This window comes from Halomonas sp. S3-1-1 (genome assembly GCF_023757625.1).
In the GTDB taxonomy this organism is placed as follows: Bacteria; Pseudomonadota; Gammaproteobacteria; order Pseudomonadales; family Halomonadaceae; genus Vreelandella.
In genome coordinates this window covers 114,939-171,405 of the sequence record NZ_JALGBZ010000002.1, presented here as the reverse complement: position 1 = coordinate 171,405, position 56,467 = coordinate 114,939, and the positions used below count along the sequence as shown (strand labels likewise).

Annotated in this window: 51 protein-coding genes and 3 tRNA genes (2 of these 54 only partly in view); 14 read left to right on the top strand and 40 right to left on the bottom strand. The window is 63.3% G+C overall.

What is annotated here, in order from left to right; translation table 11 throughout:
• Positions 1–406 carry the start of an aspartate aminotransferase family protein gene (locus tag MQW23_RS05865; RefSeq protein WP_252106900.1) on the bottom strand. Its footprint begins 1,028 nt before the window's first position, so 406 of the gene's 1,434 nt are visible here — the first part of the coding sequence; its start codon is at positions 404–406; its stop codon lies off the left edge, out of view.
• Positions 407–493: 87 nt separating this feature from the next.
• A complete protein-coding gene (locus MQW23_RS05860) occupies positions 494–1,990 on the bottom strand; it encodes an NAD-dependent succinate-semialdehyde dehydrogenase (RefSeq protein ID WP_252106899.1) in 1,497 nt (498 codons plus the stop codon).
• Positions 1,991–2,236: 246 nt separating this feature from the next.
• On the opposite strand from MQW23_RS05860, the gene MQW23_RS05855 reads away from it, so the two are divergent.
• Complete coding sequence (locus MQW23_RS05855) at positions 2,237–3,499, top strand: GGDEF domain-containing protein (RefSeq protein WP_252106898.1); 1,263 nt, start codon at positions 2,237–2,239, stop codon at positions 3,497–3,499.
• Between the two features lie 4 nt (positions 3,500–3,503).
• Here the strand turns inward: MQW23_RS05855 and MQW23_RS05850 are convergent, their stop codons facing one another.
• From MQW23_RS05850 to MQW23_RS05835, 4 genes are all read right to left on the bottom strand, one after another.
• On the bottom strand, positions 3,504–3,980 hold the full coding sequence (locus MQW23_RS05850; RefSeq protein WP_252106897.1) for an Lrp/AsnC family transcriptional regulator: 477 nt from the start codon (positions 3,978–3,980) through the stop codon (positions 3,504–3,506).
• 6 nt (positions 3,981–3,986) lie between these two features.
• A complete protein-coding gene (doeB, locus tag MQW23_RS05845; protein WP_252106896.1) occupies positions 3,987–5,018 on the bottom strand; it encodes a N(2)-acetyl-L-2,4-diaminobutanoate deacetylase DoeB in 1,032 nt (343 codons plus the stop codon).
• A 64-nt stretch (positions 5,019–5,082) separates the two neighbouring features.
• Positions 5,083–6,282, bottom strand: a complete 1,200-nt coding sequence (gene doeA / locus MQW23_RS05840) for an ectoine hydrolase DoeA (protein ID WP_252106895.1) — start codon at positions 6,280–6,282, stop codon at positions 5,083–5,085.
• A 181-nt stretch (positions 6,283–6,463) separates the two neighbouring features.
• Positions 6,464–7,471: a DNA topoisomerase IB gene (locus MQW23_RS05835; RefSeq protein ID WP_252106894.1), complete on the bottom strand. Its 1,008-nt coding sequence runs from the start codon at positions 7,469–7,471 to the stop codon at positions 6,464–6,466.
• Positions 7,472–7,601: 130 nt separating this feature from the next.
• Between MQW23_RS05835 and MQW23_RS05830 the strand changes: the two genes are divergently transcribed.
• The 4 genes from MQW23_RS05830 to MQW23_RS05815 all read left to right on the top strand — a co-directional run bounded on the left by MQW23_RS05830 (position 7,602) and on the right by MQW23_RS05815 (position 10,830).
• Positions 7,602–8,537, top strand: coding sequence for a 2-hydroxyacid dehydrogenase (locus MQW23_RS05830; RefSeq protein WP_252106893.1), 936 nt, complete (start codon positions 7,602–7,604; stop codon positions 8,535–8,537).
• Positions 8,538–8,613: 76 nt separating this feature from the next.
• Positions 8,614–9,300: a hypothetical protein gene (locus tag MQW23_RS05825; RefSeq protein ID WP_252106892.1), complete on the top strand. Its 687-nt coding sequence runs from the start codon at positions 8,614–8,616 to the stop codon at positions 9,298–9,300.
• 15 nt (positions 9,301–9,315) lie between these two features.
• Positions 9,316–10,242 (top strand): LysO family transporter, encoded by a 927-nt coding sequence (locus MQW23_RS05820; RefSeq protein WP_252106891.1) that lies wholly within the window; start codon positions 9,316–9,318, stop codon positions 10,240–10,242.
• A gap of 42 nt (positions 10,243–10,284) precedes the next feature.
• On the top strand, positions 10,285–10,830 hold the full coding sequence (locus tag MQW23_RS05815; protein WP_252106890.1) for a cysteine hydrolase family protein: 546 nt from the start codon (positions 10,285–10,287) through the stop codon (positions 10,828–10,830).
• 17 nt (positions 10,831–10,847) lie between these two features.
• Here MQW23_RS05815 and MQW23_RS05810 read toward each other — a convergent pair whose 3' ends face one another.
• Both MQW23_RS05810 and MQW23_RS05805 read right to left on the bottom strand, forming a co-directional pair.
• Complete coding sequence (locus MQW23_RS05810) at positions 10,848–11,417, bottom strand: hypothetical protein (RefSeq protein ID WP_252106889.1); 570 nt, start codon at positions 11,415–11,417, stop codon at positions 10,848–10,850.
• 11 nt (positions 11,418–11,428) lie between these two features.
• Complete coding sequence (locus MQW23_RS05805) at positions 11,429–12,022, bottom strand: GNAT family N-acetyltransferase (RefSeq protein WP_252106888.1); 594 nt, start codon at positions 12,020–12,022, stop codon at positions 11,429–11,431.
• Positions 12,023–12,145: 123 nt separating this feature from the next.
• Between MQW23_RS05805 and MQW23_RS05800 the strand changes: the two genes are divergently transcribed.
• A complete protein-coding gene (locus tag MQW23_RS05800) occupies positions 12,146–13,375 on the top strand; it encodes a spore maturation protein (RefSeq protein WP_252106887.1) in 1,230 nt (409 codons plus the stop codon).
• A gap of 14 nt (positions 13,376–13,389) precedes the next feature.
• Here MQW23_RS05800 and MQW23_RS05795 read toward each other — a convergent pair whose 3' ends face one another.
• The 5 genes from MQW23_RS05795 to MQW23_RS05775 form a co-directional block, all read right to left on the bottom strand.
• Positions 13,390–14,604, bottom strand: coding sequence for a serine hydrolase domain-containing protein (locus tag MQW23_RS05795; RefSeq protein ID WP_252106886.1), 1,215 nt, complete (start codon positions 14,602–14,604; stop codon positions 13,390–13,392).
• Between the two features lie 20 nt (positions 14,605–14,624).
• Complete coding sequence (locus tag MQW23_RS05790) at positions 14,625–16,823, bottom strand: OsmC domain/YcaO domain-containing protein (RefSeq protein ID WP_252106885.1); 2,199 nt, start codon at positions 16,821–16,823, stop codon at positions 14,625–14,627.
• Between the two features lie 105 nt (positions 16,824–16,928).
• Positions 16,929–18,239, bottom strand: a complete 1,311-nt coding sequence (gene argA / locus MQW23_RS05785) for an amino-acid N-acetyltransferase (protein ID WP_252106884.1) — start codon at positions 18,237–18,239, stop codon at positions 16,929–16,931.
• A 150-nt stretch (positions 18,240–18,389) separates the two neighbouring features.
• Entirely contained in the window at positions 18,390–19,655 is a 1,266-nt protein-coding gene (locus tag MQW23_RS05780; RefSeq protein WP_252106883.1) for an inorganic phosphate transporter, read from the bottom strand.
• A 9-nt stretch (positions 19,656–19,664) separates the two neighbouring features.
• Positions 19,665–20,345 carry a TIGR00153 family protein gene (locus MQW23_RS05775; protein ID WP_252106882.1) on the bottom strand — a complete coding sequence of 227 codons (681 nt, stop codon included), beginning with the start codon at positions 20,343–20,345 and terminating at the stop codon, positions 19,665–19,667.
• 136 nt (positions 20,346–20,481) lie between these two features.
• Between MQW23_RS05775 and MQW23_RS05770 the strand changes: the two genes are divergently transcribed.
• Together MQW23_RS05770 and MQW23_RS05765 are read left to right on the top strand one after the other, a co-directional pair.
• Positions 20,482–21,360: a CYTH domain-containing protein gene (locus tag MQW23_RS05770; RefSeq protein ID WP_252106881.1), complete on the top strand. Its 879-nt coding sequence runs from the start codon at positions 20,482–20,484 to the stop codon at positions 21,358–21,360.
• A gap of 29 nt (positions 21,361–21,389) precedes the next feature.
• Positions 21,390–22,352 (top strand): ion transporter, encoded by a 963-nt coding sequence (locus tag MQW23_RS05765; RefSeq protein WP_252106880.1) that lies wholly within the window; start codon positions 21,390–21,392, stop codon positions 22,350–22,352.
• 21 nt (positions 22,353–22,373) lie between these two features.
• On the opposite strand, the gene MQW23_RS05760 is transcribed toward MQW23_RS05765, so the two are convergent.
• Both MQW23_RS05760 and MQW23_RS05755 read right to left on the bottom strand, forming a co-directional pair.
• Positions 22,374–22,997, bottom strand: coding sequence for an L-threonylcarbamoyladenylate synthase (locus MQW23_RS05760; protein ID WP_252106879.1), 624 nt, complete (start codon positions 22,995–22,997; stop codon positions 22,374–22,376).
• Between the two features lie 71 nt (positions 22,998–23,068).
• Positions 23,069–24,007: a PHP domain-containing protein gene (locus tag MQW23_RS05755; protein ID WP_252106878.1), complete on the bottom strand. Its 939-nt coding sequence runs from the start codon at positions 24,005–24,007 to the stop codon at positions 23,069–23,071.
• A gap of 228 nt (positions 24,008–24,235) precedes the next feature.
• On the opposite strand from MQW23_RS05755, the gene MQW23_RS05750 reads away from it, so the two are divergent.
• The gene (locus MQW23_RS05750) at positions 24,236–24,535 is read left to right on the top strand and encodes a YciI family protein (RefSeq protein ID WP_252106877.1); all 300 of its coding nucleotides are present in this window, start codon (positions 24,236–24,238) and stop codon (positions 24,533–24,535) included.
• A gap of 165 nt (positions 24,536–24,700) precedes the next feature.
• Positions 24,701–26,704: a bifunctional tRNA (5-methylaminomethyl-2-thiouridine)(34)-methyltransferase MnmC2/FAD-dependent 5-carboxymethylaminomethyl-2-thiouridine(34) oxidoreductase MnmC1 gene (mnmC, locus tag MQW23_RS05745; RefSeq protein WP_252106876.1), complete on the top strand. Its 2,004-nt coding sequence runs from the start codon at positions 24,701–24,703 to the stop codon at positions 26,702–26,704.
• 154 nt (positions 26,705–26,858) lie between these two features.
• Here mnmC and MQW23_RS05740 read toward each other — a convergent pair whose 3' ends face one another.
• From MQW23_RS05740 to ccmA, 13 genes are all read right to left on the bottom strand, one after another.
• Positions 26,859–27,134: a YheU family protein gene (locus MQW23_RS05740; RefSeq protein WP_252106875.1), complete on the bottom strand. Its 276-nt coding sequence runs from the start codon at positions 27,132–27,134 to the stop codon at positions 26,859–26,861.
• On the bottom strand, positions 27,131–29,167 hold the full coding sequence (ligA, locus tag MQW23_RS05735) for an NAD-dependent DNA ligase LigA (protein WP_252106874.1): 2,037 nt from the start codon (positions 29,165–29,167) through the stop codon (positions 27,131–27,133). Before ligA ends, MQW23_RS05740 begins: the two co-directional genes overlap by 4 nt.
• Before the next feature lie 129 nt (positions 29,168–29,296).
• On the bottom strand, positions 29,297–31,204 hold the full coding sequence (zipA, locus tag MQW23_RS05730) for a cell division protein ZipA (RefSeq protein WP_252106873.1): 1,908 nt from the start codon (positions 31,202–31,204) through the stop codon (positions 29,297–29,299).
• 576 nt (positions 31,205–31,780) lie between these two features.
• Positions 31,781–35,272 carry a chromosome segregation protein SMC gene (smc, locus tag MQW23_RS05725; protein WP_252106872.1) on the bottom strand — a complete coding sequence of 1,164 codons (3,492 nt, stop codon included), beginning with the start codon at positions 35,270–35,272 and terminating at the stop codon, positions 31,781–31,783.
• A 33-nt stretch (positions 35,273–35,305) separates the two neighbouring features.
• Positions 35,306–36,202 carry a c-type cytochrome biogenesis protein CcmI gene (gene ccmI / locus MQW23_RS05720; RefSeq protein ID WP_252106871.1) on the bottom strand — a complete coding sequence of 299 codons (897 nt, stop codon included), beginning with the start codon at positions 36,200–36,202 and terminating at the stop codon, positions 35,306–35,308.
• Positions 36,199–36,669, bottom strand: a complete 471-nt coding sequence (locus MQW23_RS05715; protein WP_252106870.1) for a cytochrome c-type biogenesis protein — start codon at positions 36,667–36,669, stop codon at positions 36,199–36,201. The genes ccmI and MQW23_RS05715 overlap by 4 nt, the downstream gene beginning before the upstream one ends.
• On the bottom strand, positions 36,660–37,184 hold the full coding sequence (locus MQW23_RS05710) for a DsbE family thiol:disulfide interchange protein (protein WP_252106869.1): 525 nt from the start codon (positions 37,182–37,184) through the stop codon (positions 36,660–36,662). The genes MQW23_RS05715 and MQW23_RS05710 overlap by 10 nt, the downstream gene beginning before the upstream one ends.
• On the bottom strand, positions 37,181–39,157 hold the full coding sequence (locus tag MQW23_RS05705; protein WP_286086874.1) for a heme lyase CcmF/NrfE family subunit: 1,977 nt from the start codon (positions 39,155–39,157) through the stop codon (positions 37,181–37,183). The genes MQW23_RS05710 and MQW23_RS05705 overlap by 4 nt, the downstream gene beginning before the upstream one ends.
• Positions 39,158–39,159: 2 nt before the next feature.
• Positions 39,160–39,660: a cytochrome c maturation protein CcmE gene (gene ccmE, locus MQW23_RS05700; RefSeq protein ID WP_252106868.1), complete on the bottom strand. Its 501-nt coding sequence runs from the start codon at positions 39,658–39,660 to the stop codon at positions 39,160–39,162.
• Positions 39,650–39,877 (bottom strand): heme exporter protein CcmD, encoded by a 228-nt coding sequence (gene ccmD, locus MQW23_RS05695; RefSeq protein ID WP_252106867.1) that lies wholly within the window; start codon positions 39,875–39,877, stop codon positions 39,650–39,652. Before ccmD ends, ccmE begins: the two co-directional genes overlap by 11 nt.
• Positions 39,874–40,614, bottom strand: a complete 741-nt coding sequence (locus MQW23_RS05690; RefSeq protein WP_252106866.1) for a heme ABC transporter permease — start codon at positions 40,612–40,614, stop codon at positions 39,874–39,876. The genes ccmD and MQW23_RS05690 overlap by 4 nt, the downstream gene beginning before the upstream one ends.
• A gap of 9 nt (positions 40,615–40,623) precedes the next feature.
• Positions 40,624–41,340 (bottom strand): heme exporter protein CcmB, encoded by a 717-nt coding sequence (ccmB, locus tag MQW23_RS05685; RefSeq protein WP_252106865.1) that lies wholly within the window; start codon positions 41,338–41,340, stop codon positions 40,624–40,626.
• Positions 41,337–41,969, bottom strand: a complete 633-nt coding sequence (gene ccmA / locus MQW23_RS05680) for a cytochrome c biogenesis heme-transporting ATPase CcmA (protein WP_252106864.1) — start codon at positions 41,967–41,969, stop codon at positions 41,337–41,339. The genes ccmB and ccmA overlap by 4 nt, the downstream gene beginning before the upstream one ends.
• 276 nt (positions 41,970–42,245) lie before the next feature.
• Between ccmA and MQW23_RS05675 the strand changes: the two genes are divergently transcribed.
• Positions 42,246–42,647 carry a LexA family protein gene (locus tag MQW23_RS05675; protein WP_252106863.1) on the top strand — a complete coding sequence of 134 codons (402 nt, stop codon included), beginning with the start codon at positions 42,246–42,248 and terminating at the stop codon, positions 42,645–42,647.
• 19 nt (positions 42,648–42,666) lie between these two features.
• Positions 42,667–43,290: an IMPACT family protein gene (locus tag MQW23_RS05670; RefSeq protein WP_252106862.1), complete on the top strand. Its 624-nt coding sequence runs from the start codon at positions 42,667–42,669 to the stop codon at positions 43,288–43,290.
• 200 nt (positions 43,291–43,490) lie between these two features.
• Here MQW23_RS05670 and MQW23_RS05665 read toward each other — a convergent pair whose 3' ends face one another.
• The 3 genes from MQW23_RS05665 to MQW23_RS05655 all read right to left on the bottom strand — a co-directional run bounded on the left by MQW23_RS05665 (position 43,491) and on the right by MQW23_RS05655 (position 47,031).
• The gene (locus MQW23_RS05665) at positions 43,491–44,810 is read right to left on the bottom strand and encodes a sodium ion-translocating decarboxylase subunit beta (RefSeq protein ID WP_252106861.1); all 1,320 of its coding nucleotides are present in this window, start codon (positions 44,808–44,810) and stop codon (positions 43,491–43,493) included.
• A 12-nt stretch (positions 44,811–44,822) separates the two neighbouring features.
• Positions 44,823–46,643, bottom strand: coding sequence for a sodium-extruding oxaloacetate decarboxylase subunit alpha (gene oadA, locus MQW23_RS05660; protein ID WP_252107656.1), 1,821 nt, complete (start codon positions 46,641–46,643; stop codon positions 44,823–44,825).
• 130 nt (positions 46,644–46,773) lie between these two features.
• A complete protein-coding gene (locus tag MQW23_RS05655) occupies positions 46,774–47,031 on the bottom strand; it encodes an OadG family protein (protein ID WP_252106860.1) in 258 nt (85 codons plus the stop codon).
• A 125-nt stretch (positions 47,032–47,156) separates the two neighbouring features.
• Between MQW23_RS05655 and MQW23_RS05650 the strand changes: the two genes are divergently transcribed.
• Positions 47,157–48,152: a tRNA dihydrouridine synthase gene (locus MQW23_RS05650; protein ID WP_252106859.1), complete on the top strand. Its 996-nt coding sequence runs from the start codon at positions 47,157–47,159 to the stop codon at positions 48,150–48,152.
• 239 nt (positions 48,153–48,391) lie between these two features.
• Here the strand turns inward: MQW23_RS05650 and MQW23_RS05645 are convergent.
• From MQW23_RS05645 to MQW23_RS05605, 9 genes are all read right to left on the bottom strand, one after another.
• Positions 48,392–48,468 (bottom strand) — tRNA-Arg (locus tag MQW23_RS05645).
• Between the two features lie 96 nt (positions 48,469–48,564).
• Positions 48,565–48,641: transfer RNA gene (locus MQW23_RS05640), tRNA-Arg, on the bottom strand.
• 71 nt (positions 48,642–48,712) lie between these two features.
• Positions 48,713–48,805, bottom strand: a tRNA-Ser gene (locus MQW23_RS05635).
• A gap of 125 nt (positions 48,806–48,930) precedes the next feature.
• Positions 48,931–49,119, bottom strand: coding sequence for a carbon storage regulator CsrA (csrA, locus tag MQW23_RS05630; RefSeq protein WP_252106858.1), 189 nt, complete (start codon positions 49,117–49,119; stop codon positions 48,931–48,933).
• A 199-nt stretch (positions 49,120–49,318) separates the two neighbouring features.
• On the bottom strand, positions 49,319–50,569 hold the full coding sequence (locus MQW23_RS05625; RefSeq protein ID WP_252106857.1) for an aspartate kinase: 1,251 nt from the start codon (positions 50,567–50,569) through the stop codon (positions 49,319–49,321).
• 129 nt (positions 50,570–50,698) lie between these two features.
• The gene (alaS, locus tag MQW23_RS05620) at positions 50,699–53,305 is read right to left on the bottom strand and encodes an alanine--tRNA ligase (RefSeq protein WP_252106856.1); all 2,607 of its coding nucleotides are present in this window, start codon (positions 53,303–53,305) and stop codon (positions 50,699–50,701) included.
• 160 nt (positions 53,306–53,465) lie between these two features.
• On the bottom strand, positions 53,466–53,951 hold the full coding sequence (locus tag MQW23_RS05615) for a regulatory protein RecX (RefSeq protein ID WP_252106855.1): 486 nt from the start codon (positions 53,949–53,951) through the stop codon (positions 53,466–53,468).
• A 25-nt stretch (positions 53,952–53,976) separates the two neighbouring features.
• Positions 53,977–55,038, bottom strand: a complete 1,062-nt coding sequence (recA, locus tag MQW23_RS05610; protein WP_252106854.1) for a recombinase RecA — start codon at positions 55,036–55,038, stop codon at positions 53,977–53,979.
• Positions 55,039–55,191: 153 nt separating this feature from the next.
• Positions 55,192–55,698 carry a CinA family protein gene (locus tag MQW23_RS05605; protein WP_252106853.1) on the bottom strand — a complete coding sequence of 169 codons (507 nt, stop codon included), beginning with the start codon at positions 55,696–55,698 and terminating at the stop codon, positions 55,192–55,194.
• 135 nt (positions 55,699–55,833) lie between these two features.
• Here MQW23_RS05605 and mutS point away from each other — a divergent pair, with 135 nt between their 5' ends.
• Positions 55,834–56,467, top strand: the start of a protein-coding gene (mutS, locus tag MQW23_RS05600; RefSeq protein ID WP_252106852.1) for a DNA mismatch repair protein MutS. It continues 1,931 nt past the right edge of the window; the window shows 634 of its 2,565 coding nt (coding positions 1–634); its start codon is at positions 55,834–55,836; the stop codon falls past the right edge of the window.

Here is a 56,467-nt window from a genome sequence, read left to right as displayed (position 1 = left end):
CATTGTTGTAGTAGCGTACGATCTTGAGCTGGGTTTCGTTGGCATCCGAGCCTGACATGCCGTAGTAGACCTTCGACATGTTCATGCCAGCGGCCTTGACGATACGCTCGGAAAGCTCTATCTGCGGCTCGTTGGAGTGGCCCACGTAGGTATGGTAGTAGGAGAGCTCGAGCGCCTGCTTGTAGATCGCCTCGGCGATTTCGGTGCGCCCGTAGCCGATGTTCACGCAATATAGACCGGCGAAGCCGTCGATGAACTCGCGGCCGTCCTTGTCGACGATGTTGATGCCTTTACCGCCGGTGATCACGCGCCCCGGCGCGTCGCCGTGGGCGAAGTCCTTGAGGTGGGTCGAGGCGTGAAAGGTGACCTTGCGGTCGCGGTCGATTAACGCTTGATGCTGACTCATACGCTGCCTTTTTGACGTGCGCCCCGCGCGACGTCGAGCGGGGCCTGATAAATTCTTGATAAAAACGACGTTATGTTGTCGATTCGCTTAGCTGCCCGAGACGGAGCCCAATGCGCCCAGGCAGTAGTACTTGGTTTCCAGATACTCGTCGATGCCGGTGGCGCCGCCTTCGCGGCCAAGGCCGGACTGCTTGACGCCGCCGAAGGGTACCGGCGGACCGGTCATTTTAACCGAGTTGACGCTGACCATGCCGTACTCCAGCGCCCGCAAAAGTTTCCAGATGCGACGGATGTCGTGGGTATAGACGTAGGCGGCCAAGCCATACTCGGTGTCGTTGGCCAGGTTGATCACCTCGTCGTCGCTTTCGAACGCGGTAATACCGGCTACCGGGGCGAAGTTCTCCTCGCGCCACACCTTCATTTTGGGCGTTACATTGGTTAGCAGCGTCGGCATGAAGAAGTTCTCGCCCGGCGCCTTTTGCTGGTCGCCGGCGATCAGCGTCGCCCCTTTTGAAAGGGCGTCGTCGACGATCGCGGCGGCCTTCTCCACCGCCTGGCGGTGAATTAGCGGGCCCAGATCCACCTCACTCTTGAAGCCGTTGCCCACGGTGAGCGCGGCCATGCGCTCGGTAAAGTGCGCCACGAACTCGTCGTGGATCGAGGCGTGCACCAGAATTCGGTTGGCGGCGAGACAGTCCTGCCCGGCGGTCTGAAACTTCGCCGCCACCGCGGCGAGTGCGGCTTCACGCGGGTCCATATCCGGGCCGACGATGAACGGGGCGTTGCCGCCCAGCTCCAGCGACAGGCGCTTGACGGTATCGGCGCTTTGCTCGATTAAAAGCCGCCCGACGCGGGTGGAGCCGGTAAACGACAGCGCCCGGATGCGCGGCTCGCGACACAAAATCTTCGACACCTCGGCGGGCTCGCCCAGCACCACGTTGAAGATGCCCGCCGGAATGCCCGCGCGCTCGGCAAGCTCGGCCAGCGCCAGCGCGGAAAACGGCGTTTCATTGGCGGGCTTGACGATCACCGGGCAGCCCGCAGCCAAGGCGGCGGCCGCCTTGCGGGTGATCATCGCCAGCGGGAAGTTCCAGGGCGTGATCATTGCCGCGATTCCGACCGGCTCCTTGATGGTACCAAGTGAGGCGTTCGGAATGTGGCTGGGGATGGTTTCGCCATAGGTGCGCTTGCCCTCCTCGGCAAACCAGCGCACGAAGCTGGCGCCGTACTCCACTTCGCCTCGAGCGTCCGGCAGCGGCTTGCCCTGCTCCAGGGTCATGATGCGAGCCAGATCCTCCCGATGGGCCTGAATCAGATCGTACCAGGCGAGAAGGCGCTCGCAGCGCTCGTCAGCGCGCAGCAGCCGCCACTGGCTGAAGGCGGCCTCGGCGGCGTCGACAGCGGCGGTGATTTGGCTGGTCTCGAGCAGCGGAATATGGCCAATCGTCTCACCAGTGGCAGGATCGACAACGCCTTCTTCGCGCCCGCCCTCGCCGTGGGTCCACTTGCCGTTCACGTAGGCGTACTGGCGAAACAGGCGCGGGTCATCCAGGCGATTGGAAAGTGTCGCGGCGTGCGTGGTCATAAAACCTCCCTGGCCTTCGTCAACAAGCGACGAAGACGTGCAAAAAGCGATAAGCGCCGGTGGCACTGACGTTATGGCTCTACGCTACGCGAGGATTTACCCGAAGTGTTTTTGAAAAGCGCGGCCGAGCTTGCGATTTTTTTGGTGGCCCGCGCTTCAATGACGTTTTTTTTTGGTTCGCTTGTGCAAATAAGGCACTTGTTAACATTTGTGGAGTAAACTCATGCAACTTAAATGATCTTTTTCATGCCGGCACCGTTTGAGAGACACATCGACCCCGTGCTTGGCATTGCAGAGGCCGATTTCGTGTATCGACTCACTTCCTATTACAAGGCGCTTTCGCAGCGCGCCGGCGACCTGACGGTCCGTGATCACTACGACAATTACCGACATGATGAGCGCCTTCGCTCGCTCAAGCTGGTCACGGTTTGGCTCGCGTTTTTCTACTTCTCCTACACGCTGGTCGATATCTACCTACTCACCGATGTCACCTGGCGCTCGATATTGCTCCGCGGACTGCTGGTGGGCCCAACCACCGTCGCGCTAATGCTCTACTACGACCGGCCGGGCTCGATTCGGCTAAAAGAGCTTGCGGGCACTTGCCAGGCCTGCCTTGGGTGCGTCGCCTGGTGTCTGGTGATCGTTGGCTCCAGCGATCCGAGCGTGCTCGACTACTTCTATGCCGGGCTGGTGTTCATTCTCGTGCTCACCATCGTCTTTACTCCACCGTTCGAGTACAGCGTTTACGGCTCGCTGTTCGTGTTTGCGTGCCTCTACTCTACCGTCTGGTTTTTGGAAGGAGTGACGACGCAGTACGTTATACGGAATCTGTCCGTAGGCGTGCCGGTGTTGGTGCTATCGCTGATGGCCAACTACCGCTTCTCCTCCGAGTCGCTGCGCCTCTACATGGAGAATCTGCACGTGGAGCGCCTGCGCGGCGAGCTGACCGAGCGTAACGTCGAACTCGAGCGCCTTTCGCACCTGGACCCGCTTACCGGGCTTGCCAACCGCCGGGCGCTGGCCCGTCAGGAAAAGAAACTGGCGCAGCGCGGCGCTTCGCTAGAGAAGGCCACCGTGATCGTGGTCGATGTCGATCATTTCAAGGATTACAACGACCATTACGGCCATGGCGAGGGAGACAGCGCGCTGCGCGAGGTCGCCGATGCCATTAAAAGCGCCTGCGCGCCCAAGGACGTGGTGTGCCGCTATGGCGGCGAAGAGTTTCTGGTGCTGCGCTACGGCGATGCGTCCGAGCACGATAACGCGCTGGCCGTGGCGGAGCACATTCGCGAGCGCGTGGCCGAACGTCGGATTCCCCATCGGGGCGTACCGGCGGACAAGGTGACCGTGAGCGTGGGCGTTTGCAGCGGGATGCTCGGCAGCGGCACGACGCTCAAGGAGCTAACCCGGTGCGCCGACCAGGCGCTTTACGATGCCAAGCAGCAAGGGCGCAATCGGGTGTGTCGGCGCGAGTATTCGACCCAGCCTTCCCCTCATCACGCTCATTAAGGTGTCATGACGGCTCGTCGAACTCGAGCGCCAGAGGCTTACGCTTGACGGTTTTGGTCACGATGTAGGTGAAATAGCGCTCGATGCCGGCCTCCGAGACCAGCCAGCGATCCATCTGGCGCTGGTAGCTGTCGATCGAGCGCGCCTCGAACTTCACCAGATAATCCACGCCGCCGCCGACCGCCACGCACTCGGTCACCTCCGGCGTTTCGAGTACCAGCGCCTCGAAGCGCGAAAAGCTCTCCACGTTGTGCGCCTTGAGCTCGATCTGCACCCACACCGGGTTGCGCGGAACCAAAGCCTCGGCGTTGATGCAGACGGTATACCCTTCGATGACGCCGGCCTTCTCGAGCCGCTTGACCCGCTCCCAGCAGGGGCTGATCGACAGATTGATCGCCTCGGCCAGTTTGGACTTGGTGATGCGCCCATCGCGGCTGAGAATGTCGAGAATCTTCAGGTCATAGCGGTCGAGTTTCAGCACGTGGGGCTACGCCTCCAACCGCTCGACAACATCGGCGATCACCGCAAGCGTATCTCCCATATTGATTAGCGACGGCGCGCGGCGCGCCATCAGCACGCCGTCACGCTCGGCCTTGTAGGCCACCGGCTCGGCGCCGCTTCGCGTCATGTCATACACGTAGGCGATGGTCTGACCCTTTTGGACTGCCTCACCCAGCGCCACGGTCAGCTCCAGCACGCCCTGGTGCTGGCTCTGCACGTAGCAGCGGGCATCCGGCATATCGAGATAGAACTGGCCGCCTTCCGGCATGTCCACTTCGCCTTCGACCAGCCCGTAGTGGATCAGGAAATTACGTACGCCCCGCTCTGCGATCGCCATGCTCTGCGGGGTGGAAGTGCCGCCGCCGCCGAGCTCGGTGGCCACGAACACCTTGCCCTGACGCTCGCAGGCGGTATCGAAAAGCTTTTCGGCGTCGAGCTCGAACATCACCATGGCGTAGGGTGCCCCGAACGCCTTGGCGCCATCGAGGGCGGCCCGCTGCTGGTTCTTGTCGTCGAGCACGTGGGAGGCGGCAAACGGCAGGATATCCAGGGTGCGTCCACCGGAATGTAGATCGAGCACCACGTCGCTCATCGGCACCAGCACTCGGGTGAAGTAGTCGGCGATCTGCGCGGTGACACCGCCATCCGGGTCGCCGGGAAAGCTTCTGTTCAGGTTGCCTTTATCCATCGGCGAGGTGCGCGTACCGGCCATCACCGCCGGGGTATTCATGCACGGCACGATGATCACCCGCCCGGAGACTTCTTCGGCTTTCAGGGCGTTTGTCAGCTTCAAAAGTGAGGTAATACCTTCGTACTCGTCGCCGTGGTTGCCACCGGTCAAAAGCGCGGTAGGGCCCTCGCCGTTTTTCACCACGGTGATGGGAATCATCACCGCGCCCCAGGCGGAGATATCGGTGGAGATCGGCAGTTTCAGAAAGCCGTGTTGGACACCGTCGGCGTCGAAATCCACGGTGGCGGAAACGGGGCTTGGCCGCCGGGTGCTCGCTTGCTGAGTCATGCGTGTGTCCTTTTGTCGAATCGTCGTCGGCGCGGTGGCGAACCTGGGGTCTATCGTCGTCTCACTACTTCACAAACAGTTGACGGGGGAAGTTCGCCAGGGTCTCGCAGCCGCTTTCGGTGATAAGAATACTTTCGGTGATCTCGAGGCCCCAGTCTTCCACCCAGAGCCCGGGCATGAAGTGAAACACCATGCCGGGCTTCAGAATCGTCTCGTCGGTTGGGCGCAGGCTCATGGTGCGCTCACCCCAATCCGGTGGGTAGGAGAGCCCGATGGAGTAGCCGCAGCGGGCACCGCCGCGATCAAAACCGTACTTGTCCATCGCCGCGCCCAGGGCCATGGCGATATCCGCGGTGCGGTTGCCGGGTTTGGCCACGGCCAAGCCGTTGTCGATGCCTTCCAACAGCGCGGATTCGGCGCGAATGAAATCTCTGGGCGGCGTGCCGAGAAACACCGTGCGCGACATCGGCGCGTGATAGCGCTTAAATACCCCGGCGATTTCGAAAAACGTGCCCTCGCCTTCGCGAAACGGGGTGTCGTCCCAAGTCAGGTGCGGGGCGGCGGCGTCCTTGCCGGTGGGCAGCATCGGCACGATGGCGGGGTAGTCGCCGCCAAACACGCGGCCGTTTTCGTCGACGAAGCCTTCGATGCCGACGCGGTAGATCTCCGAGACCAGCTTGCTTTTGGGCAGGCCCGGCTCGATCACCTCGATGATGCGCGAGTGCATGCCTTCGACGATGCGCCCGGCCACCCGCAGGTACTCGATCTCCTGGGGCGACTTGATCGCCCGGCACCAGTTGACCAGGGCGTTGGCGTCCATGAAACGGGCGTGGGGCAGCTCGCGCAAAAGGCTTTGGTAGGCCTTGGCGGAGAAGTAGTAGTTGTCCATCTCCATGCCGACCACACCGGTGTGCCAGCCGCGCCCGGGCATCACCGACTGCGCCAGATACTCCATCGGGTGCATGTCCGGGTTTTGCACATAGTAGTCGGGGTAATAGGTGATGTTCTCCGGATCAATCCAGCAGGTGCGAAGCGCGCCGTTGGCGTCCATGCGCCGCCCGAACCAGACCGGCTCGCCTTCGAGCCCCACCAGCACGCACTGATGCACGTAGAACGACCAACCATCGTAGCCGGTCAGCCAGGCCATGTTGGAGGGGTCGCTGACGATCAGTACATCGATACCGCGGCCGGCCATTTCAGCGCGCACCTTCCAAAGGCGCGCGGCGTACTCTTCGCGAGTGAAAGGCAGGGAAACCTCATTCATCGAGCAACTCGCCCTTTTAAATCAAAAAACCAGCTTGCTGGGCCCATGCAGCGACAGGTCCGTGCGAGCACCGCCATTGCCGTCTTGAGCCGATACTAGCACCGACCCTTGGCGTTGGGTCAAAGGCTTTATCAAAAGCCTTGATCAAAAACAGGCCCTGCCGGCGCGGCGACGACGCGCCTCAGGTCTTGCGCTTTAAGCGACTTTTCAAAAGCTCGAGCACGGCGCGCTCGTCCGGGCCGGTCAGATCCTCGTGTTCGAGCTCGACTTCGACCAGCTGGCGAAAGTTCTCGAGCGTCTGACCGTCCAGGTAGCTCTCTACCACCCGCGGGTCGATGTAGCTCGCCTTGGCGATGCTTGGCGTGTTGCCAAGCGACGTCGCCACCCGCTCGACGGCCTCGCGCACGTTCTTCTCGCTGACCTTTTCATCCTCGTCGACCCCCAGCTCCTCCAGCGCCAGCGCAGCAATCGAGGTACCCGCCCAGGTCCGAAAATCCTTGGCGCTGAACTGCTCGCCCATCACCTCGTGGATGTAGTCGTTGAGATCGGCGCTGTCGACACGCACTTTATTGCCGTCGTCATCGAAGTACTTGAAAATCTCGTAGCCTGGCGTCTCATCGAGCTCCGCGACCACGCTCGCCAAACGCGCATCCTCCACCACCCGGTGCTGGTCCTGGCCACTTTTGCCGCGGTAGTCGAAAATCAGCTCGTCGCCGTCGATGGTCAGGTGCTTCGAGCGCATGGTGGTCAGCCCGTAGGAGTCGTTTTGCTGACGATAGCGCTCACTGCCCGGGCGAAAATAGGCGCTGTCGATCAAGCGCACCATGCACGCCAGCACTTTTTCGCGCGGCAGCCCCTCCTGCAACATGTGCTGGCCGGTGACCCGGCGCATCGGCGTGAGCTTCTGGGCGAAGGCGATCATGCGATCGAACTTCAGCGCCTCGCGCTTTTCGCGCCATTTGGGGTTGTAGACGTACTGCTTGCGCCCGGCGTCGTCGCGGCCGGTGGCGTAGATATGGTGGCGCGTATCGAGGGTGATCTCGACGTCGCGCCAGGCCGGCGGAATGGCAAGCGACTTGATCCACTCGCGCCACGTTTGATCCTTGAGCGTCTCGCCGTCTTCGGTCTTATAGGTAAAGCCCTTGCCGCTTCGCTTGCGCGTGACCACGTGGGCCTTGCGGGTTGCCATGGTGAATCTCCTTTTCGCCTCAAAATGAGCGCCGGTGCAGCGCCGAGGGTGCGCGGCGTCCTTGCAGCCCTTCCCCCACTTAACCCATGATAGCTGGTAACCTACAACATGCGATTCACGGGGGCTTTTCATGAAGATCGTGGTACATACCGACCAGGCCGATCAGTGGCAGACAGCGCTTGGCGAGGCGCTGCCCGAGGCGACCGTGCTCACCAGCGACGCGCCGGCACAAGAGCGCCAGGGCGCCGACTATCTCGCCGTCTGGAAAGCGCCGGGGCACCTGCTGGCCGAGCAGCGCGCGCTCAAGGGCATCATTAACCTGGGTGCCGGCGTGGATCATCTGCTCGCCTCCCCCGAGCGACCGACAGACGTGCCGATCGTCAAACTGCGCGACGCCGGCATGGGCGAACTGATGGCGGACTACGTACTCTACGGGGTGCTGCATTTCTATCGCAGCATGGACCGCTATCGCGCGCAGCAGCCAGACGCCCGATGGCAGCCGCACGAGGTCGTGGAGAAAGCCCAGTGGCCGGTCGGCGTACTGGGGCTCGGGGCGATTGGCCAAGCGGTAGCGAGCGCCCTCGACCAGGCCGGTTTTCCGGTGCTGGGCTGGAGCCGCTCGCCCAAAACGCTCAAGAACGTGCGCTGCCTCCACGGCGAGGCGGGGCTCGACGAGCTGTTGGGCCAAGTGCAAAGCGTGGTGACCATTTTGCCGGACACCCGTGCCACTCGGCATATTATGAACGCCGAGCGGCTCGCGCGCTTGCCCAAGGGCGCCAGTGTGATCAACCCAGGCCGGGGCGGTCTGATCGATGAAGACGCACTGCTCGAGGCGCTGGGAAGCGGTGAGCAGGAAGGCCATTTGCGCGGCGCCCTGCTGGACGTGTTCAGCGAGGAGCCGCTGCCGGCGGCCCACCCGCTTTGGCAGCATCCGCGCGTTTTGATCACCCCACACATGGCCGCCCCTACGCCGCTGGCAGACGCCATCGACCAGGTGATCTCGTATCTGCACGCTTTCGAGGCCGGCGACGCCATCGCCACGGTCAATCCGGGCGACGGCTACTGACCGCCGCCACGTTTTGACTGAACGAAGCGGCGGGCCGGGCGCTCTTAGGGAAGATTGAAGCAAAGGAGAAAAGATCGTGCCCCGTACTGTATCGTCGCTGCGCAGCGCCGCCTTTCTGGCGCTGACGACCCTGGCCGGAGGCGCGGCGTCCAGCGCCGCGGCCCAGACGCCGGAGCTTGTCGCCCCACGCCCTTTCGAGGCGAGCTACCGGCTAGACATTCGCGGCTGGCCCGGCGCCACCGTGCGCCATACGCTCAGTCAGGAAGGGCTTCACTGGCTCTCCAGCATGCGTTTTTCCATCGCCGTAGCCAAGGGCGAGGAGCGCAGCCGCTTCGCGGTGGAGGACAACGACACCCGGGCGCTGCTCTATTCGAGCAGCTATTCCCTGCTGGGCGTCGGCGATGACTATACGCTCGATGAAACCGAACTCACCGCCCTTGATCGCCAGACCGCGCTGTTCGATCTGTCGCGCCGCGTGGAGAGCTCCGAGTGCACCGAGCGCGCGCCCTGCGATATCACCTTTCTCGACCATCGCGGCCGCGACGAGCATTTTCAGTACTACGTCCACCCACAAGCCACCGTGAGCGTCCCCGCCGGTGAGTTCCAAGCGCCGAGCGTAACGCTTACGGACGTCGAAAAGCCGGATCGCCATATCGACATTAGCTTTCACCCCCAGTGGCCAGGCCTGATTCTCTCTGCGGAGTACATCAAGGATGGCCGACGGGATACCACCATCACATTGACACGGTTTGCTCCGCAATAAGGCCCACCCACCGCCATGTTCTCCGGTTTACTCATCGTCCTGCTGCCCCTGATCGGGGGCTATCTTCTGCGCGTTCGCTCACCGCGTCTGTTGGCGCTCATCAATCGCGGCGTCAGCGCCTCGGTGTATCTGATTTTGCTGCTGATGGGCGTGGGCCTGGCCGGGCTCGACAACCTGGCGAGCCAGCTCTCGACGCTGGGCGGCAGCACGCTGGTGCTATTTTCGATCACGATGGCGTTCAACTTGGCTGCGCTTGGCTGGCTATCGCGCAGGCTGGCGCTCAAAGCGGGCGCATCAAACGTGGTGGAGAACGCGCCGACCAGCAAGCTCGCCGCGATCAAGGGCTCGCTGTTACTGCTGGTCACGGTCGTGCTGGGTGTCGTTTTGGGGCTGCTGCTGGCGCCGATGATGGGTCGCGAGCTGTTCACCGCGGCGGATGTGCTCGCCGAGTGGGCGCTCTACGCGCTGCTCGTACTGATCGGCTGCCAGCTACGCAACTCCGGTATGGCGCTCAAGCAGATTCTGCTCAATCGGCTGGGGCTTGCGATCGCCGCAACGCTGGCGGCGAGCTCGCTGTTGGCCGGGCTTGCCGCCGCGCCGCTCTTATCGCTCTCGCCGTTTGAGGGGCTCGCCATGGCCTCGGGCTTTGGCTGGTATTCGCTCTCGGCGATTTTGATCGGCGACCAGCTCGGCCCCCTGCTCGGCGGAGTCGCGTTTTTCAACGACCTGGCCCGGGAGCTTTTGGCGTTCGTGCTGATTCCGTTGATCATCCACCGCCACGCGCCGCTTGCCATCGGCGTCGGCGGCGCCACTTCGATGGATTTCACCCTGCCGGTGATCCAGCAGCACGGCGGCGTGGCCTGCGTGCCGGTCGCGGTGGTCAGCGGCTTCATCCTGTCGCTTTTATCACCGCCGTTGATTTTGTTCTTTCTCTCGCTTTAGATGATGCAAGGCGCAGCGACACCACCACCGAAGGGGGCAGGCATGAAAGCACTGATCAATATCGACTATACCAATGACTTCATCGCCGACACCGGCTCCCTCACCTGTGGCGCCGCCGGCCAGCACATTCATGACGCCCTGCTGGCGCTGACGAAGGAGTTCGTCGATGCCAGCGACTTCGTCGTGTTCGCCATCGACCGGCACACAAAAGACGACCCCTACCATCCGGAAACGGCGCTCTTTCCGCCCCACAATATCGAAGGTACTGAGGGCCGGGCACTCTACGGCGAGCTCGCGACGTACCACGGAGCCATTCATGACGCGCCGAACGTTCTGACCCTGGACAAGCGCCGCTACAGCGCCTTTCACGGTACCGACCTCGAAACCCGGCTGCGCGAGCGCAACATCACCGAGGTGCACCTGGTGGGCGTGTGTACCGATATTTGCGTGCTGCACACGGCGGTCGATGCCTACAACAAGGGCTTTACGCTCGTCGTGCATAAAAACGCCGTAGCGAGCTTCGACCCCACCGGCCACGCTTGGGCGCTTTCCCACTTCGAGCACGTGCTGGGTGCGCCCGTGGTCTGATATAGCCTTACAGCGGGCTAGAGGTGCGACGCCACGATGCGAAGCTCACAGCCCGTAAGCTCCCGCATCGCCTTTAGAAACCAGGGCGCGAAATCAACACCGCCGTTGTGAAACGTCAACCCGAGCGTGCCAAACGCCCATGGCACGTCGGTGCCGCCGGCGTCGGTGTCGAATTGGTTGATAGGAAAGCGCGCTTGGCAGCCGGGGCAGCACGGGTAGTCGTCGTCCCCGGCCTGCCAATCGCCGATCGCAGTCAGCGCGTCCCACCCTTGGTCAAAGCCGCAGGCCGGGCAAACAAAGGAGAGCTCGGCGCCTTCCAGCGGGTGAAACACCCGCCGCTCGCCGGCGTGAAGCTCGAGCCCGCACACGTTGAGATCCAGCGTGTCCGTTAGCCCGGGCTCTCGCCAGATCGACGCGATCGGCGCCAGGAGCCGGTACCCGAGCAGCTCATTTTCGAAGAGACAGTGCGAGGGCTGCTGCTCGACCATTTCCCGAGCCTGAAACCAGGCAAGCAGCTCACCGACCTTTTCATGGGCGTTCGGGTAATCGCCTTCGCACACGGGCACGATATGAGTGAAGCCAGGCATGGGTGCTCCTTTCAGCTCAAGACAAAGCGCGCCAGCTTGCTCTGAAGTTGGGCGCGCACCGCCGGCCACTCGGATTCGATGATCGAATAGACCACGGTGTCGCGCAGCGAGCCATCACTCAGGATCTGGTGGGCGCGCAAAATGCCGTCCTGCTTGGCGCCCAGCGACTCGATCGCCGCGCGCGAGGCCCGGTTGAAGAAGTGGGTGCGAAATTCGCAGGCGATTGCCTGGGACCCCTCGAACAGGTTCGATAGCATCAAGAGCTTGCACTCGGCGTTCACCGCGGTGCCGCGAACGCTCTGCGCGTACCAGGTATAGCCGATCATCGCCCGGCGGTTGGCGGCGTCGACGGCGTAAAACCGCGTCGTACCGACGATATCGCCGCTGGCCAGGTGGCGCACGGCGTAGGCCAGATGACCGCGACTGGCCTCCTCCATCGCTCGCTCCACGTAGGCGGCCATGTCGTCCGGGTGGGGAACGCTTGCGTACCAGAGCGTCCACCCCTGCCCGTCGCGCACCGCCTGAGCAAGCGCCTCGATATGCCCGGCGTTCAAGGGCTCTAGCCGTACGTGCTGGCCCTCGAGCTGCTGCTCCTGAATAAACATTAGCGCTTCCTCACATGGTTGAACATGTGTGCCAGCATCGCATCAATGCGCCTGTTTTCGCTACTGTGACGCGGCGCCAAATTGGGTAGGATGGAGCGCTTTGGACCGCCTCGGGACCCCCGCATGCTCAACGGAATCTGGTTAAGCTTTTTCATCGCCGCCTTTGCCGCCTCGCTCTGGCAGTGGCTGGTCGGCGGCGACAGCGAGGTCTTCGCGCGCCTGGTCGCCTCACTTTTCGACATGGCCCGGGTCAGCGTCGATATCATTTTAGTGCTGTTGGGCACCATGACGCTGTGGCTCGGGTTTTTGTCGATCGCCGAAAAGGCGGGCATGATTCGCCTGCTCGGCCGGGCACTGGACCCGCTCTTTAGCCGACTGATGCCGGAGGTGCCCCGCGGCCACCCGGCCATGGGGCTGATCAGCATGAACTTCGCGGCCAATATTCTAGGCCTGGACAACGCCGCCACACCGATCGGCATCAAAGCGATGCACTCGCTGCAAACACTGAACCCGAGCCGGGACACCGCCAGCAACGCCCAGATTCTCTTTTTGGTGCTCAACACGTCCTCGCTGACGCTGTTGCCGGTCACCATTTTCATGTACCGCGCCCAGCAGGGCGCCGCCGAGCCCACCCTGGTCTTTCTCCCCATTCTGCTTGCCACCAGCGCGTCGAGCTTTGCCGGGCTGATCGCCGTGGCGCTGGTGCAGAGAATCCGCCTCTTTCAGCCGGTGGTGCTTTGCTATCTCGTCGCCGCGGCGCTGGCGCTGGGGCTTTTGATCACCACCCTGGCCGGGCTTTCGAGCCAGGCACTGGCCGCCGCCTCGACGCTGATCGGCAATCTCGCGCTGTTTAATATCGTGATGCTCTTTTTACTAGTCGGGGCGCTGCGCGGGGTGAAGGTGTATGACGCCTTCATCGAAGGCGCGAAGGAGGGTGTGAGCTTTACCGTGACGCTCTTGCCCTATCTAATCGCCATGCTGGTCGCGATTGGCGTGCTACGCGCCAGCGGCGTGCTGGATGCGGGGTTGAACGGCGTGCGCTGGCTGATAGAGAGCATCGGTTGGGACACCCGCTTCGTGGACGCGCTGCCGACAGCCTTCATCAAGCCGCTCTCCGGCAGCGGCGCGCGGGCCATGATGATCGAAACCATGGACACCTTCGGGGTGGATAGCTTCCCCGGACTGCTGGCGGCCACGCTTCAGGGCAGCACCGAGACCACCTTCTACGTGCTGGCGGTCTACTTCGGCGCGGTGGGCATCAGCCGCATTCGCCACGGGCTTGGCTGCGCGCTGTTAGCCGATGCCGCGGGAATCATCATGGCCATCGGCGTCTGCTACTGGTTTTTCGGCTAGCGCAGGTTTATTGCCTAACGATCGGCGCCGCTGGCGGCGAGGTGGTCGCTCAGGGCGTGGAAGAACTGGGTGATCGGCACGATCTCCATGGCCTCCGCCTTGGGCTGGGCGCTGGTCATGGCGATGACCATGTCGTTGTCCGGGTCGATGAACACCCACTGGCCGAAGATGCCCACCGCCGAGAAGGCGTTGTCACCTTCCGGCCACCAGGAGTAGCCGTACTCGATCTCCTCGCCGCCGATCTCGTGGTGTCTTGCCGACTCCGTCACCCAGCCTTCCGGCAGTACGTTCGGCGCGCGCTGCTCCTCGAGCACGAACTGACCAAAGCGAGCGTAGTCGCGTAGCGTGATCAACAGCCCGCTTCCGCCGATCTCCTGGCCATCCTCGCCGTCGAGCCACCACTGAGCATCGGTTTCCATGCCAAAGTTTGCCCAGATCTTCTCGGAGAGGTATTCAGAGGCACTCTTGCCTACCGCACCGTTGATGATCGCCGAGAGAAGCTGGGTTTCGCCGGTGCTGTAGTTCCACACCGTGCCGGGTTCGGCGGCGCGTTCGAGCCCACCCATGAACTCGAGAATCGCGCCCGGGCGCTGCTCGAGCTGGAGCTCGAGCATCTGGCGACGCTCGGAGTCCGGATCGGCGTAGGTTTCATCCCAGGCAACGCCGGAGGCCATCAAAAGAATCTGCTCGACGCTGACGTCGTCATAGACGCTGCCTTCGAGCTCTGGCACGTAGGTGCTGACGGCATCGTCGAGGCTTTCGATATAGCCGTCCTTGAGCGCGGCCCCGATCAGCGTCGAGGAGACCGACTTGGCGATCGACATCGACATCCAGGACGTCTGGGCAGTATTGCCGAGCGCGTACTGCTCGAACACCACGTCGTTGTCGTGCACCGCCATCAGCCCGCTCACCCGGTTGAGCGCCATGAAGTCATAGATATCGTAGGTCACGCCGTCATGCGTCAGCGAGAAATCCTCGAGCGAGGCGTCGCGCTGACCAAACCGATGCGGCTCGGCCGCTGCCTTGACCGTGCGGGTCGGGAACAGCCGGTCGATGTGGCGCGAAAGCTCGACCTGCTCGTCGGGCATCATCCGGCCGCTATACAGCTTTCGCACCTCGCTCTGGCTCTGCTCTGAGCTCTGGGCGAGCGCTGCGTGCGGCGCAAGGGCCAAGGCGGTGGCGATGAGCGACGTGTTGAGCAACGTCGTATTGAACAGCGTCGGGGTCATATCGGCCTCTCCAGATTGGGTCACGCAAGGCCCGCTTTGACGGCGCGCGCGGCGTGAAGTTTCTTGTAACTTTCGATCAGGCGCTGGTGGCGCTCCAGACCGTCGAGCTGCAGGTTGGTGGGCGTGAGCCCGTAAAAGCGCACGGAGCCTTCGACGGAGCCGACCACCGCCGCCATGGTCGCTTCACCGAACATGCGGGTGAAATTGGGCAGGTAGTCGTCGAGCTCCAGCTCGTCGTCCAGCGCGATCTCCAGCACCGCCTGTACCGCCTGGTAGAAGAGCCCGCGCTCGACAGTGTTGTCGTTGTACTGCAAAAACATCTCGACGCAGTCCAGCGCCTCGTCGAGCCGACCCAGCGCCAGAAAGATCAGAAGCTTGAGTTCAAGGATGGTGAGCTGGCCCCAGACGGTGTTCTCGTCGAACTCGATACCGATCAGCGTGATTATGTCGGCGTGATCGTCCATCTGGCTCTCTTCTAGGCGCTCGACCAACGCCGTTAGCGCCTCTTCATCGAGGGCGTGGAGGTTGAGAATGTCCTCGCGGTAGTCGAGCGCCTTGTTGGTGTTGTCCCAGATCAGATCCTCGATCGGGTACACCTCGGAGTAACCCGGCACCAGAATGCGGCACACCGGCGCGCCGAGATCCTCGTGAACGGCCATGTACACCTCGGCGTCGAGCTCGGCGAAGATGTCGAACAGCGTCTCGGCCTCCTCTTGGGAGGTTTTGCGCCCTTCGTCGGTGAAGTCCCACTCGACGAACTCGAAGTTGGGCCGAGCGCTGAAAAAGCGCCAGGAGACCACCCCTACCGAGTCGATGAAGTGCTCGACGAAGTTGTTGGGCTCGGCTAACGTCTGCGAGTTGAACGTCGGCAGCGGCAAATCGTTCAGGCCTTCGAAGCTGCGCCCCTGCAACAGTTCCGTGAGGCTACGTTCGAGTGCCACCTCGAAGCTCGGATGGGCGCCGAAAGAGGCGAACACGCCGCCGGTGCGCGGGTTCATGAGCGTCACACACATCACCGGGAATTGGCCGCCCATTGAGGCATCTTTCACCAGCACCGGGAAGCCCTGAGCCTCCAGTGCCTGGATGCCTTCGACAATACCCGGGTACTTCGCCAGCACCTCCTGCGGCACGTCCGGAAGCGAAAGCTCCTGCTCGAGAATGTCGCGCTTGACCGCGCGCTCGAAAATTTCTGACAGGCACTGCACCTGGGCTTCCGCCAGGGTGTTGCCCGCGCTCATGCCGTTACTCAGAAACAGGTTTTCGATCAGGTTCGACGGGAAGTAGACCGTCTCGCCATCCGAGTGGCGCGTGAACGGCAGCGAGACGATCCCGCGGTCCACGCGTCCGGAGTTGGTGTCGAAAAGATGCGAGCCGGCAAGCTCGCCTTCCGGGTTGTAGATCGCCCGCGTGTGCGCGTCGAGAATCTCTTCGGGCAGTTCGTCACCCGCGCCCGGCTGAAACCACTGCTCGTTCGGGTAGTGGACGAAGTCGCTTCCCGCGATCTCTTCGCCGAAGAACTGATCGTTGTAGAAGAAGTTACACGACAACCGCTCGATGAACTCACCCAGCGCCGAGCACAGCGCGCTCTCCTTGGTTGCGCCCTTGCCGTTGGTGAAGCACATGGGGGCGGCAGCGTCGCGAATGTGCAGCGACCAGACGTGGGGCACGATGTTGCGCCAGGAGGCGATCTCGATCTTCATGCCGAGATCCGCGAGGATGCCGCTCATGGTAGCAATGGTCTGCTCCAGCGGCGCATCCTTGCCTTCGATGAAGGTTTCGCTGCCTTCCGGGGCGCCCATCAGCAGCGCCTGGGCGTCCTCGTCGATGTTCTCGACCACCTCGATTTGAAACTCCGGGCCGGTCTGCACGACCTTTTTCACCGTGCAGCGGTCGATGGAGCGCAGCATGCCCTCGCGGTCCTTTTCGGAGATGTCCTCGGGCAGCTCGACCTGGATCTTGAAGATCTGCTTGTAGCGGTTTTCCGGGTCGACGATGTTGTTTTGAGACAGGCGAATGTTGTCGGTCGGGATATTGCGCGCGTTGCAGTACACCTTGACGAAGTACGCCGCGCACATGGCGGACGAGGCCAAAAAGTAGTCGAAGGGGCCGGGGGCGGAGCCGTCGCCCTTGTAGCGAATCGGCTGATCCGAAATAACGCTGAAGTCGTCGAACTTCGCCTCGAGGCGCAAATTGTCGAGGTAGTTAACTTTGATTTCCATGGGCAGACGTCCGCATCAATGAGTGTGCCCGGCGCGTTTGAAAGGCGTTGGGCGATGGCCCCCATTATCCAGTTTTTCGCCCGCCCCGTCTGCCCGTCGCGCGCCTTACAGCGTTTTGATCAGCACCTTGGATTTGCGCGCGTGGTTGTAGGTATCGCGCCGGAGCGGCGGAAGCTCCTCAAGGCTTGCGTTTTGAAAGCCGTGCTCGACGAACCAGTGGGCGGTGTGGGTGGTGAGCACGAACAGCGCAGCAAGCCCGGTTTTACGCGCGCGCTGCTCGACGGCTTCGATCAGGCGCTCGCCACGCTCGCCGCCGCGATAGCTTTCGTGCACCGCTACACAGGCCAGCTCGCCAACGCCGGCCTCCGAAAAGACGTGCAGCGCCGCGCAGCCGATCACCATGCCGTCGCGCTCGATCACCTGATAGTCGTCGATCTCGTGCTCTAGGCGCTCGCGGGAGCGCGCCACCAGCATCCCGCGGCGCTCCAGCGGCTCGAGAAGCTCCAAAAGCCCCGCCACGTCGTTGAGCGTGGCCGCTCTAAGCTGCTCGTAGCGGTGCTCGGTGATCATCGTCCCTACGCCGTCGCGAGTGAAAAGCTCACCCAGCAGCGCGTCCGGGTCCTGCCAGCTAAGCAGGTGCGTGCGCGCAACGCCCTTGCGCGCCGCGGTAGAGGCCGCGCTCAGGTGGCGGGCGAGCTCGGAGCCGGGGGCGGCGGCGGCGAGCCGCGGCTCGGCCTCCTTCGGGCTGAGCTGGCGAAGCAGGCCGCCCTGCTCGTCTTCGAGTCCTTCCGAGTCGCCAAGCAAAATCAGCTTATCCGCTTTTAGCGCCACGGCGGCGTGCTGGGCAACGTCGGCGGCGTCGAGATCGAACACCTCGCCGGTGCTGGAAAAGCCCAGCGGCGGCAGCAGCACCAGCGACCCTTGGCTCAAAAGCTCCTGAATGGCATTGGCGCGCACTCGGCGCACCTCGCCGCTATGATCGAAATCCACCCCTTCGCGCACTCCCAGCGGCTTGGCGGTGACCAGGTTACCGGAGACCACGCTGAGCTCGACACCGTGAAGCGGGGAGCTTGGCAGCCCCAAGGAGAGGCGCGCCTCGAGCCACAGCCGCTGGTGGGACGCCACCTGCTCGACCTGTGCCATCACCGCACGATCGGCAACCCAGCGCCCATCGACGTGAACGGGTGCCACGCCCGCCGCGTTGAGAGCAGCCTGCACTTGGGGGCGCACGCCGAACACCACCACCAGGCGAACGCCGAGCGTGTGTAACAGCGCCAGGTCCTGAATCAGCTGCTCGCCACGGTGTGAGGCCATGGCGTCGCCTTCGATCAAAATTACGAAGGTTCGCCCCCGGTGCGCGTTGATGTACGGCGAGGCGTTGCGAAACCAGTCGACAAAGGGGAAGCGTGTATCCAAGGGGCCGCTCTCCGGCGCAGAGTGAATGAAGGCGTTGGCAGACCGACTACTTTAACAGAGCCCGAAAAACCAGCGCCAAAAAAAACGGCACCGCTTTGCAAGACTCGCCAAGGCGAGGCAAAACGGTGCCGCGTGGCAGGAGCGTTGGCGTTAGCCGAACATGCCCTTGAACATGAAGAAGAACACGATGGCCAGACACGCGCCCGCCGGCAGCGTGATTAGCCAGGACATCACGATGGTGCCGATGACGCGCAAATTCAGCGCCGCCATGCCGCGGGCCAGGCCCACGCCCAGCACCGCGCCCACCAGCGTGTGGGTGGTCGAGATGGGAAGGCCGGTGGCCGAGGCCAGTACCACGGTGCTCGCCGCGGCCAAGGTCGCGGCAAAGCCCCGGCTCGGCGTCAGCTCGGTGATGCCGGTGCCGACGGTGGCGATCACGCGGTGGCCGTAGGTCACCAGACCAAACACGATACCGCCGCCGCCGAGTACCAGCACCCACCAGGGCACTAGCGCGGCGCTGTCGATCATGCCTTCACTACGCACCACGCTGATCACCGCGGCCAGCGGGCCGACCGCGTTGGCGACATCGTTGGAGCCGTGGGCGAAGGCCATGGCGCAGGCGGTAAAGATCATCAGTACGCCAAATACGCGCTCCACGTTGGCGTAGCCAAAGTGGTCGGCGGCGTTTTGCTCGAACTTGATCCGCCGCTGCATGACGATTCCCAGTCCCATGATGGCCGCGCCCAATAGAATCGAGAGGATCAGGCTTTGGCTAAAGCTCAGATCGAGCCCGACGTGGGACAGCCCCTTGGTGAGCGTCACCATCGAAACGATGAAACCGACCAGAAACACGTAGCCCGGCACGTAGCGCTTGGCGGCAGTGAATGGGTCATTACTTTCGAAAATCAAATGGTGAACGGATTTGAACAGCACGTAGCCGATGGTGCCGGCCAGAAGCGGCGACACCACCCAGCTCGAGGCGATCTGGGTCACCTTGTCCCAGGCCACCGCCTCTACGCCCAGCCCCACCGCGGCGAAACCGACGATGGCGCCGACGATCGAGTGGGTGGTCGAGACCGGCCAGCCCTTGGCCGAGGCCACCATCAGCCAGATACCGGCGGCCAGAAGCGCCGAGAGCATACCGTAGACCAGAAACTGCGGATTGGCCTCCAACAGCGCCGGGTCGATGATGCCGCCCCGGATGGTAGCGGTCACTTCGCCGCCGGCAAGCCAGGCGCCAAGAAACTCGAAAATCACCGCGATGATGATGGCCTGCTTGATGGTGATCGCTTTCGACCCCACCGAGGTTCCCATGGCGTTGGCGACATCGTTGGCGCCCACGCCCCAGGCCATGAAAAAGCCAAATACACAGGCGAGAATGATAAAAATATCGCCATACTGGGCAATAATCTGCATGCGGTCCCCTTAACGCGCGGTCAAAATCTGCAGTCGGCTACCCACGCGCTCCGCGCGGTCGGATACTTCGCCCACCCACTCGATGATCTTGTAAAGAAAGATCACATCCACCGGCGGCAGTACGCTTTCGAGCTCGAAAAGCTGGCGGCGAATCGCCACCTGCTGATCGTCGGCCTGATGCTCCAGGGTATGCAGCTCGCGGATCATGTTCTGCATCACATCCGACACGTTGCGCCCGAAGCCGGACTCCAGAAGCTCCTTGAGCTCCTCGAGCGCCTGGCGCGCTTGGGCGACGCACGCCACGCTGGTGGTCATGTAGTCGCGCATCGGCTCGGCCAGCTCGTCGGGCACGCGCATTTTACGTCCCAGCATAATGCCGGTAATGTCACGCACCTTATTGGCGATCTTGTCCTGCACGCTGATCAGATCCAATAGATCAGAACGCGATACCGGCAAAAACATGGTGCTGGGCAAATTCAAACGCAGCTCGGTTTTCAGCGTGTCCGCGTCGTGCTCGAGACAGGTGACACGCTCACGCAGCGCCGTCGCGGTCTCCCAGTCGCCGGCAAGCGAGGCCTCGAAAAAGGGCAGCAACTGATCGGCGCACTCATTGGCCTTGACGATATGGGCCAGAAGCGGCTGGAAGGGCGAACGGCCGAACATGGCGGAAAAAGGATTGGAGGTAACCATAGTGCCTTTCATCCTGAGTGTGGAAAGCCTGAAAATGGCGGCGCTAGTATAAAGAGTGCGCCTGCCGCCGTCATGAAAAGTTCATAATGACGTCGAAATTTAACGCAACGTTCACAAAAGCAAGGTAGCTATTGTCATGAAAGATCACTCCCCGCTCGAAGTAGAGCTTAAGCTAGCGCTGCCTGCCGCGTCCATCGACGCCCTTTTAAGCTACCCTGCCCTGACAAAGGCGCCGACCCGAAAGCGCCTGACCAACACCTATTACGACACCCCCAACCAAGACCTTTCCCGCAAGGGTATCGCCGTGCGACTGCGTCAGGCAGGCGGGCAGACGCTGCAAACGGTCAAGACCAAAGGCCACGGCGGCGGCGGGCTGTCAACGCGCAGCGAGTGGGAGTGGGCCGTGAGCAAAGGGCTGGATAAAAAGGCGCTCGCCGCCCTGCCCCCGTTCGAGAACGTGCCAAGTGACATGCTCGAGACCCTTACCCCAACGCTTGCCACGGATTTCGACCGGCGCAGCTGGGTGATCGACTGGAACGATAGCCGCATCGAGCTCGTGCTCGACGAAGGCGAGATCCGCGCCAACGGCGCGCGGGCCGTGATTTGTGAAATCGAGCTCGAACTCAAGGCAGGCGCCCCGGATGCGCTCTGGTCGCTGGCGCTCTCGATGTCGAGTTTCGTGCCCCTTCGCCCGAGCGATTCGAGCAAGGCCGCCCGAGGCAACGCCTTAATTCATGGCGAGTGGGCGCTGCCAGAGGCCGACACACCTGGCGAGTGGCTGCACCGCGCGACGGTAGCGATGGACGCCTATCAGGACAGCGGCGAGCCCGAGTATTTCGAGCAGGCCGCGCGCGCCTACGAGACGCTGGCCGAGCACGCGACGCTTGCCGAGCCGCTTCGCCCGACCGCGGCGGCGCTTTCTCGGGCGCTGGATAAAAACGCCACGAGCATCAGCTTTGGCTACAACGCCTTGAGCCTGGCACATCGCCTGACCCTTGAAAGCGCGCTAAGCTGAATCGGCTTGCCACGTTTAAGGATGACGCCATGAGTCTTCACCTCGCGCCGGGCCCGGAAGGCCTGCGCTCGCAGCTTTTCCACATTATTTTCGAAGCCGACACCCCCGGCGCCAAGGCCTTCGATCTGGCGCTGATCATCGCGATTCTCACCAGCGTCACCATCATCATCCTCGGCAGCGTCGAGAGCATCGCCCAGCCCTACGGGGAGCTATTTCTCTATATCGAGTGGGTAATTACCATCCTTTTCAGTATCGAGCTTTTGGTGCGTCTTTACTGTCTGGATCGGCCGATGGCCTATATCAAGAGCTTCTACGGCGCGGTGGACTTGATCGCCATTCTTCCTGCCTGGCTGGTTCTGCTGGTACCCGGCGCGCACGGGCTGGTGATCGTGCGCCTTTTGCGCGTGCTGCGTATTTTTCGCATTCTGCGGATGATGGAGTTCGTTGGCGAAGGTCACATGCTGCTCGAGGCGCTCAAGCGCAGCTCGCGCCAGATCCTGCTCTTTTTCAGCAGCATTCTGATGGTGGTCACGCTGTTCGCCGCGCTGATGTACACCATCGAGTCCAAGGAAGCGGGCTTTACCAGCATTCCGATCTCGATCTACTGGGCGATCGTGAGCATGACCACGGTGGGGTATGGCGACATCGTGCCGATAACGCCCCTGGGCAAATCGATCACGGTGATCCTGATGCTGCTGGGCTACTCGATCATCGCCGTGCCCACCGGCGTCTTCTCGGCCCAGGTGATCCGCTCGATACGCGAGGACCGCTACTCGGATGAGGCCTGCCCCGGCTGCGGCCACGACCACCACGAAAAACGCGCGCGTTATTGCCTGCGCTGCGGCACCTGGCTTGACGAATTTAGCGAGGACCCGCGAGAAGAAGAGCGACGAGAAAAAGAGGCGAAGGCGAACATGGAGGAGTTAAAACTCGAAGAGAAAAAGCGTGAGGAGGAAAAGCGGTCTGATAAAGACAGTGACGCCGGCGAATGATCGCCGGCGTCACCTAGAAGGCTAGCTTTCGAAAGGGGTCGTATCGCCGCGGCCTTCGCGCACAATGGTCGGCGGCATGGTGCGAAGGTCGATCACACTGGTCGGGTCCAGGTGACAGGCGCCGCCGTCGATGATCAGATCCAAGTGCGCACTAAAGCGCTCGCGGATCTCTTCCGGGTCGTTCATGGGCAGCGTCTCGTCTACCGGAATCAGCGTCACGCTCATCAAGGGCTCACCCAAGGCTTCGAGCAGCGCGTGGGTGATACGGTGATCCGGCACGCGCACGCCGATCGAGCGCCGCTTGGGGTGGAGCAAAAGCCTTGGCACCTCGGTGGTCGCTTCCAGAATGTAGGTGTAGGGCCCCGGCGTGTGCGCCTTGAGCAGGCGGAACACCGCGTTATCAACCTTGGCGTAGGTACCGATTTCGGAGAGATCCGAACACACCAACGTGAAGTTGTGCTTGTCGTCGAGCGAGCGCAGCCACTTGATTTTCTCGATCGCCTTTTTCTCGCCCAGATGGCAGCCCAGCGCGTAGCCCGAGTCCGTCGGATAGGCGACCACCCCGCCCTTGCGAATGATCTCGACCGCCTGGTCGATCAAGCGCTTTTGCGGATTTTCCGGATGGATCTGAAAGTACTGGCTCATGGCTGACTCCTTGCCCTGTGACTTCTCGCCCGGCGGGCGGTGTTCCCCAAGCATAGCCCAGGATGGCCAGGTTATGCCGACTCCCCCACGGGCAGAAGCCCGGCGGGCGCGTCGTGTAAATGGACCAGCCGCGGATGTTGCCAGATCGGCCGGGCCGCGGTACGCGGGATGGCGCTGGTGCTGCCGGGGGCGGCGTGGCTGCCGGGGAAGTGAAAATCGCTGCCAAGCGAAGCGTACAGGTCGCGCTCGACGAGCTGGCGCGCCAGATCGCGAGTAGTGTCCGGATTCTGCTGGCCGCTGACCAGCTCCACGGCCTGACCGCCGGCGGCGACGAAGCTGTCCATCAGCTGGCCGCGCTTTCGCCGGGTCAGCCCGTAGCGAAGCGGATGGGCGATCGCCGCCACTCCGCCGGAGGCCACGACCCACTCCACCGCCTCGCCGATTTCGGGCCAGTGCGCCTTGACGTCGCCCTTCTTGCCGCTGCCCAGGTAGCGCTTGAAGGCGCTGGCCCAATCCGGCACCAGCCCGTCCGCCACGAGCGCCCGGGCGAAGTCCGGGCGCCCCAGCGGGCGCTCGCTGCCGGCGTGTTCGCGCGCCTTGGCCAGCGCATCCTTGAGACCCAGCTTCTCCAGGCGCTCGGCGATCACCTCAGCGCGCTGAATACGCGCCTGGCGCTGCGCCTTGAGGCCTTCGATAAGCGGTCCACGAGCGCCCCCCGGCATCAGCGCCACCACGTGAATGTTGATACCCTGCCAGCGCGAGGAGAGCTCGCAGCCGGCGATCAGACAAAGGCCTTCTCGCTCGCAGGCCAACGTCGCTTCGGGCACGCCGTCCATGGTGTCGTGGTCGGTCAGAGCGATATGAGACAGCCCGCGGCTTGCGCACAACGCAACGAGATCTGAGGGCGACAGCGCGCCGTCGGAGGCGGTGGAGTGCATGTGCAGATCCACCGGGTAGCCGTGGTCGGCCTCGAAGCTTTCGGGCAGCACGGTCACAGGGAGTCGGGGCATGGGCATGACGTCGGTTGGGGAGTTTGTCAGAATGAGGGCCTTCACGTATAAGTACGGGCGTTTGCACGTGCCGCGCCATGGTACCTAACGCGCGTGCGCCGTACCATGTACGCCGCGATATGAAACGCTGATTTTATTCACCGCCCGCCGGCGCAGCGCGCCAGGGCCTTGGGCCATCGACGGCCCGCCACCCAAATTAAGCCCTGCGCTTAACGCCGAGGACACCCCATGCTATACGCCATCATGAGTGAAGACGTTTCCGAGAGCCTGGAAAAGCGCTTGGCGGCGCGCCCGGACCACCTTGCCCGCCTGGAAGCGCTGCGCGACGAGGGCCGTCTGGTGCTGGCGGGCCCGCACCCGGCCATCGACAGCGAAACCCCGGGGGACACCGGCTTTACCGGCAGCCTCGTGGTGGCGGAGTTCGATAGTCTAAACGATGCTCAGGCCTTTGCCGACAGCGACCCTTACGTGGCGGCAGGCGTCTACGCCCGGGTCACCGTGAAGCCCTTCAAGAAAGTAATGCCTTGATTTTTACGGGCCGCTGTGAGGCGCCGCCGGCTTTTGCACAGAGGCTGTGGAAAACTCTGTGAAAACACGGCGGACGCTTTTCTCAAAGCGAGAGAGTACGCCCGCATTAACGAATTGGTCATTTTTTAACCGCTTTTCACTCTTGCCTCGACAACGGATAACCGTGTGACCCAGCGCCACTCTGTATTGCCGCCTTTGGCGGCGTTGACCGCCCCGCCGCTGACCTGGGAAGATGCCGCCCCGCACTCCGATCAATTCGGCGACGTCTATTTTTCCCGCGAGGACGGCCGCGCCGAAACCGAGCACGTGTTCCTGAACGCCAACCGGCTGCCCGAGCGCTTTGCCGGCTGGCGTGAACCGCGGGCGTTCGTGATCGGCGAAACGGGCTTTGGCACCGGGCTCAACGTGCTCAGTGCCTGGGCGTGCTTCGAAGAGCACGCCCAGGCAGGCGCGCGCCTTCATCTGTTATCCACAGAGAAGTACCCGATGTCCGTCGAGGCGCTGTCCCGCGCGTTGAGCGCCTGGCCGTCGCTTGCCCGCTACGCCGACACGCTCTGCGCGCTTTGGCCCGCCCCCATCGCCGGCATTCACCGGCTGCATTTGAGCGAGCGGGTGACGCTGGATCTTCACTTTGGCGATACCACCGAGCGTTTGACGCTGCTCGACGGCCGGGTCGACGCCTGGTTTCTGGACGGCTTCGCGCCCTCCAAAAACCCGGCAATGTGGCAGGACGCGCTGTTCGAGGCCATGGCGGCGCGCTCGCACCCCGGTGCGACCTTTGCCACCTTCACCTGCGCCGGTATCGTCAAGCGCGGGCTCAAGGCCGCGGGCTTTTCGATCCAAAAGGTGCCGGGCTTCGGGCGCAAGCGCGAGATGCTCGCCGGCGAGATCGAAACACCGCCGGTGGATAATCGACGCGGCCACACGCCCTGGTTCACCCCGCCGGCGACGCAGCCGGTCGAGCACGTCGCGGTGATCGGCGCGGGCCTGGCCGGTGCCTGCACGGCGGCCGCGCTTGCCCGGCGCGGGGTGAAGGTGAGCGTGTTCGAGCGCGAAGCACCGGGCGCCGGCGGCTCGGGCAATCGCCAGGGGGCGCTCTACGTCAAACTCGCCGTCGAAACCAACCTGCAGAGCCGCTTCTATCTGGCGGGGCTTTTGTACAGCGCGCGGTGGCTGGGCGGGCTTAAAGGAAGCGAGGCGTTCTGGTCGCCCTGCGGGGTGGTACAGCTGGCCCCCAGCGACAAGGAAGCAAGCCGCCAGCGCCGCTTTTTAGCGCGCCATCCGCTGGGGGACGCGGTGGTTCGAGCGCATCAGGGGCCGCTATCACCACTGGCCGGCATCATGGGCGAGACCGAACACGCGCTTTTCTATCCACAGGCGGGCTGGGCGAGACCGGAGGCACTTTGCCGGGCGCTGCTGGCGCATCCACGCATTACGCTCAAACAGGCCGAGGTGAACGCGCTTGACGCCAGCGCAGCCGGCTGGCGGCTGACGCTTGGGGATAACACCGAGTGCGATGCGGATCAGGTGGTCGTCGCCTGCGCGCACCAGGCAAACGCGTTTTCCCAGACGCGAACGCTCGCCTTGCAAAAGGTGCGCGGCCAGGTGAGCTCGCTGGCGCTTGCCGAGGGCGTGAGCGCGCCGACCAGCGTGGTGTGCGCTGGCGGCTACGTCTGCCCGCCGCTGGAGGGCGTGCTCACCTTTGGCGCCAGCTTCGCTCCCAACGACGGCGAGCGCGACCTGCGCGAGGCGGATCACCAGCGCAATATCGACGAGCTCAAGGCCGCGCTTCCCGAGTGGGTCGAGGCGCTCGAGCGCGAACGCGGGCCACTGACGCCGGCAACACTTTCCGGGCGCGCCGCGGTCCGCGCGGCGAGCCCGGACAAGACGCCCTACGCCGGGCCGGTGCCCAACGCGGAAGCTTGGCAGCGCGACTACGCCGCGCTCTCGAAGGATGCCTCCCGTGTGGCGCCCATACCCGGCGCGCACCACCCGGGGCTTTGGGTGTCGGCGGCTCACGGCAGCCGGGGGCTTGCCAGCGCCCCGCTGTGCGCCGAGGTGATCGCCTCGCGGATGCTCGGCGAGCCGTTGCCGGTCGAGGCAGCGCTCGCCGATCACCTGCACCCGGGCCGGCGGCTGATCAGCGCGCTGATTCGCGCCGAGTCCTAACGGCCAAGCGACTGGGGTCTGTCTGAAAAGTCGGCGAGCGAAGGCAAGACTAGGCAAAAATTGGCGAAGAAACGGAGTTTACTATGTGTAAATGAGTATTCTGAGCCAATTTTTAACGCCGTATTGTCGAGCGCAGGCACTTTTCAGACAGAGCCTAGTAGTCGCCCTCTTCTTCGTCATCGGCAAGATCGCGGCCAAAAGCGCGCCACTGGGTGAGCGTCATCACTTCGGTCTGCTCCAGCTCGATGTCGTGGGCGATCAGCAGCTCGCCGCGCTCGAGCTGGCGCTTGAGTTCGACCACCCAGCCGTGCATGCCGTCTCCGCTGGTATCGGTGGTGTCGTAGCCCTGGCGGGTCACGAACGCTTCGAGCAGCGCGTTCAGGGTCTCCGGCGGCAGCATGCGCGCCGGCACTTCGATGAATCGGCTCATTCGGCCTGCTCCCACTGCTTCAGTTGTTGCGTAAAGGCGGCCTCGTCCAGCACTTCGACCCCGAACTCCTCGGCCTTGGCGAGCTTGCTGCCCGCCGCTTCGCCGGCGACCACGCAGGTGGTCTTTTTCGACACGCTGCCGGCGACCTTCGCCCCCAGCGCCTGCAGGCGCGCCTTGCCCTCGTCGCGGGTCATGGTCTCAAGGCTTCCGGTGAGCACCCAGGTCTGGCCCTCGAGGGGCGTCGGGCCGCGCGTGACTTCCGTTTCTTCCCACGTAACACCGGAGGCGATCAGCGCCTCGATGGTTTCCCGGTTGTGCGGCTGCTGGAAAAAGAGATGCACGTGGGCGGCCACGATCGGGCCAACGTCGTTGACCGCTTCGAGCGCGGCCTGATCGGCGGCCATGAGCTTCTCGAGCGTGCCGAAGTGGCTCGCCAGATTCACCGCGGTCGCCTCGCCCACTTCGCGAATGCCGAGCGCGTAGATGAAGCGCGCAAAGGTAGTGTTTTTGGCACTTTCGAGCGCCGCGACCAGGTTCTGCGACGATTTGGCCCCCATGCGTGGAAGCTCGGCCAGCCGCTCGGCGGTGAGGTCGAACAGATCCGCCGGGGTCTTGACCCAGTCGCGCTCGACGAGCGCATCGATGATCTTTTCGCCCAGCCCGTCGACGTCCAACGCCTTGCGGCTGGCGAAGTGCTTGAGCGCCTCCTTGCGCTGGGCGGGACAGAAAAGCCCGCCGGTACAGCGCGCCACCGCCTCACCCTCGACGCGCTCGATATCAGAGCCGCACACCGGGCAGGCGGTAGGAAACTCGATCACGCGGGCCCCTGTCGGGCGCTTTTCAGGGTCGACGCGCACAACCTGGGGGATGACGTCGCCGGCCCGGCGTATCGCCACGGTATCGCCGATCATCACGCCAAGCCGTTCGATCTCGTCGGCGTTATGAAGCGTGGCGTTGGAGACGGTGACGCCGGCCACGCTCACCGGCTCGAGCCTGGCAACCGGGGTAATGGCGCCGGTACGCCCGACCTGAAACTCCACGTCGTTGAGCGTGGTGACCTCCTCCTGGGCGGGAAACTTGAACGCCACCGCCCAGCGCGGCGCGCGGGCCACGAACCCGAGTTCGCGCTGGGCGCGTAGGTCGTTGACCTTGATCACCACGCCGTCGATGTCATAGCCCAGATTCAAACGCTTTTCGCCGAGTGCGTCGCAGTAGCGGGCGACCGCCTCGGGGCCGGTGAGCGTCTCAAGCTCGCTGCTCGAGCGAAAGCCGAGAGTCTTGAGTCTGGCCATCAGCGCGCTGTGGCTGGTGTCGCCGGCGTCCGGGGCGAGCCGCGCGACCTGGTAGGCGTGAAATTCCAGCGGGCGTTTGGCGGTGATGCGCGGGTCGAGCTGGCGCAGGCTGCCCGCGGCGGCGTTGCGCGGATTGGCGAACACGCGCCCCTCCTCTTCGCGGGCACGCTCGTTGAGCGCCTCGAACCCTTCATGGCGCATGATGACTTCGCCGCGCACCTCCAACAGCGCAGGGGCCGGGTCGCCTCGAAGGCTGAGCGGAATCGAGCGCAGCGTGCGCAGGTTCGAGGTGATGCCTTCGCCGGTGCGCCCATCGCCGCGGGTCGCGCCGTGGGTCAATACGCCCTGCTCGTACACCAGCGACACCGCCGCGCCGTCGAGCTTGGGCTCGCAGCTGAACTCGATCTCGCCTGGATCACACTCGAGGCGCTCGGCCACGCGCTCAGCGAAGGCGAAGATATCGTCGCGATCGAAGGCGTTGTCCAGCGACAGCATCGGGGTGGCGTGGGCCACCGCGGGAAAACCTTCCGCCGGCGCCGCGCCTACCCGCTGAGTGGGCGATTCCGGCGTGATCAACTCTGGATGCTTCGCCTCGATCTCTTTCAGGGCCTGCAGCTTGCGGTCGTAGTCGGCGTCGGTCAGCGCGGGCTCGTCGAGCACGTAATAGCGGTGGTTGGCGTCGTCGAGCTCGGCGCGAAGTGAGGCGAGCTCTTCGAGCACATCATGAGAGGGCTGACTCATTCGTTGGGGTTCCGTAAAGCGGGTCTGATGGACACTATCCTAAAGCCTGACAGCCAGCGGCTCCAGAAACAAAAACACCCGCCTTTTCAGGCGGGTGCTTTCATACGAACGAGGCATAAGAACGAGGCGCTAGCGGGCGTGGCGCTGTAGCCGGTGGCGGCGTTCAAACTCATGGACCCGCTGGCGGGCGAACTCGATGGTTTGCGCCGTCATCACGCTGCGGTTTTCGTCCTTGAGCTCGCCCCCCATATGACGCACCACCACCATGGCGGTTTCCACCATCGCCTCGAACGCGGCGGCGCTGTCGAGCGCGCCGGGCAGCGGCATCAGGAAGGTCACGCCGGGCGTGGCGAACTCCTCCATCTGCTCGATGGGAAAGGTACCGGGCTTAATCACGTTGACCAAGGAGAACTGCAGCGCACTGTCGTCGCTTTCGGTCTCGAAGCGGTGGAAAACGCCCATCGAGCTGCAGTAGCGAAGCCCACAGGCCATCATCAGTTCTAAAAGCTTGACGCCGTCGAACCCCTCCTCGTCCCGGGAGAGCACGCTGATGACGACCATCTCCGACGCGTCGGTCAGCGCGTCCTTGGCGCGAGCGCCGGAGACGTCGTTACGAAGCGCTTTTTCGAGTGCCGGATGGGAGTGTACGCTGTTCTCTTCATAAGCCGGCGCATCGCTGTACTCATCAGCATAGTCGTCGCGGTAGTCGCTCTGGGGCTCATCAAAGCGCTCGTCGTAACGGCTATCACCGCCCTGGCGGCGCAGCGCGCTCATCGAAGGCTCGGCGCTGTAAAGCTCGTCGTTATCGAATCGGCTCGCGCTATTGGCGGCCTCGATTTCGCGGGCTCGGGCGTTCTCCTGAGCGATGCGCGCCTTCTCGGCCTCGGCGGCCTCCTTCGCTTCGCGGCGCTGCTCGGCTTCAAGCGCCTTGCGTTCGGCTTTTTGTTTGGCCAGCGCCTTCGCCCGCTCGGCTTTTTCTGCTTTTTTCCGCTCGCGCGTTTGACGGTGCTCGATCATCCGGCGCTTGAACGAGCGCCCGATGCCTTCGAAATCTACCAGCCGATACTCGTCGACGGTATCGTCATCGAGCTCGCCGGCGGTATGGGCGCGCAGCTGCCGGCGCTTGCGTGCCTCGGTGCTCTTGACGTGGGCGGCGGTATCTTCGGGCTCGGCGCGAAGCACCGACTCCTGCTCGGCTGCCGGCTTGCTGTCTGCGACGGCTTCGTCGCTCGCAAGCGCCTCGGTGCGCGAAGAAGGCACCTCGGAAGTAACGCCGGGAGCGCTGGTGCCGTTAACTGGCGCGGGCGCGGCCGGGGCGGGGGAAAGGGTCGGCTCGACTGGCTCGGCGCCGGGCGATGCGCTCTCCTTTGGCGCCGGCTCGGCGAAAAGGCTGGGCTCCTGGCGCTCCGCGGCTACCGGGGCGTCTTGGGCGCGCTCGGTATCGGGTCGGAGTGCCGGGCTTACCGGCTCGTCGGTAGCAGTAGCAAAGGACGGGGCTGATGCTCCGGGATTTGGCATTTCAGGGGCCGGGGTTTCAGAAACCGGGGCTTTAGAAGCAGACGTTTTGGGTGCGGACGCCTGAGGGGCTGAGGTTTTAAACGCAGCGCTGTTGGATACGCCGGATTGAACTCGAGAAGCGCTTTCAGCGCGCTCGTCGCTGTAGCCGCCTTCAAAAGCAAACTGCCGGCCGCCGGCCGGCTTTTTGGAACGCGTGGCTGCTCGGGAGAACGAACGCTTGAAATCGGAGAGTACGCGGGACGGGCCGGGGTGCTCCTGGCGCTCCAGCTGCGGCTTTTTGCCCAAACCGCTGTAGTCGGCGGGCTTGAGTACGCGAGCGCCGCCGTTAGGAAGCTCCCAGTTGATCTCGGCTTCCTTGGCCTCGTCATCGAACTCTTCTGCCGACGCTTTAGGCAGATTATCGACCGCCTGGTCGAGCCTTGGCACTCGGCGCTGGCGCTGCAGCCTTCGAACCCCATCGACCACGATAAGCGACACCAACGCCAATCCCAGAATGATTAACCACTCTCTTAGTTCCATGTCGAGCATTCCATGGGTCATTTTAACCGGTTAAAGGCGCTACCTTTGAAGATCATTCGCATCCATCCAGACGCTGCACCGACCACCAAACATAGTGCGACTACTATAAAAAGGACAACGTGTGTTTGTTCTACGCGGGCTACCCGCCGTTTCGTTCAATAGTCGACAGAGTAAATCCGGCGCTTGGACAAACAGTACTGCTAAAAGTGCCATCCTGGCGCTTGTTTTGGCTAACGCTCTTTTACACCCGGGCGACGAGCCCTATAGCGGTCGGCAAGTCTACAATTACTCTTCGACCAGCTTATAAATGTGCTCAGTGTAGAAGCGTTATCCCATGTTGACAAAATCTTACCGCCATATTCGCTCATTAAACAAGCACAACTCGGTATTATCACGACAAGTGCTTAAGAGTTGGCGTTAGTTTGATTAAAAAGAGCGCTAAAACGAAACTCGTTAAGCGCCCTTTTAATACTATATATACGTCCAGTTGCTATATTTTTTATCAACGGGATCAAACGCTCCGGATACACGTCGCGCCGGACAAAACGCGCCGCTCATTGAGCCTACCCTCTTTCCTTAGTCGACCAGGGCGGCGGCTTCGTCGATACCGACCGACACAAGCCTTGAGACGCCGGGCTCCTGCATGGTGACGCCCATCAGCCGTTCGGCGGCTTCCATGGCGATCTTGTTGTGGGTGATGTAGATGAACTGGACGTTCTCTGACATTTCCTTGACCAGTTTGGCATAGCGGCCGACGTTGGCGTCGTCCAGCGGCGCGTCGACCTCGTCGAGCATGCAAAACGGCGCCGGGTTGAGCCTAAAGATCGAAAAGACCAGCGACAGCGCCGTCAGCGCCTTTTCACCGCCGGAGAGCAGATGAATGGTGCTGTTCTTCTTGCCCGGCGGGCGCGCCATGATCGCCACGCCCGTCTCCAGCAGATCCTCGCCGGTGAGCGTAAGCCACGCCGCGCCGCCGCCGAACACCCGCGGGAAAAGCTCCTGCAGCCCGGCGTTGACCTGATCGAAGGTGTCGCGAAAGCGCACCCGGGTCTCCTGGTCGATGCGCTTGATTGCCCGCTCCAGGGTCTCGAGCGCCTCGGTTAGCTCGGCGTGCTGGGCTTCCAGGTAGTTGCGCCGCTCGGCCTGCTGGTCGTACTCCTCGATCGCCGCCAGGTTGATCGCACCGAGCTTTCGAATCTTCTCGGAGGTGTTCTCCAAAAGCGACTGCCAGCGCGACTCCTCAGCATCATCGGCAAGCCCGTTGGCGAGCGCCTCGGCGTCGTGGCCGAGCTCGGCAAGCGCCTCGTCCTGGGTGGCAGCCTTGAGCGTGAGCGCCTGCACTTCCATGCGAAGCGTTTGAAGCTGTTCGCGACTCTGCTCTAGGGTGCGCTCGTGGTTTTGCCGGGCGAGCTCGTCGTTTTTGAGCTGCTCGGTGATGCCCTGGGCCTGCTCGCGGGTCTCACTCAGCCGAGCCTGGCGCTGCTCGCGCTCATGGAACAGCTCTTCGAGTTCCTCGGCGGCGAGCTCGTCGGGCTCTCTTAGCGCCTCGCGGGCCTCTTCGAGCTCTTCGATACGCAGCGTCAGACGCTCTTCGCTTTCCCCGGCGCGGGCCTGCTGGGCGCGCAGGCTGTCGCGCTCGGTGTTAAGCCGCTCGCGCTCCAGCGCCAGCGCCTGCTGGCTCGCCTTGAGCGGGGCCTGCTCGCGGGTCAGGCGGTCGAACTCTTCACGGGCGCGGGCGCGCTGCTCCACGCTCTCCTCGCGGGCGGTGGCCGCCTCGTCGAGCGAGGCCATGGCGTCGTTCCAGCGCTCGCGCTGCTCCTCGAGGCTGAGCACCAGCGTCGCTTCGTCCTCCTTGAGGGTGGCGAGTTCATCGTCGATCTCGGCGGCGCGGCCCTCCAGATGCTCCAGGCGCTGCGCCAGGCGCTGCTCCTTGACCGCCAACTGCTGGCGAAGCGCCCCGTGTTCGCGCTCGGCCTGGTCGCGCTCGCCGCGTTCGTGCTCGAGGTTCTCCAACTGCTCGGCCAGGCTTTCGCACTGCGCGTCCAGCGCCTCGAGCGCCTGCTCGAGCTCTTTTTGTTCCCGGCTCAGGTCATCGAAGCGCCGGCGGGTGACCAGCAGCGCATCGACACCCTGCCCGCTCGCCTTCTGCGAGAGCCACCCCGGCCCGCACCAGAGGCCCTGGCGGCTGACCGCGCTCTCTCCCGCAGGCAGCCGGGCGGCAAGCGCTTGGGCCTCATCATCGTCTTCGACAACATGAATGCGCGAGAGCCACTCATTAAGCGCTCCGGCGCCGTCCACTTTCGCATCGAGCCGGCCGTCGTTGCTTGCCTTGGGCGCGGTGGCGTCGATCAGGCACCAGTCGGTGGCCAGCGCCTCGGGCAGCGCCGCCAGCGCCGCGCCTTCCACCATTCGGGCATTGAGCCAAGGCGCGAGCAGCCAGGAGACGACCGACTCCCAGCCGGGCGCGGCCTGCAGGGTTTCGCCGAGCCTCGGAGCGCTCTCGAGGCCCAGCGCCTGGAGATGACCGTCCAGGGCCGGGTCGTGGTCGGCTAGGGCGGCGTCGATCAGCGCCTTGAGCGAGGCGAGCTCGCCCTGGCAGCGGCTCAGCTCTGCCCGCTTGTCATCGCGGGTCTTGAGCGCGCTCTGGTGCGCCCCCTTGGTGTCGCTTAGGCGCTGCTGGCCCTGCTCGCGCTCGGTTTGAAACTGCTCGACCCGTCTCTCGGCCGCTTCGAGCTCGGTCTGGCTTTGAGCGTACTCCTGGCGCACGGCGGTAGTGTCGTCAAGATCGCCGCGCTGCTGCTCGCGGCGCTCGCGCTCGCCCTGCAGGCGCTTGATACGCTGCTCGAGATCGGCCACCTGGTCCTGGCCGCGCTCGGCGCTGCGGCTGGCGTCGCGCCAGCGGGCGTCGAGGTCGGCGAAGTGCTGCTCGGCGCTTTCAAGCGTCGGCTTGATCGAGGCTAACGACTCTTCCAGCGCCTCAAGCTGCTCATCCAGGCCTTCGAGCTCCGGCAACAGCGTCTCCCAGCGCTTGTCGATCGCCGTCAGACGCTCGCGGTCACCTTCGCTTACCCGGCGCTGCTCTTCGAGGTCGCGTCGGGCAGTATCGATATCGCTTGCCAGTTGGCTTTCGCGGCTCTTGCGGTGGGCCTGGTCCTGCTCGAGGCGAGCGATGCGCGTGGTGGTCTCGAAGAACTGCTGCTGGTGGCGTTCGAGCACTTCGGCGAGTTCATCGTGCTGGGCGCGGGCCTGCTCGAGACGGGTTTCGCAGGCGCGCACGCCGAACACGTCCTTCTCGACGCTGATTTCGAGCTCGCGCACCCGGGCTTCCTGGCGCGTTTGTTCAGCGCGCAGGGTGCGGCCGCGAATCAGCGCAAGCTCGCCCTTGAGCTGATACTCCTGGGATTTCAGCGTCTGATAGCGCTTGGCGGCCTCGGCCTGGCGCTTCAAGCGCTCGAGCTGCTTGTCGAGCTCTTCGCGGATGTCGTCCAGGCGCTCCAGGTTCTCCTGAGTGCGGCGCATGCGGTTTTCGGTTTCGCGCCGGCGCTCCTTGTACTTGGAGATACCGGCGGCCTCTTCCAGGGTCGCGCGCAGATCGTCCGGGCGCGCCTCGATCAGCCGGGAGATCATGCCCTGGCCGATCAGCGCGTAGGAGCGCGGGCCGAGCCCGGTGCCCATGAAGAGATCGGCGATATCCCGACGGCGGCACTTCTGGCCGTTGAAGAAGTAGTTGGACTGGCCGTCGCGAGTGACCAGGCGCTTGACGGCGATTTCCGAATACTGAGCGTAGGCGCCGCCCATGGCGCCGTCACGGTTGTCGAACTTGAGCTCGATGGCGGCCAGGCCGACCGGCTTGCGCCCGGTGGAGCCGTTGAAGATGACGTCCGCCATCGACTCGCCGCGCAGGGTCTTGGCCGAGGACTCGCCCATGACCCAGCGCACCGCGTCGATGATATTGGACTTGCCGCAGCCGTTGGGCCCGACGATCGCGGTCATGTTGCCATCGAAGGGCACCGTGATGGGATCGACGAAGGATTTGAACCCGGTAAGGCGTATGGACGTTAGGCGCATCGCGGCTCTTTGAAAACGGAAAAAACGAGCGGGCTATTCAAACACACCATCGACCGAAACGTTAGCCTCACGCGATGCCATGCGCGTTTGGGCTTCGCGGATGCCTTCGCGTAGCGCCTCGCTCGTCTCGCCCTCGCCAAGGCTTGCCAGCGCCCGGCGCCAGCGGTCGATGGCAAGCTCATAATCGCCTTCGCCAAAGGCGTGAACGCCAAGTAGGCTCAGGATTTTGGGCTGGCGCGGGTCCTGCGCCAGCACTTCGTCGACCAGCGCCTGAACCTTGGAGGTCAGCGTGCGCCCGGCCATGAAAAAGCGCAGCTCGGCGAGCTCGCTCACAAGCGCCGGCGCGCGGCCTTCGATAGCGATCAGCCGGGTCAGCGCATCCGCCGCCTGCTCGAGTTGGCCGGTTTCGCGATAGAGTGTGAACAGCGTCCCCCAGACGTTGGGGTTGCCGGGCTGGCGGTCGGCCTCGGCTTCCAGCGGCGCGATGTAGCTCTCAAAAGAGTGGCCGGGCGTACTCTCCCAGGCGCTTCGCAGCGCGTAGAGGCGCAGATCGCCCTCGGCGCCGCTTCGCTGGTAGCCGATCACCGCCGCGACGAGCACCGCCACCGCCACCAGCGGCACGACCAGGCGCCCGGCGCCGGGGTTTTTCAGCGCGCGCTTGGGCGCGGGTGCGGTGTCGTCCAAAAGGCTTCGCTCGAGCTCGAGCTTGTCCTCGTCAAAACGCGTTTGGTCGATGTCACCGCGATCAAAAGTGCTTTCCAATGATGCGAGCCGGCGGCGAAAAATGGCAACGTTTTGGCGGTTGGCGTCGTCGTGCCCCTCGAAACGGCGCTGAGCGTCATACAGCGCCCGCGACCGCCAAAGCGGCGACAGCATTAGCCAAAGCGCTGGTAGCGCCGTGATCAGAAGCGCAATCCAGAGCGGCGTCATGGGGTTTTCTCCTCGTCGATCAGCGCGTCGAGCCGAGCGCGCTCTTCAAGGTTCAGCGCGCGCGCAGAGGCCTGGCGCCGGCCGCGCACGATCAGCGCAAGCACCAGCGCGGCGAGTACGACAAGCGCTACAGGAATACCCCACAGCAGGTAGGTGCGGTTCTCGAGGCGCGGGTTGTAGAGGATGTACTCGCCGAAGCGCTCCACCATGTGATTGACGATTTCGCTATCCGACTGGCCCTGATGGAGCAGCTCGAAAACGCGCTGGCGCATGTCGGCGGCGATGGGCGCGTTGGAGTCATCGATCGCCTGGTTTTCGCACAGCGGGCAGCGCATCGAGGCGGTCAGATCGACGTAGCGCCGCTCGAGCACCGGATCGCTGAAATCGCGCACATCGATCGCCGCCAGCGCCGATGCGGCCACTAGCATCAGCGCTAGCAAAAGCCCCAAACGCCGGATCATTGCCACTTCTCCACCTCGGGAAGGATCTGCGCTCGCACGTCCTCCGGCGAGATATAGCCCTTGTGGTGGTAGCGAATCACGCCCTCTCGATCGACCAGAAAGGTTTCCGGCGCACCGTAGACACCGAGATCGAAGCCCAGACTGCCGTCGGGATCGAACACGTTGACCTCGAAAGGATTGCCATACTCCTCGAGAAACTCGGCGCCCTTCTCGCGGGTGTCGCGGTAGTTGACCCCGACCAGGCGAATGCCGTGATCGGCCAGTTCCAAAAGCTGGGGCATCTCCTGCTTGCAGGCCGGGCACCACTCGCCCCACACGTTGACCAGCGTCGCCTGACCGCGCAAAAGCGACTCGTCCACGCGTCGCGTCTCATCGCTGAGCGTGGTGGCACTAAAGGTGGGAAAATCGCGGGCCATCAGCGCCGAGTCACGCTGGCTCGGGTCGCGCGAAAGGCCCTGGTAGAAAAACAGCGCTATGCCGACGAAGCCGAGTGGCAGCAGTAGCAATAGCCAGCGTCTCATGGCGTGACCTCGCGTTGGGTGGGGGAAGACGCGCGCCGGTAGCGCCGGTCGATCACCGCCAGCACGGCGCCGAGGGCCATCAGTAGCGCCCCGAGCCAGAGCCAGCGCACGAAGGGCTTGTACTGCACGCGCATGGCGTAGCTGCCGTCGTCCAGATCCTCGCCCATCGCCACGTAAAGATCGCGGAAAAGCCCCGGGCTCAGCGCGACCTGGGTCATGGGCATGCCGGTGGCGAGATAAAGCCGCTTCTCCGGGCGCATGATGAACGCGCGCCCGTCACCGCCCTTGCGCACCTCGATCACCGAGGTATCCGCCAGAAAGTTCGGCCCGCGGCGGCTAGTCAGCTCGCGCATGGTGAACTCATAGCCGGCCACTTCGACCGCGGTGTCGGGGGCCATGCGCACGTTACGCTCGACGTTGTAGTTCGACACCACCGTCACTCCGACAATGGTCACGGCAAGCCCCACGTGACCCAGCACCATGCCCCAATAGGCGAGCGACAGCTTGCCAAGCCCGCGCCGGATCGAGCTCGCCCGGCGGCAGGTCGCAACCACGTCGCGCACCAGCGGCAGCACGATCCAGAGTGCGGCCAGAAGCCCAAGGCTCACCCACGGGTTCCAGCGCCCGGCGAAGAGCAGCGGCGCCGCCATGCTAAACACCAGCGCCAAAAGCCCGGAAAGCCACAGCGTACGCTTGAGATCGATAAAGGGCATGCGCTTCCAGCGCGCCACGGGGCCGGCGCCCATGAACAGGCACATCAGCACGGCGAGCGGCACGAACAGTGCGTTGAAGTACGGCGGGCCAACGCTGATCTTGCCAAGGCCCAGCGAGTCCAGAATTAAGGGGTAGACGGTACCGAGCAGCACCGTGACGGTCATGATCACCAGCAGGAAGTTGTTGATCAACAAAAGCGTGTCCCGCGAGCACAAGCCAAAGCCGACCCGGTGGCTGACCCGAGGCGCGCGCAGCGCGAACAGCAAAAGCGACAGCGTGACCGTCACCCCTAGCAGCACCAGGATGAAAAAGCCGCGGGCCGGGTCGTTGGCGAAGGCGTGCACCGAGGTGAGCACGCCGGAGCGCACTAAAAACGTGCCCATCAGCGAAAGCGCGAAGGTGGTGATCGCTAACAGCACCGTCCAGCTTTTGAAGGAGCCACGCTTTTCGGTCACCGCCAGCGAGTGCAGCAGCGCCGTGCCGGTCAGCCAGGGCAAAAGCGAGGCGTTCTCGACCGGGTCCCAGAACCACCAGCCGCCCCAGCCGAGCTCGTAGTAGGCCCACCAGCTGCCAAGCGCGATGCCGACGGTCAAAAACGCCCAGGCGAGATTTGCCCAGGGCCGCGCCCAGCGCGTCCAAGCCGCATCGAGGCGCCCGCCCATCAGCGCGGCGATGGCGAAGGCGAAGACCACCGAAAAACCGACGTAGCCCATGTAGAGCATCGGCGGATGGATCACCAGGCCGAAATCCTGCAGCAGCGGGTTCAAATCGGCGCCGTCACCGGGCACGTTGGGCAACAGCCGCTCGAAGGGGTTGGAGGTAAGCAGTATGAAAAGCAGAAAGCCGACGCTCACCAGCCCCATCACGCCGAGCACGCGAGCGACCATGTCGCGGGGCAGCGCGCGCGAGAAGCGCGAGGCGGCAAAGCCCCAGCCCGAGAGCATCAGGCTCCATAAAAGCACCGAGCCTTCGTGATTGCCCCAGACGGCGCTGGCCTTGTAGTACCAGGGCAGCAGCGAGTTGGAGTTGTTGGCCACGTTGGCCACGCTGAAGTCGTCGAGCAGGTAGCTTGCAGTCAAACACAGGTAAGCCGCGCCCAGAAACAGAAACTGCCCCGCCGCCATCGGCGCCCCGTACGCCATCCAGAGCGGGCGCCGGCTCGCGCTTCCGGCCAACGGCAGGGTCGCCTGAAGCGCGGCCATCGACAGCGCCAGAATCAGCGCGAAGTGGCCGACTTCGGGAATCATCCGTATCCACATGGCTACTCGCCCTCGCTGGTCGGCACCGCTAAACGTTCGGCGACGCGCGCGGCCTTTTGCTGATAATCCGATGGCGTATAGCCCGCCTCTTCCAGCGCTTTTGCCACCTCTGGCGGCATGTAGTTTTCGTCGTGGCGAGCGAGCACCTTGTCGGCGTAAATCCGCCCATCGCTTTCAAGCTTACCGACCACGACCACGCCCTGACCTTCGCGAAAGAGATCCGGCAGGATGCCGCTATAGATGACCTCGACCTCCTCCACGTAGTCGGTGACGACGAAATCGACATCGAGGCTTTGCGGGTCGCGGGTGACCGACCCCTCCTTGACCAAGCCGCCGGCGCGAATCTGGCGCTCGAGCGGCGCTTCGCCCATCGCGATCTGTACCGGGCTAAAAAACAGGTTGATGTTGGCGCGCAGCGCATAGAGCGTTAGCCCCAGAGCCACCCCCGCCAGCACCACCAGCCCCAAAAGCGCGAACAGCCGCTGTTGTCGTTTAGGCGTCATCGCTTTCCTCGGTTGGCATTGGGGTGGACGGGGTCTCGGCGCGGGCCCGCTCGCGACGGGCGCGCCGCGATAGCGCTTTGAGCAGCGCGCGCCGCTCGAGCCGTGCCTGAAAAAAACAGAGCGACAGCAGCGCCGCGGTGACGCCCCAAGCCGACCAGACGTAAACGCCGTGGCCACCCATGGCGAAAAACGCACTGAGCGAGTCAAAAGCGCTCATGAAGGGATCTCCTTGAGCGCACGCACCCAGCGCTTGTCACCTTCGCGCCTTAAAATTTCGCTGCGCACGCGCAAAAGCGTAAGCGCCGCGAAGAAGCTATAAAAACCTACCACCATGATCAAAAGTGGCAGCCACATCGACGCCGGCATGGCCGGGCGCTCGGTGAGCGAGAAAGTGGCGGACTGGTGGAGCGTATACCACCACTCGACCGAATACTTGATGATCGGAATGTTGATCACCCCCACCATGGCAAGTACCGAGGCCGCCCGGGCCCCACTCTGGCGGCTGCTGAACGCACCGCGCAGCGCAATCACACCCAGGTAAAGAAACAGCAGAATCAGCATCGAGGTGAGCCTTGCATCCCACACCCACCAGGTGCCCCAGGTCGGCACGCCCCACACGGCGCCGGAAAACAGCGCCGTAAACGTCATCGCCGCACCAAACGGTGCCATCACCGCGGCGGCCATATCGGCTACCTTGATCTTCCATACCATGAACACCAGGCTTGCCAGCGCCATCGCGATGAACACCGACTGAGCCAACAGCGCCGCCGGCACGTGCACGTAGATGATTCGAAAGCTCTCGCCCTGCTGATAGTCCGCCGGCGCCAGCGCCAGCCCCCAGACGCCCCCCGCGCCAAGCGACAGCGCCGCCAGCACCCAGCACCAGGGCTCGAGCCGGCAGCTTAGCCGGTAAAACCACTGGGGGGATCCAAACTTGTGCACGATGGCCCACATGGCGCGTCCTCAACCGTTGAGACTGATACGAAGCGAAGCGGCGATTGCCCAGGGGGCGAGCATCAGCGAAAGCGCTAAAAGCGCCCCCAGGATCGCGAGATAGGGCAAGGCGCTTTGCCCGGCGATAGCCGCCTCGACGGCGCCGGTGCCAAACACCAGCACCGGAATGTAGAGCGGCAGGATCAACAGCGAGGTCAGCACGCCGCCGCGGGCAAGCCCCACCGTCAGTGCCGCGCCGATCGCCCCCACCAAACTGAGCGTGGCGCTGCCGAGTACCAGCGAAAGCGTCAGCACCGCGTAGCTGCCCGCAGGCAGCGCAAGCAGTGTGGCGAGCAGCGGCGCCGAAAGCGCCAGCGGCAGCCCCGTCATCAGCCAGTGCACGCACACCTTGGCAAGCGTTTGGGTCCACAGCGGCTGCGGCGCGAGGATGAGCTGCTCCAGGCTTCCATCCTCGAAGTCACCGCGAAAGAGCGTATCCAGCGACAGCAGAGCGGCCAAAAGCGCCGCCACCCACAAAAGCCCCGGCGCTATCACGGCCAACAGCGCCGGGTCCGGCGAAATGCCGATCGGAAAGAGCGTGATCACCAGGGCGTAAAAGACCAGCGGGTTGAGCGCTTCGCCACGGCGGCGAAACGCAAGCCTCAAGCCTCTTGAGAGCGTGGCGATGAACGCGCGCCCCGCCCCGTGGGGCGGTGGCCTCAATGCTCCGCCGTCGCTCGCGCTCATGCCAGCGCCTCACCCAGTCGCAGGCGGCGAACCCGCTGGAGCCCGCCAAGGGCGTGGTGAGTGGTGATGATGACGCTTCCCCCCGCCTTTGCGTGGTGCGAAAGCCGCCGCTCCAGCATGGCGACGCCTTCGCGGTCGAGTGCTGTGAACGGCTCATCGAGCACCCAGAGCGCCCGGGGTGTGAGCGTCAGCCGGGCAAGCGCCACGCGCCGGTTTTGGCCAGCGGAGAGCCGCCCGGCCGGCGTATCCTCGAACCCGGCAAGCCCGGCATCATTAAGCGCACGCTCGCAGGCGGCCTCATCCGGCGCCTCGCCGCCGAGCGCCTGATACCAGGCCAGGTTTTCGAGCGGCGTTAGCCCTGCCTTCACGCCCGGCGCGTGGCCCAAGTAAAGCAGATTCGCTAGAAACGTATCGCGGCAGGCGCGAAGCGGCTGACCGTTGAACTCAAGCGCGCCGTCGTAATCGTCGAGCTGCCCGGAAAGGATCTTTAAAAGCGTGGTCTTGCCGCTGCCGTTGGGGCCCTCGACGCGCAGAATCTCGCCGCTTTCGAGCATCACATCCAGCCCGTCGAACAGCCAGCGGTCGTCGCGCTCGCAGGCAAGCTGTCGGGCTTGAAGGCGCAGGCTCAAGGGGCATCTCCAGGGCGTGAAGTTCGCGCGCACTGTACACAAAAATGCGCTTTCCCGCCAGCAAGCCGGCCCCGGCAGAGCGATGTGAGCGCCGCTCGCGCCTGTCGTGGCGGGCTTGAGCGGGCAGGCGTTGAAACCATCTTCTAGCTAAACGCCCCACAGGGGTAGCACTGTATTTAAAAACAGGCTTATACTACAACCACTGTATGAAAAGACATGACCCGCGCTTTTCACTTGTTCACGCCCAGGGATCGGGCGATTGCTGGAGAGAAACCGATGATCGCATCACGACCGATTGAGCCTGCCACCGCCTCGCGCGTCGCGGCCTGCCCACGTGGCCCCGCCCTTAAGCGGGTAACCGGCGAGCAGCGCGAAGTCACCCGGCGCAATACCTATGCGCTGCGCGTTCGCGGTCATCGCATGCAGCAGTACAATCTTTTCGACGGCGATGTGATCGTGATTCACCGCCAGCAGCGCGGCGGCCACCGGGAAGTCGCCACCGCGACGATCAACCAGCGCGAAATCGCACTCAAGGAGCTGGCGATCAGCCGGCTTGGCGTGCGCCTGTGCGCCGAAGGCGAGGCGATGCCATCGGTTTTCCTGCATAATAGCGATATACAGGTGCTGGGCATGGTGATGGGCGTGGAAAGCCCCGCCGCTGCCGCAAGGCGCCACTAACCGTTTCTGGGAGCCCCGCTTGCGTTACCGAGCCCCCGACCTTGCGATCGACGCCCGCTTCGAAGCCGAGCTTGTCATCGAGAAAAGCCAGTTCATCGCCTGGCTTTGCCACGCGCCGACGCCAGAGGCCTTCGAGGCACTTTTGAAAGCGGCGCGCACGGCCCACCCGGGCGCCAGCCACCACTGCAGCGCGTTCATTGCCGGCCCGCCCGGCGAGCAAACCCATATCGGTTTTTCCGACGACGGCGAGCCCGGCGGCACCGCGGGGCGCCCGATGTATCAGGCGCTTTTGGGCAGCGGGCTCGGCGAAATCGGCTGCGTGGTCACCCGCTACTTCGGCGGTACCAAGCTTGGCACCGGCGGGCTTGCTCGCGCCTATGCTCAGTCGGTCAACAAAGCCCTCGAGACCCTGCCTACGCGCGAAATCGTCGAGCGTACGTCCTACCGTGTAAAGGTCGATTTCGCCCAGGAAGCCCAGGCCCGCGCCTACTTCGACGAACAGAGCGCGCCTATCGTGAGCGCCGACTACGATGGCCAGGGCGTGACGCTGACCATCGCCTGGCCCACCGACGAGCCGGCGGATTTCACCGCCCTCGAGAATCGGCTGAAAAGCGCGCTGACGTTTCAGCGCGCTGAAACCTGAAACGCCCCGCTCGAAAGCGGGGCGTTTCAGTTAGCCCATACCACTGATCCGGTGCGGAAAGCGGTGTCGCCCACCCCTACGTGAGGGCGCTGTGAACCCATCCCTGGGCGCTACTTTCGCCCTCCCTGGCGAAAGACCCTCACTACGGGCTGCTCGACACCGCGCCACGCTCTCTGGCGCGTTCACTTACATCGTCGCTTTTAGCCCAGATACTTGATCATTACCCCGGCAGCCACCGCCGAGCCGATAACGCCGGCCACGTTCGGGCCCATCGCGTGCATCAGCAAGAAGTTGTGAGGGTTAGACTCGAGCCCCACCTTGTTGGCTACCCTGGCGGCCATCGGCACCGCAGAGACACCGGCCGCCCCTATCAAGGGGTTGATCGGCATTTTGCTCACCAGGTTCATCAGCTTGGCCATTAACACGCCGGCGGCGGTGCCGATGCCGAAGGCGACGATGCCAAGCCCCAGAATGCCCAGCGTCTCGAAGGCCAGAAAGCTCTCGGCCATCAGTTTCGAGCCCACCGACAGCCCCAGCACGATGGTGACGATATTGATCAGCGCGTTCTGGGCGGTATCCGCCAGCCGCTCGACCACGCCGCATTCGCGCATCAGATTACCAAAGCAGAACATGCCGAGAAGCGGCGCGGCGTCCGGCAAAAACATCGCCACCAGCAGCAGCAAAATGATCGGAAAGACGATCTTTTCGAGCTTCGAGACCGGGCGCAGCTGCGTCATGACGATCTTGCGCTCCTTGTCGGTGGTCAAAAGGCGCATGATCGGCGGCTGGATAAGAGGCACCAGCGCCATGTAGGCGTAGGCCGCCACGGCGATCGCACCCAGTAGTTCAGGCGCCAGCACGCTCGAGACGTAAATCGAGGTCGGCCCGTCCGCGCCGCCGATAATGCCGATCGCCGCGGCCTGGTTGAGCGAAAAGTCCATCACGCCCATCGAAGTGAGCAGCACCGCGCCAAAGAGCGTGGCGAAAATGCCGAACTGCGCCGCCGCTCCGAGAAACAGCGTGCGCGGATTGGCCAACAGCGGGCCGAAGTCGGTCATCGCCCCCACGCCCATGAAAATCACCAGCGGCGCGATGCCCGAACCGATGGCCACGCTGTAGAAGTTGTAGAGCACGCCGTTGCTGTAGCCTGCGCCCACGGCGATGTCGCGGGCCGCGCGCGCCGCTTCCGGGGCGGCGTCGTGCGCTACCGCCTTGAGCGCTTCACGCCAGGCCTCCAGCCCCGCCGCTGGATCGAACGCCACTCCCAAAGCGGCGCCGATCTGCTCCAGCAGCGCCGGGCGCGCCACGTCGATCGCCTGGTCGAGCGCCGAAATCGCAAGCCCCGCCTCGGGGATGTTGGCCAGAATTCCGCCGAAGCCGATCGGCACCAGCAGCAGCGGCTCGAACTTCTTGTAGATGGCGAGATACAACAGCACCAGCGCCACCACCATCATGACCGCCTGGCCGAGCTGGAGGTTATAAAGCCCCGAACCTTCCCACAGGGTAATCAATTTATCCATTATCGAAGGCCCTTAAAGCTCGATCAGAGAGTCGCCCACGGCGACGCTGTCGCCTTCGCTCACGTTGACGCTGGACACCGTGCCCGCGCTTTGGGCGCGCACCTCGGTCTCCATCTTCATGGCTTCGAGAATGATCACCACGTCGCCTTCGCTCACCTGATCACCCACCTTCACGTTGACCTTGAAGATGTTGCCAGCCAGCGGCGCATCGATGCTCTCCCCGCTCGGCGCGGCGGGTTCGCTTGCCGGCGCCGGCGCCGATGACGCGCTAGTGTCGGTGATTTGGCCAATATCGCCGCCTTCGGCGACCTCGACCACGTAGGCCTTGCCGTTGAGCTTGACGGTATAGGTCTCAGGTCCGCCGGCCGATGCCGCGCTGGCCGGAGCCGGTGATTGGGCCTTGGGCTCGTCGGTCCCTTTGGCTTGCTCGGCTTGGGGCGCGGGCTCAAAGGCGTTCGGGTTGTCGCGGTTTTTCAAAAACTTCAGGCCGATCTGCGGGAACAGCGCGTAGGTCAGCACATCGTCGATGCGCTGCTCGCCTTCGCCCAGGCGGATGTTCTCGGCGCCCGCCTTCTCTTCGAGCTCGCTTTTCAAACGCTCCATTTCCGGCGACAGGTTGTCCGCCGGGCGGCAGGTGATCGGCTCACCGCCTTCCAGCACGCGCTTTTGAAGCTCCGAGTTGAATGGCGCGGGCGCGGCGCCGTACTCCCCTTTCAACAGCGCCTGCACCTCCTTGGAGATCGACTTGTAGCGCTCATTCATCATCACGTTCATCACCGACTGGGTGCCGACGATTTGCGAAGTGGGCGTCACCAGCGGGATGAAGCCGAGATCCTCGCGCACCCGCGGAATTTCCTCGAGCACGTCGTCGAGCCGGTCGCCGGCGCCCTGCTCCTTGAGCTGGCTCTCCATGTTGGTAAGCATGCCGCCGGGCACTTGGGCGGTCAGGATGCGCGAGTCGATGCCTCTCAGCGAGCCCTCGAACGCGGCGTACTTCTTGCGCACCTGGCGGAAATAGCCGGCAATATCCTCAAGCGCTTCCAGATCGAGGCCGGTGTCGCGGTCGGTGTCCTTGAGCATCGCCACCACCGACTCGGTCGGGCTGTGGCCGTAGGTCATCGACATCGACGAGATCGCGGTATCGACGTTGTCCACGCCCGCCTCGACCGCTTTCAAAATGGTCGAGGTCGAAAGCCCGGTGGTCGCGTGGCAGTGAAGGTGAACCGGAATCGACAGCGCCTTTTTCAGCCGCGTGACCAGCTCAAAGGCGGTGTAAGGCGTCAAAAGCCCCGCCATGTCCTTGATCGCCAGCGAGTCGGCACCCATCTCGGCGATGGTCTGGGCAAGCTCCACCCAGCTATCCAGGGTATGCACCGGGCTCACGGTGTAGGAGATGGTGCCCTGGGCGTGGCCGCCGACCTGGCGCACGGCCTTGATCGCGCGCTCCAGATTGCGCGGGTCATTCATGGCATCGAACACGCGGAAAACGTCGACGCCGTTAGTTTTGGCGCGCTCGACGAATTTATCGACGACGTCATCGGCGTAGTGGCGGTAGCCCAGCAGGTTCTGGCCGCGCAGCAGCATGGCTTGGGGCGTATTCGGCATCGCTTCCTTAAGCGCGCGAATACGCTCCCAGGGATCTTCGCCCAGATAGCGAATGCAGGCATCGAACGTTGCCCCGCCCCAGGTCTCCAGCGACCAGAAACCGATTCGGTCGAGCTTTTCGGCAATCGGCAGCATGTCGTCCAGGCGCAGGCGCGTGGCGAAAAGCGACTGGTGGGCGTCGCGGAGCACGACATCGGTAATGCCCAGCGGGCGTGGTTTCTCGTTGATGCCGTTAGCGTTGATGCTTTTCTCGTTGATACCTTGCTCGTTCATGAATCGTTCCCAAACATTGTTTTGTTAGTAAACTTAACAAAAAAAGCCGCTTCGTTTTTGCAAAGTTCGCTAGGGGGTGGTGTCGCTATCGAGTACGTGAACTGCGGTAACGATGCACCGCAGCAGAGATGACCGCCACGACCTCGTCGTCCTGGCCCACCGGAGTCGCGCCAGCGCCGGGTTTGACGCGCTTTGGTGTGGGTTCGGCAGCGGGCTGCATGCGCGTTATCAGCGCCGACATCAGCACCACGCTGATCACTAGTATGGTAAGAAAAACAAATACAAAGCCCATCCCCAATCCCATCAGGGCCAGCCCTTCCTGAAGCAGCTCTCCTTCTTGCACGATTTTCTCCCGAGTGATCCCATCGATTGGCGCGCCGGGCTCTTTCAAAGGCGCTTGGCGCAGTGAGGACAATCCTCTAACCTGCCACATTCAGGATAGATTGCAATGACGCGATAGTGGAAGCCATGGTTGTTAATTTACTACAAAAGGGGGAAATCGGCCTGGCGCCGATGGAGGGTGTCATCGACGCTCTCACCCGGGATTTGCTCACGCGAGAGCGCGGCTTCGACTGGACGGTGACCGAATTCGTGCGCGTGGTGGACGCGCGCCTGCCGCCCCGGGTGTTCTATAAGCACTGCCCGGAGCTCGAGCATCCGCCGGTCGCTACGCCCAGCGGCGTGCCGGTGCACCTACAGCTTCTGGGCTCCGACCCGGTGGCACTGGCCGCCAATGCGCGCCAGGCGCTCGAGCTGGGCGCGATCAGCGTGGATCTCAACTTCGGCTGCCCGGCCAAGCTCGTCAACCGCCACGACGGCGGCGCCTCGCTTCTGCGCCGCCCGGAACGGGTGTTGCGCGCGGTGAGCGCGGTGCACGAAGTGCTGGAGGGACGCGTCCCGGTCACGGCGAAGATTCGCCTGGGTTTCTCTGACCGACGCCTGGCGGTGGCCTGCGGTCAGGCCGCCGAGGCCGGCGGCGCGGCGCGGCTGGTAGTGCATGGACGCACTCGCGACGAAGGCTATCGGCCGCCGGCGCACTGGGAGTGGATCGCTCGCATCCGCGAGAAGCTTTCGATCCCGGTGGTCGCCAACGGCGATATCTGGACGCTGGAGGATTACTGGAAGGCGCGTACGCTCTCGGGCTGCCGCGATGTGATGCTTGGGCGCAGCGCGCTGGCGGACCCCTGGCTTGCCCCACGCATACGCCACTGGCTGGACACCGGCGAGCGCTTGGCCGAGACCACCTGGGCGATGCGCGCCGGCGTCATCTCCGAGTATGCAAATCGTCAGCGCGAAACGCTGCCCGAGCGCGTGGTCGTATCGCTGGTCAAGCAGTGGCTGGCGCAGATGCGACAGTCAAGCCATGAGGCCAACCAGCATTTTCAGCGCTTGAAGCGCATCACCGAGCTCGACGTTTTACTCGCCGAGCTCGCCCCCAGCCCAGAGGCGTGCGCCTTCGCCTGATCAATAGATAAAAAAAACGCCTGGCCACATGCGTGGCAGGCGTTTTAAACGACCGCAGAGAGCGCGAGCAGCTCTCGTGCACAGACTCCATCCTCCTGAACCAGCCTGCGTGGGGCGCCGGGCACTTTTGCATGGTGCTTATTGCACCGTACTGATTGCACAGTACTTACTGCATAGCACTGATTGCATAGTGCCGACGCAGAAAACCCGCCTCCGAAGAGGCGGGTTTTCCTGGAATCTGGCGCGCCCGGGAGGATTCGAACCTCCGACCCTCTGATTCGTAGTCAGATACTCTATCCAGCTGAGCTACGGGCGCTTTACAAAATGTCTTGCTACTTACTTCTATGCTGCCTACTTCCTTTGATTCAAATCGCCAGCTTTAACCCTGCGATTTAATCAAATAACTTGCGGATGGCGCGCCCGGGAGGATTCGAACCTCCGACCCTCTGATTCGTAGTCAGATACTCTATCCAGCTGAGCTACGGGCGCATATCCGATGAAAACTCGCTCACTTCCAAAATACTTTGAAACGCACAACGATTTTCAACAAGTTCGGCAGTTGGCGGAGAGAGAGGGATTCGAACCCTCGATAGGGCTATAAACCCTATACTCCCTTAGCAGGGGAGCGCCTTCAGCCACTCGGCCACCTCTCCTCAACGGCACGGCGCGAATATTACCGATTATGCGTGGGGTTGTCCAGACTTAAGCAGAAATTTTTTCGCACCGGCTTTATGTTAGCGCTTAGACGCCCTCTAGTGGACGTGGGATAAGCCGCCATTTATTCAGGTTCGCTTTCAGTGTCACGCTCGCGCTGAATGCGCTGGTAGATCTCTTCGCGATGTACAGCGACATCCTTGGGAGCATTCACACCAATTCTGACCTGATTACCTTTGACTCCCAACACTGTGACGGTGATCTCATCACCGATCATCAGCGTTTCGCCTACACGGCGCGTTAGGATGAGCATGGCTGATCTCCTTCTCAGACGTTTGTACAACGAACCGTGTCCGCCAGAGGCGTCACCGCCGCTATTATGCGACAAAGCGACACCAGTCACCAATGACTGTTGCCTCTGGCTCCATGACACGTTAAGCATTCGCTGTAAGTGAGCTCACCACCGTTGGCAGCAAGTTACCTATTAGCGTAGAAGGTTTAGAGCACAAATGTTATTCAGATTCTATATTTGTGCTGTCCAAACCGAACGCCTTATGTAGCGCGTTCACCGCCAGTTCCATGTGTTTTTCATCGATAACCACGGAAATCTTGATTTCCGAGGTGGAGACCATGCGGATATTGACGTTCTCATCGGCCAGTACGCGAAACATCTTCGAGGCAACGCCAGCGTGGGAGCGCATGCCCACACCCACCAGCGAGACCTTGGCGATATTGTCGTCACCGCGCAGCTCGCCGCCGCCCAGATCCGGAATCACGGTTTCTTCAAGAAGCTTTTTAGTCGCCTTGTAGTCGCCCTTGGCCACGGTGAAGGTGAAGTCGGTGTAGTCGCCGGCGGGGGCAACGTTTTGCACGATCATGTCGACTTCGATGTTGGCGTCGGCGATCGGGCCGAGAATGCGCGAGGCGACACCCGGTACGTCCGGGGTGTGCAGAAGGGTCAGTTTGGCTTCGTTCTTGGTAAAGGCGATACCGGAGATCAGCGGTTCTTCCATGGAATCCTCGTCTTGGTCAGAATCAGCAACAATTAGGGTACCGGGGCCGTCCTCGAAACTGGACAGCACCCGTAGCGGAACGTTGTACTTGCCGGCGAACTCTACCGCGCGAATCTGCAGTACCTTGGAGCCCAGGCTCGCAAGCTCCAGCATCTCCTCGACGGTGATGCTCTCAAGGCGCTGCGCCTTCGAGCAGACGCGCGGGTCGGTGGTGTAGACGCCGTCGACGTCGGTGTAGATCTGGCACTCGTCGGCGCCGAGCGCCGCGGCCAGGGCAACGCCGGTGGTGTCCGAGCCGCCGCGACCGAGGGTCGTGATGTTGCCCTCTTCGTCCACGCCCTGAAAGCCCGCCACGACCACGACTTTGCCTTCATCGAGGTCGGTCTTGAGGTCGTCGGTTTCGATGCGCTGGATACGCGCCTTGGTGTAGGCGCTGTCGGTATGGATACCGACTTGGGCGCCGGTGTGCGAGGTCGCCGAGACGCCGAGCTGCTGCAGCGCCATGGCCAACAGTGAAATGGTCACCTGCTCGCCGGTGGAGAGCAGCATATCCATTTCGCGCGGCGCCGGATCTTCGTTGAGCGCGTGGGCCATATCGGTGAGCCGGTTGGTCTCACCGCTCATGGCGGAGACCACCACCACGACCTGATGCCCCTGATCGCGAAAGCCTTTTACCTTTTCCGCCACGGCCTTGATCCGGTCGACGGAGCCGACCGACGTACCGCCGAACTTTTGTACGTATAGTGCCATATGCCATTTTCCCTATGCGTTCGGAGTAAAAGAGTAATAGTAGACTAGCGGGAAATTAGCGTTGGAAACATGCGCTAGCCTGACTACCGCTATAAAAAAGGCCGATGGCAGCGCCACCGGCCCTTTGAGTTAGAGCGCGCTTGCAAGCCAGGCCGGCACGCTATCGAGCGCCCCGGGTAGCGCCTCGGGCTGGCTGCCGCCGGCCTGGGCCATATCCGCGCGCCCGCCCCCTTTGCCGCCGACCTGTGCGGCGACGTGGTTGACCAACTCGCCGGCTTTAACGCGGTCGGTTAGATCATCGGTCACCCCAGCAATCAGGCTCACCTTGCCCGCCGCCTGGTCCGCCACGGCCAACAGGATCACGCCGGAGCCGATCTTCTGTTTGAGCTGGTCGAGCATGCCGCGAAGGTCCTTGCCGGAGACGCCCTCAAGCCGTGTCGCCAGAAGTTTTACGCCGCTCACTTCCTGCACTTGCCCCAGCAGGTCGCTGCCGGCGGAACTTGCAAGCTTCATCTTGAGCTGCTCGAGCTCTTTTTCGAGGCTGCGGTTGCGCTCGAACAGCGACTCCACACGGGACTCGACCTGCTCGGGCTTGGCCTTGAGCCGCGCGCCCAAACGTTCGAGCGTGGCTTCCTGCTGCTGGAAGTAGGCAAGCGCGTTCTCGCCGGTGATCGCCTCAATGCGGCGAACGCCGGCGGCGGTGCCCGCCTCGGTGACGATGTGGAAGCAGCCGATATCGCCGCTTCGCGCTACGTGGGTGCCGCCGCAAAGCTCGATGGAGAAGTCGTCAGCCCCGATGGTCAGCACGCGCACGCTGTCGGCGTATTTCGCCTCGAACAACGCCGCCGCGCCTTTGGCTTTGGCCTCGGCCAGGCTCATCTGCTCGATACGGGTCGGGGCGTTGGCCAGCACCTGCTCGTTGACCAGCCGCTCGACCTCGGCAAGCTGCTCCGCGTTCAGCGCTTCGAAATGGCTGAAGTCGAAGCGCAAACGCTCGGCGTTGACCAGCGAGCCCTTCTGCTGAACGTGGTCACCCAGCACGATACGAAGCGCCTCGTGCAGCAGGTGAGTGGCGGAGTGATTGCGCACCGTGGCGGCGCGAAGGCCGGTATCGACCTCGCCGTGCACCCCAGCGCCGACATTCAGCGTGCCTTCCACCATCACGCCCTGGTGCAGGTGGTGGCCGCTCTGCTTCTGGGTATCGGTGACCTGGAAACGCCCTCCGTCGACGTGCAGGTAGCCGGTGTCGCCCACCTGACCGCCGGACTCGCCGTAGAACGGCGTACGATCCAGCACGACGATGCCTTTCTGTCCGGCCTCGAGCGCGGCTAGCGCGTTGCCTTCGGTATCGAGTAGCGCGGTCACCTTGGCATCGTCCGCCAGAAGCTCGTAGCCGGTAAAGTCAGTGGCGCCCTCGAGTTCGATGTTGGCGCTGTAGTCGGCGCCGAACTGGCTCGCCGCGCGGGCGCGCTCGCGCTGGGCTTCGAGCTCGCGCTGAAATCCCTCTTCATCGAGTTTGACGCCGCGCTCGCGGCAGACGTCCGCAGTCAGATCGAACGGGAAGCCGTAGGTGTCGTAGAGCTTGAACACGGTAGCGCCGGGCAGCGTGTCGCCGTCGAGATTCTCCAACGCCTCGGTCAAAAGCCCCATGCCGTGATCCAGCGTGCGGGCGAACTGCTCCTCTTCTTTCAGCAGCACTCGGGCGATCTGCGCGCTCGATTCACGAAGCTCCGGATAGGCGTCGCCCATCTCCGCATCCAGCGCCTCGACCAGCTCATGGAAGAACGTGCCCGTCGCGCCGAGCTTGTGGCCGTGGCGCACCGCGCGGCGAATGATCCGGCGCAGCACGTAGCCGCGGCCTTCGTTGGAGGGCAGCACGCCGTCGGCGATCAAAAACGCGCAGGAACGGATATGGTCGGCAATGACGCGAAGCGACGGTGCCTCCAGGTCGTTGGAGCCGGTGGCCTTGGCCGCCGCCGCCAGCAGATTCTGGAACAGGTCGATCTCGTAGTTGGAGTGCACGCCCTGCATCACCGCGGCGACGCGCTCGAGCCCCATGCCAGTATCGATCGAAGGCTTGGGCAGCGGGTTCAGCGTGCCCTCAGAGTCGCGGTCGAACTGCATGAAGACCAGATTCCAGATCTCGATGTAGCGGTCGCCATCCTCTTCCGGGCTTCCGGGCGGCCCGCCCCAAACGTCAGCGCCGTGGTCGAAGAAGATCTCCGAGCTCGGGCCGCACGGGCCGGTGTCGCCCATCTGCCAGAAGTTGTCCTCGTCCAGGCGCGAGAAGCGCTGCGGGTCGATACCGATTTCATCCTTCCAGATGCGCTCGGCCTCGTCGTCGCTGATATGCACGGTGACCCAGAGCTTCTCCTTCGGCAGCCCCAGGGTTTCGGTCAAAAACGTCCAGGCAAAGCGAATGGCGTCACGCTTGAAGTAGTCGCCGAAGCTGAAGTTGCCCAGCATCTCGAAAAACGTGTGGTGGCGCGCAGTATAGCCGACGTTGTCCAGATCGTTGTGCTTGCCGCCGGCGCGTACGCAGCGCTGGGCCGAGGTGGCGCGCACGTAGGGACGCGGGTCGCGGCCCAAAAAGACGTCCTTGAACGGCACCATGCCGGCGTTGGTGAACAAAAGCGTTGGGTCGTTGCCGGGTACCAGCGAGCTGGTGGGAACCACGGTGTGTCCGTGCTCTTCGAAATAGGAGAGGAAGGCCTGCCTGATCGCTGCGCTTTTCATAGGGGTTCCGTGACAATGAAGCATGATGCCCCGGGGCGCTATCGCCGCCACCCGCTGGGGTCGCAAAACATCCATTATAACGAAGTTGCCACGCGACTAAAGCCACGAAGCCCTGGCAGCCCGCAAGAGGCGCAAGGAGTGAAGGGATTACAGGGGTGGTTTAGTCGGAAAGCGTGGAGAGCGCGTAGCGGATCTGGTCGAAGTCGAAGCCGCGCTGGGCCAGAAAGCGCTCACGCTTGGCGCGCTCTTTAGGGGGCACGAAACGCTCGCCCGCCGGCGCGCCGGAGGTGTGAAAGCGCCGCTGTAGCGTTTCAGCGGCAAGCTCAAACCAGTCGATGCGCTCCTGCTCGACCACCGCGTTCAGCGCTTGGGTTTGGGCCTCGCCGTTGATACCACGGCGACCAAGCTCCATTTTGATGCGAATGGGCCCCTGGCCGCGCAGCACGCGCGAGCGCACGAAACTTTCACTGAAGCGGTCGTCGTTTTGAAGGCCCTGCTCCTCGAGGGCGTCGAGGCATTCGAGGATATCGGCTTGCTTAAACTCTTTTTGAGCAAGCTTCTGATGGAGCTCGTCGCGTGAGTACTCGCGCCGAGCCAGTAAGTCGATTGCGACCCCGCGTGGGGTCGCGTTACCGGCGCCGAACATGGCTCTCTCCGCAGTGGGCGGGCGATTAGATCAGGCTATCTTCGCCGTCCGCGTCATCTGCTGCGGCGACCTCTTCCTCTTTTTTAGGTTCGGCCTTGGCCAGTAGCTGATCGCGGATCTGGCTTTCGATCTCTTCCATGATCTCCGGATGCTCTTCCAGATACTGGGAAGCGTTGGCCTTGCCCTGACCGATCTTGCTGCCCTTGTAGCTGTACCAGGCACCGGCCTTGTCGACCAGGTTGCACTGCACGCCCAGATCGATCACTTCGCCGGCGTGGTAGATGCCCTTGCCGTAGAGAATCTGGAACTCGGCCTGGCGGAAAGGCGGTGCGACCTTGTTCTTCACGACCTTCACGCGGGTTTCGTTACCGGTGACCTCATCGCCGGTTTTCACCGAGCCGGTGCGGCGAATATCCAGACGCACGCTGGAGTAGAACTTCAGCGCGTTACCGCCGGTGGTGGTTTCGGGGCTGCCGAACATGACGCCGATCTTCATGCGGATCTGGTTGATGAAGACGACCAGGCAGTTGGCGTTTTTAATGTTGCCGGTGATCTTGCGCAGCGCCTGGGACATCAAACGCGCCTGCAGGCCAACGTGGGCGTCGCCCATTTCGCCTTCGATCTCGGCGCGCGGGGTCAGTGCGGCCACGGAGTCGATGATGATGACGTCGACCCCTCCCGAGCGCACCAGCATGTCGGTGATCTCGAGCGCCTGTTCGCCGGTGTCCGGCTGGGAGACCAGCAGGTCATCCAGGTTGATGCCGAGCTTTTCCGCGTAGCTCGGGTCGAGCGCATGCTCGGCGTCCACGAACGCGCACACCTTGCCCTGCTTCTGCGCCTGGGCGATGACCGACAGCGTCAGCGTGGTCTTGCCCGAGGACTCCGGGCCGAAGATTTCAACGACCCGCCCGTAGGGCAGACCGCCAATGCCGAGCGCGATATCCAGCCCCAGCGAGCCGGTCGATACCGACGGCATGACCACACGCGGCGCATCGCCCAAGCGCATGACGGTGCCCTTGCCGAACTGACGGTCGATCTGGCTGAGCGCGGCGTTCAGTGCTTTGGTACGGTTTTCATCTTGAGCCATGTAAAGCGTCCTCGTAACAACCTGTATAATTAGCCAGTATTATGCCAAATATTGGCCGCAAAACCTATCCCTGTCGTGCTATTTATTTCCGTGATGGCCCGGCCGTGAGCGCGCTCTTAAAGCGCTGATGAGACGGTTTTTTACTCGACGGTATTAGCGCGAAAGGCGCAGGATCAAAGCGATCATCGCCTCGCGCACCGCCTGCTCGCGTACCGCTTGCCGATCGCCGGGAAACACGAAGCGCTGGGCGCGCTGTTCGCGCTCATTGCCGACGCTGAGCCACACCAGCCCCACGGGCTTGTCCGCGCTGCCGCCGCCGGGCCCGGCCACTCCGCTGACCGCCACGCCCAGATCGGCGCCGCTTTCGCGACACGCTCCGCGTACCATCTCGTCGACTACCGCTTCGCTCACCGCCCCCTTGGCGTCGAGAGTTTCAGTCGAAACGCCCAAAAGCCGGGTCTTGGCCGCGTTGGAGTAGGTAACGAACCCGGTTTCGAAGTAGGCGGAGCTTCCGGCTGCCGAGGTGATCATGGAGGCAATACCACCCCCGGTGCAGGACTCCGCCGTGGTCAGCGTTACGTTTTGCGCCACGCAGAGCTTGCCCAGGCGCCTGGCAAGCAGCGCCACATCGAGATTTTTCAAGCCGGATACGTCAGCCACTCTGCAGACTCCTTCATGTCAGCGCTGTGTTCAGCGTAGAATACTGCGTTTGTGTTGCCTATAGAACCAGCACACGGAACTCGAACACCGCCCACGGCCACGCCTTGCCGTGGGCCACGCCAAGCCAGGACGTCCATGTCACAAAGCCCCGCGCATACGCCCATGATGGCGCAGTATCTGAAGATCAAACGCGACCACCCGGAAGTGCTGCTTTTCTACCGGATGGGGGATTTTTACGAGCTGTTCTTCGACGATGCCCGCCGCGCCGCGGCGCTTTTGGATATCACCCTGACCGCCCGCGGCCAAAGCGGCGGCAAACCGATTCCCATGGCCGGCGTTCCCTATCACAGCGCCGAAGGCTATCTCGCCCGGCTGGTTGCTGCCGGTGAATCCGTGGCGATCTGCGAGCAGATCGGCGACCCGGCGACCAGCAAGGGCCCGGTGGAGCGCCAGGTGGTGCGCATCGTCACCCCGGGCACGCTGCACGACGAGGCGCTGCTCGACGCTCGGCGCGATAACGTGCTGGTGGCACTGTCACCCGGCCGCGAGCGCTTTGGGCTTGCCTGGCTCGAGCTCTCCAGCGGGCGCTTCAACGTGCTCGAGGTCGAAAGCGAAGCGGAGATGCTCGCCGAGCTGACACGACTGGCGCCGGCGGAGCTGTTGGTGCCTGAAAATCTGACGCTGCCCGAGGCCTGGTCGCAAAAGCGCAGCCTGCGCCGCCAGGGCGAGTGGCTGTTCGATTTGGAGAGCGCCACGCGAAGCCTGTGCG

Coding starts and splice junctions, on each gene's coding strand:
- doeB (WP_252106896.1), bottom strand. CDS start 5,018: ATGACTCAGCAAGCGAGCACCCGGCGGCCAAGCCCCGTTTCCGCCACC.
- MQW23_RS05860 (WP_252106899.1), bottom strand. CDS start 1,990: ATGACCACGCACGCCGCGACACTTTCCAATCGCCTGGATGACCCGCGC.
- MQW23_RS05830 (WP_252106893.1), top strand. CDS start 7,602: ATGAAGATCGTGGTACATACCGACCAGGCCGATCAGTGGCAGACAGCG.
- MQW23_RS05815 (WP_252106890.1), top strand. CDS start 10,285: ATGAAAGCACTGATCAATATCGACTATACCAATGACTTCATCGCCGAC.
- MQW23_RS05690 (WP_252106866.1), bottom strand. CDS start 40,614: ATGTGGGCCATCGTGCACAAGTTTGGATCCCCCCAGTGGTTTTACCGG.
- MQW23_RS05765 (WP_252106880.1), top strand. CDS start 21,390: ATGAGTCTTCACCTCGCGCCGGGCCCGGAAGGCCTGCGCTCGCAGCTT.
- MQW23_RS05820 (WP_252106891.1), top strand. CDS start 9,316: ATGTTCTCCGGTTTACTCATCGTCCTGCTGCCCCTGATCGGGGGCTAT.
- zipA (WP_252106873.1), bottom strand. CDS start 31,204: ATGGAACTAAGAGAGTGGTTAATCATTCTGGGATTGGCGTTGGTGTCG.
- MQW23_RS05750 (WP_252106877.1), top strand. CDS start 24,236: ATGCTATACGCCATCATGAGTGAAGACGTTTCCGAGAGCCTGGAAAAG.
- MQW23_RS05790 (WP_252106885.1), bottom strand. CDS start 16,823: ATGGAAATCAAAGTTAACTACCTCGACAATTTGCGCCTCGAGGCGAAG.
- MQW23_RS05615 (WP_252106855.1), bottom strand. CDS start 53,951: ATGTTCGGCGCCGGTAACGCGACCCCACGCGGGGTCGCAATCGACTTA.
- ccmD (WP_252106867.1), bottom strand. CDS start 39,877: ATGAGCGCTTTTGACTCGCTCAGTGCGTTTTTCGCCATGGGTGGCCAC.
- MQW23_RS05775 (WP_252106882.1), bottom strand. CDS start 20,345: ATGGTTACCTCCAATCCTTTTTCCGCCATGTTCGGCCGTTCGCCCTTC.
- ccmI (WP_252106871.1), bottom strand. CDS start 36,202: ATGACGCCGCTCTGGATTGCGCTTCTGATCACGGCGCTACCAGCGCTT.
- ccmE (WP_252106868.1), bottom strand. CDS start 39,660: ATGACGCCTAAACGACAACAGCGGCTGTTCGCGCTTTTGGGGCTGGTG.
- recA (WP_252106854.1), bottom strand. CDS start 55,038: ATGGCTCAAGATGAAAACCGTACCAAAGCACTGAACGCCGCGCTCAGC.
- ccmB (WP_252106865.1), bottom strand. CDS start 41,340: ATGAGCGCGAGCGACGGCGGAGCATTGAGGCCACCGCCCCACGGGGCG.
- MQW23_RS05835 (WP_252106894.1), bottom strand. CDS start 7,471: ATGGCAACCCGCAAGGCCCACGTGGTCACGCGCAAGCGAAGCGGCAAG.
- MQW23_RS05800 (WP_252106887.1), top strand. CDS start 12,146: ATGCTCAACGGAATCTGGTTAAGCTTTTTCATCGCCGCCTTTGCCGCC.
- MQW23_RS05665 (WP_252106861.1), bottom strand. CDS start 44,810: ATGGATAAATTGATTACCCTGTGGGAAGGTTCGGGGCTTTATAACCTC.
- MQW23_RS05705 (WP_286086874.1), bottom strand. CDS start 39,157: ATGTGGATACGGATGATTCCCGAAGTCGGCCACTTCGCGCTGATTCTG.
- ligA (WP_252106874.1), bottom strand. CDS start 29,167: ATGAGTCAGCCCTCTCATGATGTGCTCGAAGAGCTCGCCTCACTTCGC.
- MQW23_RS05755 (WP_252106878.1), bottom strand. CDS start 24,007: ATGCCCCGACTCCCTGTGACCGTGCTGCCCGAAAGCTTCGAGGCCGAC.
- MQW23_RS05710 (WP_252106869.1), bottom strand. CDS start 37,184: ATGAGACGCTGGCTATTGCTACTGCTGCCACTCGGCTTCGTCGGCATA.
- smc (WP_252106872.1), bottom strand. CDS start 35,272: ATGCGCCTAACGTCCATACGCCTTACCGGGTTCAAATCCTTCGTCGAT.
- MQW23_RS05810 (WP_252106889.1), bottom strand. CDS start 11,417: ATGCCTGGCTTCACTCATATCGTGCCCGTGTGCGAAGGCGATTACCCG.
- alaS (WP_252106856.1), bottom strand. CDS start 53,305: ATGAAAAGCGCAGCGATCAGGCAGGCCTTCCTCTCCTATTTCGAAGAG.
- MQW23_RS05795 (WP_252106886.1), bottom strand. CDS start 14,604: ATGACCCCGACGCTGTTCAATACGACGTTGCTCAACACGTCGCTCATC.
- MQW23_RS05805 (WP_252106888.1), bottom strand. CDS start 12,022: ATGTTTATTCAGGAGCAGCAGCTCGAGGGCCAGCACGTACGGCTAGAG.
- MQW23_RS05760 (WP_252106879.1), bottom strand. CDS start 22,997: ATGAGCCAGTACTTTCAGATCCATCCGGAAAATCCGCAAAAGCGCTTG.
- MQW23_RS05650 (WP_252106859.1), top strand. CDS start 47,157: ATGGTTGTTAATTTACTACAAAAGGGGGAAATCGGCCTGGCGCCGATG.
- MQW23_RS05625 (WP_252106857.1), bottom strand. CDS start 50,569: ATGGCACTATACGTACAAAAGTTCGGCGGTACGTCGGTCGGCTCCGTC.
- MQW23_RS05780 (WP_252106883.1), bottom strand. CDS start 19,655: ATGCAGATTATTGCCCAGTATGGCGATATTTTTATCATTCTCGCCTGT.
- MQW23_RS05675 (WP_252106863.1), top strand. CDS start 42,246: ATGATCGCATCACGACCGATTGAGCCTGCCACCGCCTCGCGCGTCGCG.
- MQW23_RS05740 (WP_252106875.1), bottom strand. CDS start 27,134: ATGAGCCGATTCATCGAAGTGCCGGCGCGCATGCTGCCGCCGGAGACC.
- doeA (WP_252106895.1), bottom strand. CDS start 6,282: ATGAATGAGGTTTCCCTGCCTTTCACTCGCGAAGAGTACGCCGCGCGC.
- MQW23_RS05770 (WP_252106881.1), top strand. CDS start 20,482: ATGAAAGATCACTCCCCGCTCGAAGTAGAGCTTAAGCTAGCGCTGCCT.
- csrA (WP_252106858.1), bottom strand. CDS start 49,119: ATGCTCATCCTAACGCGCCGTGTAGGCGAAACGCTGATGATCGGTGAT.
- MQW23_RS05855 (WP_252106898.1), top strand. CDS start 2,237: ATGCCGGCACCGTTTGAGAGACACATCGACCCCGTGCTTGGCATTGCA.